General features: G+C 34.7%; 58 protein-coding genes and 5 pseudogenes (1 of these 63 running past the window's edge). 19 read left to right on the forward strand and 44 right to left on the reverse strand.

All coding sequences use genetic code 11. The features are described 5' to 3' along the window. Positions 1 to 179: 179 nt before the first annotated feature. Positions 180 to 1,037 carry a LysR family transcriptional regulator gene (locus AAIE21_RS12095; protein WP_000351671.1) on the reverse strand — a complete coding sequence of 286 codons (858 nt, stop codon included), beginning with the start codon at positions 1,035 to 1,037 and terminating at the stop codon, positions 180 to 182. Between the two features lie 111 nt (positions 1,038 to 1,148). On the opposite strand from AAIE21_RS12095, the gene AAIE21_RS12100 reads away from it, so the two are divergent. Both AAIE21_RS12100 and AAIE21_RS12105 read left to right on the forward strand, forming a co-directional pair. Beyond that, on the forward strand, positions 1,149 to 2,375 hold the full coding sequence (locus AAIE21_RS12100) for an MFS transporter (protein ID WP_343267013.1): 1,227 nt from the start codon (positions 1,149 to 1,151) through the stop codon (positions 2,373 to 2,375). 122 nt (positions 2,376 to 2,497) lie between these two features. After that, a complete protein-coding gene (locus AAIE21_RS12105) occupies positions 2,498 to 3,406 on the forward strand; it encodes a DMT family transporter (protein ID WP_343267014.1) in 909 nt (302 codons plus the stop codon). Positions 3,407 to 3,746: 340 nt separating this feature from the next. On the opposite strand, the gene AAIE21_RS12110 is transcribed toward AAIE21_RS12105, so the two are convergent. Further along, entirely contained in the window at positions 3,747 to 4,184 is a 438-nt protein-coding gene (locus AAIE21_RS12110) for a GNAT family N-acetyltransferase (protein ID WP_343267015.1), read from the reverse strand. Between the two features lie 137 nt (positions 4,185 to 4,321). Here AAIE21_RS12110 and AAIE21_RS12115 point away from each other — a divergent pair, with 137 nt between their 5' ends. After that, a complete protein-coding gene (locus tag AAIE21_RS12115) occupies positions 4,322 to 5,746 on the forward strand; it encodes an IS4 family transposase (protein WP_343267016.1) in 1,425 nt (474 codons plus the stop codon). 281 nt (positions 5,747 to 6,027) lie between these two features. Here the strand turns inward: AAIE21_RS12115 and AAIE21_RS12120 are convergent, their stop codons facing one another. Then, positions 6,028 to 6,906 carry an aminoglycoside phosphotransferase family protein gene (locus AAIE21_RS12120; RefSeq protein WP_336451329.1) on the reverse strand — a complete coding sequence of 293 codons (879 nt, stop codon included), beginning with the start codon at positions 6,904 to 6,906 and terminating at the stop codon, positions 6,028 to 6,030. A gap of 269 nt (positions 6,907 to 7,175) precedes the next feature. Between AAIE21_RS12120 and AAIE21_RS12125 the strand changes: the two are divergent. Next, positions 7,176 to 7,885, forward strand: a pseudogene (locus AAIE21_RS12125) (IS6 family transposase). An 8-nt stretch (positions 7,886 to 7,893) separates the two neighbouring features. Here AAIE21_RS12125 and AAIE21_RS12130 read toward each other — a convergent pair. Further along, complete coding sequence (locus AAIE21_RS12130; RefSeq protein WP_006097177.1) at positions 7,894 to 8,364, reverse strand: DinB family protein; 471 nt, start codon at positions 8,362 to 8,364, stop codon at positions 7,894 to 7,896. A 482-nt stretch (positions 8,365 to 8,846) separates the two neighbouring features. Here AAIE21_RS12130 and AAIE21_RS12135 point away from each other — a divergent pair, with 482 nt between their 5' ends. Both AAIE21_RS12135 and AAIE21_RS12140 read left to right on the forward strand, forming a co-directional pair. Further along, the gene (locus AAIE21_RS12135) at positions 8,847 to 9,248 is read left to right on the forward strand and encodes a hypothetical protein (RefSeq protein WP_343267017.1); all 402 of its coding nucleotides are present in this window, start codon (positions 8,847 to 8,849) and stop codon (positions 9,246 to 9,248) included. A gap of 421 nt (positions 9,249 to 9,669) precedes the next feature. Further along, positions 9,670 to 9,927: pseudogene (locus tag AAIE21_RS12140) on the forward strand (IS6 family transposase); the annotation flags it as partial. A 158-nt stretch (positions 9,928 to 10,085) separates the two neighbouring features. On the opposite strand, the gene AAIE21_RS12145 reads toward AAIE21_RS12140, so the two are convergent. The 8 genes and pseudogenes from AAIE21_RS12145 to AAIE21_RS12180 all read right to left on the reverse strand — a co-directional run bounded on the left by AAIE21_RS12145 (position 10,086) and on the right by AAIE21_RS12180 (position 18,229). Then, complete coding sequence (locus tag AAIE21_RS12145; RefSeq protein ID WP_343267018.1) at positions 10,086 to 11,078, reverse strand: hypothetical protein; 993 nt, start codon at positions 11,076 to 11,078, stop codon at positions 10,086 to 10,088. Continuing rightward, a pseudogene (locus AAIE21_RS12150) lies at positions 11,068 to 11,642 on the reverse strand (sigma-70 family RNA polymerase sigma factor). Before AAIE21_RS12150 ends, AAIE21_RS12145 begins: the two are co-directional and overlap by 11 nt. A gap of 149 nt (positions 11,643 to 11,791) precedes the next feature. Further along, complete coding sequence (locus tag AAIE21_RS12155; protein ID WP_343267019.1) at positions 11,792 to 12,838, reverse strand: DUF2332 domain-containing protein; 1,047 nt, start codon at positions 12,836 to 12,838, stop codon at positions 11,792 to 11,794. Between the two features lie 115 nt (positions 12,839 to 12,953). Then, positions 12,954 to 13,553 carry a VOC family protein gene (locus tag AAIE21_RS12160; protein ID WP_343267020.1) on the reverse strand — a complete coding sequence of 200 codons (600 nt, stop codon included), beginning with the start codon at positions 13,551 to 13,553 and terminating at the stop codon, positions 12,954 to 12,956. Between the two features lie 173 nt (positions 13,554 to 13,726). Continuing rightward, on the reverse strand, positions 13,727 to 14,770 hold the full coding sequence (gene lsrB / locus AAIE21_RS12165; protein WP_343267021.1) for an autoinducer 2 ABC transporter substrate-binding protein LsrB: 1,044 nt from the start codon (positions 14,768 to 14,770) through the stop codon (positions 13,727 to 13,729). Further along, positions 14,767 to 15,765, reverse strand: a complete 999-nt coding sequence (locus tag AAIE21_RS12170; RefSeq protein WP_343267022.1) for an ABC transporter permease — start codon at positions 15,763 to 15,765, stop codon at positions 14,767 to 14,769. The genes lsrB and AAIE21_RS12170 overlap by 4 nt, the downstream gene beginning before the upstream one ends. Continuing rightward, complete coding sequence (locus AAIE21_RS12175) at positions 15,762 to 16,739, reverse strand: ABC transporter permease subunit (RefSeq protein WP_343267023.1); 978 nt, start codon at positions 16,737 to 16,739, stop codon at positions 15,762 to 15,764. The genes AAIE21_RS12170 and AAIE21_RS12175 overlap by 4 nt, the downstream gene beginning before the upstream one ends. Next, a complete protein-coding gene (locus tag AAIE21_RS12180; RefSeq protein ID WP_343267024.1) occupies positions 16,736 to 18,229 on the reverse strand; it encodes a sugar ABC transporter ATP-binding protein in 1,494 nt (497 codons plus the stop codon). Before AAIE21_RS12180 ends, AAIE21_RS12175 begins: the two co-directional genes overlap by 4 nt. Positions 18,230 to 18,408: 179 nt before the next feature. Here AAIE21_RS12180 and AAIE21_RS12185 point away from each other — a divergent pair, with 179 nt between their 5' ends. Genes AAIE21_RS12185 through lsrF form a run of 4 tightly spaced genes read left to right on the forward strand, consistent with a single transcriptional unit; the run spans position 18,409 to position 22,098 of the window. Beyond that, entirely contained in the window at positions 18,409 to 19,359 is a 951-nt protein-coding gene (locus tag AAIE21_RS12185; protein WP_343267025.1) for a sugar-binding transcriptional regulator, read from the forward strand. Continuing rightward, positions 19,359 to 20,921 carry an autoinducer-2 kinase gene (lsrK, locus tag AAIE21_RS12190; RefSeq protein ID WP_343267026.1) on the forward strand — a complete coding sequence of 521 codons (1,563 nt, stop codon included), beginning with the start codon at positions 19,359 to 19,361 and terminating at the stop codon, positions 20,919 to 20,921. Before AAIE21_RS12185 ends, lsrK begins: the two co-directional genes overlap by 1 nt. 25 nt (positions 20,922 to 20,946) lie before the next feature. Next, on the forward strand, positions 20,947 to 21,309 hold the full coding sequence (locus tag AAIE21_RS12195; protein ID WP_343267027.1) for a cupin domain-containing protein: 363 nt from the start codon (positions 20,947 to 20,949) through the stop codon (positions 21,307 to 21,309). 6 nt (positions 21,310 to 21,315) lie between these two features. After that, positions 21,316 to 22,098, forward strand: coding sequence for a 3-hydroxy-5-phosphonooxypentane-2,4-dione thiolase (lsrF, locus tag AAIE21_RS12200; protein WP_343267028.1), 783 nt, complete (start codon positions 21,316 to 21,318; stop codon positions 22,096 to 22,098). Positions 22,099 to 22,621: 523 nt separating this feature from the next. Here lsrF and AAIE21_RS12205 read toward each other — a convergent pair. The 3 genes from AAIE21_RS12205 to bla form a co-directional block, all read right to left on the reverse strand. Further along, on the reverse strand, positions 22,622 to 22,855 hold the full coding sequence (locus AAIE21_RS12205; RefSeq protein ID WP_343267029.1) for a hypothetical protein: 234 nt from the start codon (positions 22,853 to 22,855) through the stop codon (positions 22,622 to 22,624). A gap of 635 nt (positions 22,856 to 23,490) precedes the next feature. Further along, on the reverse strand, positions 23,491 to 25,623 hold the full coding sequence (locus AAIE21_RS12210) for a peptidoglycan D,D-transpeptidase FtsI family protein (RefSeq protein WP_343267030.1): 2,133 nt from the start codon (positions 25,621 to 25,623) through the stop codon (positions 23,491 to 23,493). A 385-nt stretch (positions 25,624 to 26,008) separates the two neighbouring features. Continuing rightward, positions 26,009 to 26,797, reverse strand: a complete 789-nt coding sequence (gene bla, locus AAIE21_RS12215; protein WP_343267031.1) for a subclass B1 metallo-beta-lactamase — start codon at positions 26,795 to 26,797, stop codon at positions 26,009 to 26,011. Positions 26,798 to 26,941: 144 nt separating this feature from the next. Between bla and AAIE21_RS12220 the strand changes: the two genes are divergently transcribed. After that, positions 26,942 to 28,699: a peptidoglycan D,D-transpeptidase FtsI family protein gene (locus tag AAIE21_RS12220; protein WP_343267032.1), complete on the forward strand. Its 1,758-nt coding sequence runs from the start codon at positions 26,942 to 26,944 to the stop codon at positions 28,697 to 28,699. Between the two features lie 33 nt (positions 28,700 to 28,732). Here AAIE21_RS12220 and AAIE21_RS12225 read toward each other — a convergent pair whose 3' ends face one another. From AAIE21_RS12225 to AAIE21_RS12245, 5 genes and pseudogenes are all read right to left on the reverse strand, one after another. Then, positions 28,733 to 29,560, reverse strand: a complete 828-nt coding sequence (locus tag AAIE21_RS12225) for an SH3 domain-containing protein (RefSeq protein ID WP_343267033.1) — start codon at positions 29,558 to 29,560, stop codon at positions 28,733 to 28,735. Then, on the reverse strand, positions 29,557 to 30,078 hold the full coding sequence (locus AAIE21_RS12230) for an RNA polymerase sigma factor (protein WP_343267034.1): 522 nt from the start codon (positions 30,076 to 30,078) through the stop codon (positions 29,557 to 29,559). Before AAIE21_RS12230 ends, AAIE21_RS12225 begins: the two co-directional genes overlap by 4 nt. A gap of 571 nt (positions 30,079 to 30,649) precedes the next feature. Continuing rightward, positions 30,650 to 30,976, reverse strand: coding sequence for an antibiotic biosynthesis monooxygenase family protein (locus AAIE21_RS12235; RefSeq protein ID WP_343267035.1), 327 nt, complete (start codon positions 30,974 to 30,976; stop codon positions 30,650 to 30,652). An 82-nt stretch (positions 30,977 to 31,058) separates the two neighbouring features. Next, positions 31,059 to 32,276 (reverse strand): annotated as a pseudogene (locus AAIE21_RS12240) (MFS transporter). A gap of 96 nt (positions 32,277 to 32,372) precedes the next feature. Continuing rightward, on the reverse strand, positions 32,373 to 33,416 hold the full coding sequence (locus AAIE21_RS12245; protein ID WP_343267036.1) for an ArsR/SmtB family transcription factor: 1,044 nt from the start codon (positions 33,414 to 33,416) through the stop codon (positions 32,373 to 32,375). A 162-nt stretch (positions 33,417 to 33,578) separates the two neighbouring features. Here AAIE21_RS12245 and AAIE21_RS12250 point away from each other — a divergent pair, with 162 nt between their 5' ends. Continuing rightward, a complete protein-coding gene (locus AAIE21_RS12250) occupies positions 33,579 to 34,223 on the forward strand; it encodes an alpha/beta hydrolase (RefSeq protein WP_343267037.1) in 645 nt (214 codons plus the stop codon). A 265-nt stretch (positions 34,224 to 34,488) separates the two neighbouring features. On the opposite strand, the gene AAIE21_RS12255 is transcribed toward AAIE21_RS12250, so the two are convergent. The 4 genes from AAIE21_RS12255 to AAIE21_RS12270 all read right to left on the reverse strand — a co-directional run bounded on the left by AAIE21_RS12255 (position 34,489) and on the right by AAIE21_RS12270 (position 36,718). Next, positions 34,489 to 35,049, reverse strand: a complete 561-nt coding sequence (locus AAIE21_RS12255; protein WP_343267038.1) for a class I SAM-dependent methyltransferase — start codon at positions 35,047 to 35,049, stop codon at positions 34,489 to 34,491. Between the two features lie 144 nt (positions 35,050 to 35,193). Continuing rightward, on the reverse strand, positions 35,194 to 35,778 hold the full coding sequence (locus AAIE21_RS12260) for a kinase (protein WP_343267039.1): 585 nt from the start codon (positions 35,776 to 35,778) through the stop codon (positions 35,194 to 35,196). Next, positions 35,769 to 36,320, reverse strand: coding sequence for a GNAT family N-acetyltransferase (locus AAIE21_RS12265; protein ID WP_343267040.1), 552 nt, complete (start codon positions 36,318 to 36,320; stop codon positions 35,769 to 35,771). Before AAIE21_RS12265 ends, AAIE21_RS12260 begins: the two co-directional genes overlap by 10 nt. Positions 36,321 to 36,334: 14 nt before the next feature. Then, positions 36,335 to 36,718 (reverse strand): VOC family protein, encoded by a 384-nt coding sequence (locus tag AAIE21_RS12270; protein ID WP_343267041.1) that lies wholly within the window; start codon positions 36,716 to 36,718, stop codon positions 36,335 to 36,337. A 307-nt stretch (positions 36,719 to 37,025) separates the two neighbouring features. Between AAIE21_RS12270 and AAIE21_RS12275 the strand changes: the two genes are divergently transcribed. Next, a complete protein-coding gene (locus AAIE21_RS12275; RefSeq protein WP_343267042.1) occupies positions 37,026 to 37,271 on the forward strand; it encodes a DNA alkylation repair protein in 246 nt (81 codons plus the stop codon). A gap of 78 nt (positions 37,272 to 37,349) precedes the next feature. Here the strand turns inward: AAIE21_RS12275 and AAIE21_RS12280 are convergent, their stop codons facing one another. From AAIE21_RS12280 to AAIE21_RS12290, 3 genes are read right to left on the reverse strand one after another with little or no spacing between them, the layout of a single operon-like run. Further along, positions 37,350 to 37,730, reverse strand: coding sequence for a Ger(x)C family spore germination C-terminal domain-containing protein (locus AAIE21_RS12280; protein ID WP_481858679.1), 381 nt, complete (start codon positions 37,728 to 37,730; stop codon positions 37,350 to 37,352). 47 nt (positions 37,731 to 37,777) lie between these two features. Continuing rightward, a complete protein-coding gene (locus tag AAIE21_RS12285; RefSeq protein ID WP_343267044.1) occupies positions 37,778 to 38,311 on the reverse strand; it encodes a DUF2812 domain-containing protein in 534 nt (177 codons plus the stop codon). A gap of 1 nt (position 38,312) precedes the next feature. Continuing rightward, complete coding sequence (locus AAIE21_RS12290; protein ID WP_343267045.1) at positions 38,313 to 38,636, reverse strand: PadR family transcriptional regulator; 324 nt, start codon at positions 38,634 to 38,636, stop codon at positions 38,313 to 38,315. Between the two features lie 217 nt (positions 38,637 to 38,853). On the opposite strand from AAIE21_RS12290, the gene AAIE21_RS12295 reads away from it, so the two are divergent. From AAIE21_RS12295 to AAIE21_RS12305, 3 genes are read left to right on the forward strand one after another with little or no spacing between them, the layout of a single operon-like run. Beyond that, a complete protein-coding gene (locus AAIE21_RS12295; protein ID WP_343267046.1) occupies positions 38,854 to 39,783 on the forward strand; it encodes an AAA family ATPase in 930 nt (309 codons plus the stop codon). Continuing rightward, a complete protein-coding gene (locus AAIE21_RS12300; protein WP_343267047.1) occupies positions 39,780 to 40,943 on the forward strand; it encodes a DUF58 domain-containing protein in 1,164 nt (387 codons plus the stop codon). Before AAIE21_RS12295 ends, AAIE21_RS12300 begins: the two co-directional genes overlap by 4 nt. Beyond that, positions 40,918 to 42,021, forward strand: coding sequence for a DUF4018 domain-containing protein (locus AAIE21_RS12305; protein WP_343267048.1), 1,104 nt, complete (start codon positions 40,918 to 40,920; stop codon positions 42,019 to 42,021). The genes AAIE21_RS12300 and AAIE21_RS12305 overlap by 26 nt, the downstream gene beginning before the upstream one ends. A gap of 47 nt (positions 42,022 to 42,068) precedes the next feature. On the opposite strand, the gene AAIE21_RS12310 is transcribed toward AAIE21_RS12305, so the two are convergent. The 14 genes from AAIE21_RS12310 to AAIE21_RS12375 form a co-directional block, all read right to left on the reverse strand. After that, entirely contained in the window at positions 42,069 to 42,362 is a 294-nt protein-coding gene (locus AAIE21_RS12310; protein ID WP_343267049.1) for a putative quinol monooxygenase, read from the reverse strand. A 25-nt stretch (positions 42,363 to 42,387) separates the two neighbouring features. After that, positions 42,388 to 43,026, reverse strand: coding sequence for a nitroreductase family protein (locus AAIE21_RS12315; protein ID WP_000073327.1), 639 nt, complete (start codon positions 43,024 to 43,026; stop codon positions 42,388 to 42,390). 29 nt (positions 43,027 to 43,055) lie between these two features. Then, the gene (locus tag AAIE21_RS12320) at positions 43,056 to 43,484 is read right to left on the reverse strand and encodes a MarR family winged helix-turn-helix transcriptional regulator (protein ID WP_343267050.1); all 429 of its coding nucleotides are present in this window, start codon (positions 43,482 to 43,484) and stop codon (positions 43,056 to 43,058) included. Between the two features lie 177 nt (positions 43,485 to 43,661). Further along, positions 43,662 to 44,036 (reverse strand): TetR-like C-terminal domain-containing protein, encoded by a 375-nt coding sequence (locus AAIE21_RS12325; RefSeq protein WP_343267051.1) that lies wholly within the window; start codon positions 44,034 to 44,036, stop codon positions 43,662 to 43,664. A gap of 281 nt (positions 44,037 to 44,317) precedes the next feature. Then, on the reverse strand, positions 44,318 to 44,938 hold the full coding sequence (locus AAIE21_RS12330; RefSeq protein ID WP_343267052.1) for an IS200/IS605 family accessory protein TnpB-related protein: 621 nt from the start codon (positions 44,936 to 44,938) through the stop codon (positions 44,318 to 44,320). Beyond that, positions 44,908 to 45,984, reverse strand: coding sequence for an IS200/IS605 family accessory protein TnpB-related protein (locus AAIE21_RS12335; RefSeq protein ID WP_343267053.1), 1,077 nt, complete (start codon positions 45,982 to 45,984; stop codon positions 44,908 to 44,910). Before AAIE21_RS12335 ends, AAIE21_RS12330 begins: the two co-directional genes overlap by 31 nt. Positions 45,985 to 46,278: 294 nt before the next feature. After that, entirely contained in the window at positions 46,279 to 47,265 is a 987-nt protein-coding gene (locus AAIE21_RS12340) for a DUF4003 domain-containing protein (RefSeq protein WP_343267054.1), read from the reverse strand. A gap of 243 nt (positions 47,266 to 47,508) precedes the next feature. After that, positions 47,509 to 47,976 (reverse strand): NUDIX hydrolase, encoded by a 468-nt coding sequence (locus AAIE21_RS12345; protein WP_343267055.1) that lies wholly within the window; start codon positions 47,974 to 47,976, stop codon positions 47,509 to 47,511. Positions 47,977 to 48,007: 31 nt separating this feature from the next. After that, a complete protein-coding gene (locus AAIE21_RS12350; protein WP_343267056.1) occupies positions 48,008 to 49,477 on the reverse strand; it encodes a serine hydrolase domain-containing protein in 1,470 nt (489 codons plus the stop codon). A gap of 8 nt (positions 49,478 to 49,485) precedes the next feature. Next, entirely contained in the window at positions 49,486 to 49,998 is a 513-nt protein-coding gene (locus tag AAIE21_RS12355) for a hypothetical protein (protein WP_343267057.1), read from the reverse strand. Continuing rightward, a complete protein-coding gene (locus tag AAIE21_RS12360; RefSeq protein ID WP_343267058.1) occupies positions 49,995 to 50,336 on the reverse strand; it encodes a PadR family transcriptional regulator in 342 nt (113 codons plus the stop codon). The genes AAIE21_RS12355 and AAIE21_RS12360 overlap by 4 nt, the downstream gene beginning before the upstream one ends. A gap of 231 nt (positions 50,337 to 50,567) precedes the next feature. Further along, a complete protein-coding gene (locus AAIE21_RS12365) occupies positions 50,568 to 51,605 on the reverse strand; it encodes an SDR family oxidoreductase (protein WP_343267059.1) in 1,038 nt (345 codons plus the stop codon). Positions 51,606 to 52,368: 763 nt separating this feature from the next. Further along, complete coding sequence (locus AAIE21_RS12370; RefSeq protein WP_343267060.1) at positions 52,369 to 52,620, reverse strand: hypothetical protein; 252 nt, start codon at positions 52,618 to 52,620, stop codon at positions 52,369 to 52,371. 28 nt (positions 52,621 to 52,648) lie between these two features. After that, entirely contained in the window at positions 52,649 to 52,912 is a 264-nt protein-coding gene (locus tag AAIE21_RS12375; RefSeq protein WP_343267061.1) for a hypothetical protein, read from the reverse strand. A gap of 100 nt (positions 52,913 to 53,012) precedes the next feature. Here AAIE21_RS12375 and AAIE21_RS12380 point away from each other — a divergent pair. After that, positions 53,013 to 53,213: pseudogene (locus AAIE21_RS12380) on the forward strand (IS1595 family transposase); the annotation flags it as partial. Between the two features lie 207 nt (positions 53,214 to 53,420). Here AAIE21_RS12380 and AAIE21_RS12385 read toward each other — a convergent pair. Together AAIE21_RS12385 and AAIE21_RS12390 are read right to left on the reverse strand one after the other, a co-directional pair. Beyond that, positions 53,421 to 53,843 (reverse strand): SpoIIAA family protein, encoded by a 423-nt coding sequence (locus AAIE21_RS12385; protein ID WP_343267062.1) that lies wholly within the window; start codon positions 53,841 to 53,843, stop codon positions 53,421 to 53,423. Between the two features lie 302 nt (positions 53,844 to 54,145). After that, positions 54,146 to 54,616 (reverse strand): GNAT family N-acetyltransferase, encoded by a 471-nt coding sequence (locus AAIE21_RS12390; RefSeq protein WP_343267063.1) that lies wholly within the window; start codon positions 54,614 to 54,616, stop codon positions 54,146 to 54,148. Positions 54,617 to 54,800: 184 nt separating this feature from the next. Between AAIE21_RS12390 and AAIE21_RS12395 the strand changes: the two genes are divergently transcribed. Together AAIE21_RS12395 and AAIE21_RS12400 are read left to right on the forward strand one after the other, a co-directional pair. Beyond that, positions 54,801 to 56,102 carry an MFS transporter gene (locus tag AAIE21_RS12395; RefSeq protein ID WP_343267064.1) on the forward strand — a complete coding sequence of 434 codons (1,302 nt, stop codon included), beginning with the start codon at positions 54,801 to 54,803 and terminating at the stop codon, positions 56,100 to 56,102. A gap of 54 nt (positions 56,103 to 56,156) precedes the next feature. Then, positions 56,157 to 57,140 carry an ornithine cyclodeaminase family protein gene (locus AAIE21_RS12400; protein WP_343267065.1) on the forward strand — a complete coding sequence of 328 codons (984 nt, stop codon included), beginning with the start codon at positions 56,157 to 56,159 and terminating at the stop codon, positions 57,138 to 57,140. A 184-nt stretch (positions 57,141 to 57,324) separates the two neighbouring features. Here AAIE21_RS12400 and AAIE21_RS12405 read toward each other — a convergent pair whose 3' ends face one another. Beyond that, positions 57,325 to 57,671 carry the 3' portion of a DUF3980 domain-containing protein gene (locus tag AAIE21_RS12405; protein WP_343267066.1) on the reverse strand. Its footprint extends 55 nt past the window's final position, so the window shows 347 of its 402 coding nt (coding positions 56–402); the start codon falls outside the window, past its right edge — the gene reads right to left on this strand; the stop codon is at positions 57,325 to 57,327.

Consider the following 57,671-nt stretch of genomic DNA (forward strand, 5'->3'; position numbering starts at 1 on the left):
CACTACCCCATACCCATCAAGCTAGTGAAAAAAACACCCCCAAAACAGTAAAATTGATATTTCTGGGGTAAAAATGTAAAAAAATCTTATTTGGGGGCGTTATAAAATTCTTAAGTTGATGGATGTGGGGTTCTACATTTTATGCCGCACTAAAACAATCCTTAATAATCAAAATTAGGTTACATAGTTTTTTCTTTTATCATCTCAACAAATCTCTGTAAAGCAGCCGAAAAAAGTACATCTTTTCTCATAATAAAATAAGTTGGTACTTTAGAATATTTCTCAGGTAAATCAGTCATGGTTAAAGATTGCTCATGGTCTTTCAAAATTGATTTGACCATGACAGCAATGCCCATTCCAGCCTTCACACAACCAATAATCGCTTCAATTGTACCGAATTCTAATACACGCTTTGGATAAATGCCTGCTTCTTTTAACCACTTATCTACCCTATTTCGATAGTGACAACCGTTCCCAAATGCTAACATATTGACTTTATCAAGTTCTTGTAAAGTATGTAATGGTTGATAACTAATAATCGTTAATTCTTCCTGACAAAACAAAAAAGAAGTTAAATCTGGATGATGAACATCTTCAACAATGAAAGCCCCTTCTAGTTTACGTTCAAGCACAAGTTGAGTTAGCTCAGTACTTTTATGAGTTTCTAGTACTAATTCAACCTCAGGATACTTTTCACAATAGTTTTTTAGAAGAGGAGGTAAACGGACTGCAACTGTAGAGTTAGTAGATCCAATTTTCAGCGTACCAAGAGGTTTAGATTGATTACTTTGTACCAATCTGATTGATTGCTCAGTTAGATCTAGAATTTTCCTAGTATATGTTAACAAAATCTCACCATTAGAATTTAAAGTAACTCCCTTTCCGTTCCGGTAAAATAAGGGAACTCCTAACTCATCTTCTAGCTGTTTAATTTTCATAGTAACATTTGATTGAACATAGCTTAGTGATTTCGCTGCTTTCGATATACTTCCTTCTTCGGCTACCTTTTTAAATACAGTCAAATCTTTAATATCCATATAACTCACCTCTCGTGATATCATTTTTTTTGATAACTTTCTTCTTTATTATTCATTTTACTTGATACATATATATTCATACAATAAGAGAGAAGAGGAGGTAATGATAAAATGCAGAAACAAAAAACAAGAAATGAACCCATTAGTTCTTACAAATGGGTTGTCTTATTGATTGCAACTATTTCACAAACATGTGCCACGTTTGTTACATACGGGATTGGTCCTTTAGCTTCTTTATGGCAGCAAGTACATCACATATCTCAATTTCAAATAGGATTACTTGTATCAGTTGTCAATATCGGACCTATCTTCTCGATGTTATTGTTTGGAAACCTAATGGACCGACATGGCGAGAGATGGATTGTAGGAGGTGGCTCTATCTTACTTGGAGCGAGTATGTTGCTTGCCTATCCAGCCACCAATTATACATATGTAGTTGCTATTTTACTATTTGTAGGGATTTGGTATGGAACGGCACAACCTGGGGGCAGTAAAGCTATTGTAAAATGGTTTCCTCCTCAGCGTAGAGGACTTGCAATGGGGATTCGTCAAACTGGAATTCCCATCGGAGGTGCTTTAGCTTCTAGTACACTCCCTTTCTTTTTTTATGAATATGGCCTTCCATCTGTAATACTTGTGCAAGCAATTGTAGCTATTAGTGGGGGCTTATTGTTCATCCTATTTTATCGTGAGGAGCATTCGAGCATTCAAAAAACTGAAGCGGTTTCCTTCTTTACAAAGTTAAAGAAGATACAAAGAAACTATTCTCTCTATCCTATCTTTTTAATTGGAATATCAATGATGTCGTTACAGATGGTGCTCGTTTCCCATCTAATGAGTTATCTTACAAATGAAGTTCATACAAATCTTCATCATGCTGGAACATTATTAAGTATAGTATTGATAGGTGGAATGTTTGGGAGGATCCTTTTAGCATGGGCTAGTGATAACATATTTAAAGGAAATCGCATCATTCCATTACAAATAACTATCGTTATTACTGTCTTATTGCTCCTTTGTACGAGCTATGTCATGACTTATATGATTTTTGGGCTACTTGTAATCTTGTGCTTCTTTTTTGGTTTCTTTGCTATCGGTTGGTTTAGTTTATTTATCGTTTTCGTATCGGAAAGATCAGATCCGCAATTTATTGGTGTAACTGTCAGTTTCGCTTTAACATTGAATCAATTTGCTATTGTACTTGCACCTACGTTGTTTGGTATATTTGTTGACTATTTTCATAGTTATACTGTACCGTTTAGTATCCTAGCTTTTTTCATTGCTTTGAGTGGAATATGGTTAACCATTATCGAATTTCAGAACAAACCATTACGGTAACTACTAAATTACTTAACAGACTAGATGGTAAAGTTATTATAAACGAATTTTTGGATCGGTTTATTTTAATACGGCACTAGTGATAAAAAGCTATAAATATCAAAAAGTAAAGAGGAGAAAAAATGTCACGTAAATTATACTTTGCACTCATTATGTTAAGCCTTATTTGGGGAGGATCTTTCTATTTTTTTAAGATTTTAGTTACGGATTTCAATCCTTTGGTAGTAGCATTTTTACGGTCAACTTTTGGAACTATAACACTTATTGCACTTATACCATTTTTCCGCAAATCTTTTAGAGGGAACATCTCTTTTATACCTTTGTTTGCTGTCGGAATACTAAATACTTTAATTCCATGGACACTTATTTGTTTTAGTGAACAAAAAATGACTAGTAATTTAGCTTCTGTTTTAAATGCAACCCAACCATTATGGACAATGGTTTTAGGAATCTTATTATTTGGTATACATTCCAATCGCAACCAAATTATAGGTCTATTTATTGGATTCGTAGGTATTTTAATACTCTCAGATATACATTTATCAAATGTTTTTTCAGTTGATTCATTAAATTTCGTCGCAATGTTGATAGCAACTTTTTGCTATGGTTTAGCAACTCATATAACAAAGCGTTATCTTAAAGAGATGTCCATGTTCCAAATTTCTTTAGGTACATTATTAGTCGGTAGTATATGTAGTGGTGGCATAGTTCTATTTTTAGAAGAACCAATTCAAATTTTAACTACAATATCCTGGCATCATATAGGCGCATTAATTGGAATAGGTACATTTGGATCAGGTATAGCTTATTTACTTTACTTTTACTTAATTCAAAAAGGAGGCCCTAACTTCGCTTCCATATCCACATACTTAGTTCCAGTATCAGCTATTTTCTGGGGATATATTCTTTTAAATGAAAATATCAGTTGGAGATTAATCATTGGATTAGTTTTTATACTTATTGGAGTTTATATAACTAGTCGCAAAATCCAGTTAAGTATTCCAGTTAAAGGTATACAAAAAGAATACTAATTATTTAAGGCTTTTTCTTATTTGCGTACCTAACATGAATTTTTAAAAAGGAAGGTCCTCCAAATTAAAGAGCCTTCCTTTTTTGTGCACAGATAATATCCGCAATATTTTCTCTTCTCTAATAATCGATATACTAACAACTAACATAATAGGCCTCACCATACATGCCCATCAACTTAAGAGATTTTAGTACCCCTAAATACAAAAAAACGTTATGCATCGTTGACATAAAATGCTTATTTGAATTTTTCACGATGACTTCTTTTAAACAGTGCTAGTTACTTTAAATATAATTAAGAAAATCATTCCTTTAGCTAAGGATGATTTATATATATCAAACTTAATTAATTGGTATATACTTCTTGAAACCCTTACTTATAGTTCCATTATAACCATTTTTAGCAAAGAATTTATGTGCTTCTATTCTAGTTGCACTACTTAATAAGATAATTCTTGTGGATCCCCTTGCAACCGATATTTGTTCAACATGTCTTAGTAACTTTTCACCTATTCCATTACCTCGAAAATCTTCATTTACAATCACATACTCTAGAACGGTATATGGTCTAAATTGGTATCCAGGATCAAGACAAAAGGTCATAAATATACTTCCTTTAACCTTACAATCTTCCTCATAGACAAATAAGAAATTATTAGAATCATTTCTTATCTGCTCAATTCTTTCTGGTAAAACTTTAATGTTTTTACTATGCGGTGCTAATTTTTTATATAAATTTTCGATTACATTACTATCTTTTGGTTCAGCTTCACGAATCATAAAATTACCTACCTTTATTAGAATATCAATGATTTGGACTGTTTTAATATTGCACTTTTTGACTCTATTGTATCCTAAAACAATACTTTTTTAGTACAATTTAGATAAAAAGAGAATAGTAAGGATGGCATTTTTATATGAATCTCTCGATTCAAGATGAACTACAACCATTTGCGGAAGAATTACAACGACATGTTACACCTATATTTTTAGAAGAACTTGCAAGAGAAATCGGATTTATAAAGCGAAAACGTAAGTTTTCTGGATCAGACTTAGCTACCATTTGTATTTGGATCAGTCAACGGGTGGCAAGTGATCCCTTAGTCCGATTATGTAGTAGGCTTCATGCAGCTACTGGTACTTTACTCAGCCCTGAGGGCTTAAATAAACGTTTAAATGCTAAAGCAGTTTTGTTTTTAAAACATATTTTTTCTTTACTATTACAACAAAAAGTATGTGAACAAACACAAATTTCTAACCATCTCTTCTCTTATTTTGGGCGAATCCGTATCCTAGATGCCACCGTATTTCAAGTGCCAAATGCTTTAGAGAATGTATATCCAGGCTCTGGAGGATGTGCCCAAACAGCCGGAATCAAAATTCAATTAGAATACGATCTGCACAGTGGGGAATTTCTTAACTTTCAAGTTGGACCTGGAAAAAATAATGACAAAACATTTGGTACGGAATGCTTAGATACCTTACGACCAAGAGATTTATGTATTCGTGATTTGGGGTATTTTTCATTGGAAGACTTAGATCAAATGGATCAACGAGGTACATACTATATTTCTCGTTTAAAATTAAATACAAATGTATATGTAAAAAATCCAACCCCAGAATACTTTAAAAATGGTGCAATTAAGAAACAATCGGAATACATACAAATTGATGTGAAACAGCTTTTAAACCAACTACAGCCCGGAGAAACATTTGAATTAAAACATGCTTATATTGGTGATAAACAACAACTTTTTACACGTGTTATTTTTAATCGATTAACAGAAAAGCGACGAACGAAGATCGCGGAAAAAGAAAAATCACAAAATAGAACGTACTCAGAGAAAAGTAAACTGGTAGCGGGATTAAACGTATACGTGACAAATACACCTTGGGAATGGGTTCCGATGGAACAGGTACATGAATTATATACTTTGCGTTGGCAAATAGAGATTGTCTTTAAAACGTGGAAATCACTCTTCAAAATAGACCATTATCGTAATATAAAACGGGAGCGATTAGAGTGCCAATTATATGGAAAGCTAGTCGCTATTTTCCTGTGCTCCTCTACTATGTTTAAAATGCGTCAACTTCTTTTGAAAAAGAAGAAAAGAGAATTAAGCGAATATAAAGCGATTGGAATGGTTCAAGATTATTTACATCTGTTGTATCAAGCTATACAACAAAACACACAAGAAATAACAAAGATTCTAATCCGCCTGTTCCACCTCCTACAGAAGAATGGACGGAAATCTCATCGATATGAGAAGAAAACAGTCTTTGATATTATGGGTGTTGTCTATGAGTATAGTGAACTTGGAAAACAAAAGAAAGCTGCATAATTTTTAAAAATGATACCTAACTAGGTTTATTTGGTATGCCCATGTTTAAAGGTAAATAGTGTTTCAAGAGTTTTTTAGTATGTTTGAACGAAAGTTCATTTTGTTTCCGTTCTTAAGTTGATGGGCATGTATGGTGACCCCATGCCCATCAACTTAAAGGTTTTATAACACCCCAAAACGAAAAATGAGATTTTTATTACAAGTTAGCACAAAATTTCGTTCTGGGGGTAGTTGTATTTTCTTAGCTTGATGGTGATGGAGACTCCCCCCTACTTCACCAATCAAAACAATTCGTCTCTCAGCACTAGATCGAGCCAGGCTTTCGCCTCATTGTAAAGAATCGGATTGTTTTCCGGCGTGTAGTAAGCGAGGATTGCGACTGCTTGTGATACGACCCATCCACGGGCCCTTGCCCACGTAGCGTCATCCATCGGAAAAGCCTCACGGAACGCATCACGCGCCGCTGGCGAATGCAGCTTCCATGCAACCATCACATCGCACGCAGGATCGCCGATGCCCATTTCACCCCAATCAATCACACCGCTAATGCGCTTATTTCGTACGAGCCAGTTACGTACATCTAGATCGCCGTGATGCCAAACAGGAGGGCCGTTCCACGGAGGTGCAGCAAGAGCCGACTCCCACACAGCAGAAACTGCAGGGTCGCCATCAAATCGCGCTAGCCAGTATCGAAAGTCCTTGTCCCGTTGGGCCAAAGGAATGCCACGTCCTAACGGCCCTCCCGATGAATCGACTTGTTGCAGTGCTGCGATGAACACTGCAAGATCACGCGCTGCCTGAATCTCGTCAATCTCCTCTATAGGCACCGTATCGCCCTCAACCCACGTATGTACCTCCCAAAACCATGGATATTCGTTATTGGGACGCCCCTGAGCGATAGGCATAGGGATATCAAGCGAAACTAATGGTGCAAGTTTTGGCAGCCATGTGAACTCGCGACTTTCTGGTGTCGTCGGACCTGCCCTTCGTGCGAGCCGAACGGAATATTCGTCGCCAAGTCGGAAAATGGCGTTTACCGTGCCAATTGGCTCGACCCGCCGTAGGGACAGTTTTGCCCAGTTTGGGAACTGATCCACAAGCAAACTACGCACAAGGCGCTCGTCAATTTCCAATTCGTCAACGTGCATCTTCTCACACATCGCACGCTCCCCCCTCCGTAGCTCTGACGTACAATTCGCAACCGTCGTGTCCTTCATAAACGTTCTGATATTTCCATCCCGTAAAATTCATCACATTGTAACCCCCTCGGATCATTACATGTCACCCAACTTGTTTTTTTGGTTGAGTATTATGGAGCATTGCTCCCCATTAGATTAAAGGTTCTGTTGCAAAAACCTCAAGATAATTGCAAGTAATCCCTAAATCTTGGACATACTAATACTAGTATTCTAAAAAGGACGTGATCAGTATGAAAAATCAAAATCTATTCAAGTGGAAACATTATCAACCGGATATTATTTTATTAACCGTGAGATGGTACCTACGGTACAACTTAAGTTTCCATGATTTGGTGGAAATGATGGAGGAACGAGGCCTATCCATAGTTCACACAATCATTATACGTTGGGTACATCAATATGGTCCTGAGTTGGATAAGCGAATTCGACGTCATCTCAAACAAACAAATGACTCATGGAGAGTGAACGAAACGTCCATCAAAGTAAAAGGACAATGGATGTATCTGTATCGTGCTGTTGATTCGAAAGGAAACACAATCGATTTTTGCCTAAGTAAAACAAGAGATCAGAAGGCTGCAAAGCACTTTTTCAAGAAAGCTTTGCGATCTTTTCATGTTTCGCAGCCTCGTGTCATAACAGTCGATAAGAATCCAACTTATCCTATAGCAATTGAACAGTTAAAAAAAGAGAAAAGCATACCTGACGGTATGCAACTTAGACAACAAAAGTACTTAAATAACATAGTAGAACAAGATCATCGCTTTATAAAAAGCGATGATCTTGTTCTATGCTAGGGTTCAAATCTTTTGACACAGCTACAACCATTCTTTCTGGAGTAGAAACCATGCATATGATTAAAAAAGAACAGATTGATTTACGGGACCATTCTGTCCAAAAACAGAAACAATTTATATATTTACATAATTCTCGTTATTGGTAGTGAAATTATTAATCCCATATATTTGGGCGTTCAATTTTCATTGTTCTCATATAATCTAACATTTGTCCTGTATGAACACCCTCATGATATGCTATACGCATTAACATATCCCCTAAAGAACGGATATACCCTACATTTGAACGATCAATTTTAATTGTATTTAAATCTTCACTAGAAAAAGAACGAACAGTATCTAAAAATTGTTTGTGATATATCTCAGCAAAATTCAGTTCATCTTCGACAGATAAAAAAGGTCTGTTTTCAAATGGAGAATTATACTCTTTTAGACTTCCCCTATTTTCAATAGCCAGATGATAATAATGTTCTGATTCCAGTACATGTCGAATCATCTCTAAACAAGTCATAGCTTTTTCATCTGGTTTCCAATCTAATTTATCACTCGGAATTGCTTTCCATACCTTTATACTCCGTCTTCTCACTTCTTTTAGATTTAATAATAATAAATCAATAGTGTTCAACTGTATTTCTCCCCTCCACTTAGTCTTATAAATTAAGTTTACAAATATTTTCAAGTAAAATGCAAACATTCGTTCTTTTTTTGGATACATTTAATAAACGAATAGTCCTGTAACTGACAAAAAGAAACAATATGTTATGAATATTATATTCACTTAAAGTTAACATAACGTCCTATTATCGGTAGCAAGGTTTTACTAGAATCCTTGTATTTATGAGGTTTTTTCTTCTTTTTTATATAAAATCGATATGCAAGATTTTATACAATATTGATTTGACAAGATTTATTGTGCTTAAGTTTGGCTGTTTTGGTACAGAAACTTGTATAAAATGTTGCATATTTTTTAAGGGAAATTTACGCTAAACAATATTATATATTTCAAATAAAGACACTTCTTTGAGAAAAGGAGTGTCTTTTAAGAATAAATGGATTTTTATGTTAAAATTTTACTATCAATAATTTCGCGGAAGAGGTCTTTTAAAAATGAATATATTAAGAAGAATGATATTTAGTAAGATGGGGATAATCATTTTAGTAGTAATAATATTGATTACAGGATTTTCATATTGGACGAATAAAGATAGAATTTCTAATAACTTTGCTGAACAACTATTTAAATATCCCCTTCCTCCACAAACCAAAGTCATCGAAAAGGAACAAGCTAATGGAAAATCCCTTGTATGGGGAAATGGTGGATATTGGGGTGTTATTGCATCTGTTCACCTATCTACTAAACTAAGTAAAGCAGAAATATTGTCGTATTATAAAAAAACTGGTTTATTTAAATACCCTAAAAGTGATAAAAAAGGTGTTGAACCTGAAATCTACTTTCAAGATGACTTAAAAAAGGTGTTGAACCTGAAATCTACTTTCAAGATGACTTAAAAAAGGTGTTGAACCTGAAATCTACTTTCAAGATGACTTAAAAAAGGTGGAAAAACCAGAAGGTTTTTATTACACGACAAACGATGGTGGAAATAACCTGTTACACAGTTACTTCAACAAAGATGGAAGTATGAAAATAGAACAAAGTACTAATGAACATACAGGACAAATGGAATATGTGGTACAGATAACAAGTGACTTTGATTACTTTCTAAATATTGATTGACACTAACATTAAATTAAAAGAGCTAGGGAATCTAGCTCTTTTTTGTTGTGATTTATACTGTGAATTGGTTTGTTAATTCAATGCGAATTATAGTTCGTTTTTGTTGGTTCTGGTGTAAAAACTTTAATATACGCGTAAGTAATCTCTAAAACTTGGATATACTGATTCTATTACTCTAGAAAAGGTGTGATTGGTATGGAAAAGGAACATGTATTCAAGTGGAAACATTATCAGCCTGATGTTATCTTATTAACGGTGAGATGGTACCTTCGGTACAACCTCAGTTTTCGTGATTTAGTCGAAATGATGGAGGAACGGGGCTTATCCATTGCTCATACAACGATTATGCGTTGGGTTCATCAATATGGTCCTGAGCTAGATAAGAGAGTTCGTCGTCATCTTAAGAAAACGAATGATTCTTGGCGAGTAGACGAGACGTATATTAAGGTCAAAAACATCCACACTAATTAATTATCTATAATTATATTATGTTAACAATTGAATTGATTATTATTGAATCACTACTTAACATGTAGAGCTTAATTTATCCCCCTTTCTATTTATCATAAAAAATGAAAGTAACTCGTTACCTCCATTTTTTTACACACTCTCTATTCAACTACCGACAGTAAAATCTTCTCAAGCTCTTTTTTAGGTAGCGTACTTTCATTTATATAAACCTGGTATGAATCTCTCCCTTCCCTGGCTGGAACCACTAATTTCATTCCTCTTACATTCAACCCTTCATACTCTCCAAATGTAATATCATATCCTTTTAATTTGTATGTTTTTATTTCTTTATAAAAGCGTGGTCCCTTTTCAGTTTCCTGATCAAATGGTTTATCCACATGATCTCTTTGTTCATCAAATACTCCAAATTGATACAGTCTAAACCCTAAATCTGCATCTGATTTTGTTGGTCCTTTTTTCACATTACTATCTTCGTATCTCATTGTAATAAGTGGTCTCGGTTTTCCTGTCGTCACATCTGCCTTTGCTTCTTCCCATATTAAATGATGACCTTTAGGAATATAACTAGGATGTTTTATTGGAAAACCAGCTATTTTTTCTGCTTGTTCAAATGTATATATGAAATGAGCATCTAATTTTTCTTCATACTTTTGTAATTCCACTATGACCTCGCTATCTCTCTTTTTCTCTTCTGGACTTAAGCGATCTGTTGATGTATATTGTTTTTCTCCATTCTCCATAACACTAACTTTTTTATAAAAATGATACGCTTCTTTTAATAAAGCGATATACTTTTCAAACTCTTCTTCTGTAAATAACTTCTTAGCAATTTCTACTCTCTCCATCGTTCCTTTATATCCATCCTTAGTCATTCCCATATCTCTTCTTGCTTCCTGGGGTGTACCAATGATCTTATCAATTAACGTTGTACCTGCAAAAGTCCCTGTCGGTATAAGAACAGCAACGGCTATGAACCCGATTAACAGCCTTTTCTTCATTGATTTTCTATCCTTCTTATTTCCTTGATAGTATGCATCAAAAGAGCTTTTTACCCTTGTTTGCAGATTACTAGATGGTTCCATTGCTTCGGCTTTCCTTTGCAATTCATCCCGTAAATACTTTTCAAAATCCATTTGCTTCCCCCTCCTGTATAGCTGATACATTCTCCATTTCAATTCGTAAACGCTTCAATGCTGTATGTAATCGTGACTTTACTGTACCAACAGGTATATGAAGCAGCGCTGCAATTTCATCTAAGCTATATTCATGGAAATAACGCATAATGACGACTTCACGATGCTTATATGAGAGCTTTTGTACAAAGTCTACTAACTCACTACGTGTTTCTTTATGTAAAATATCCTCGTCTACTATGTAAAACTGATCTTGCACATACATTTTCTTCTTTTCGAAAATACGAAAGCGTTGCCATGACCTACGCCGCCAATCTTGTACTTGTTTCACAATTAATCCATGTAACCAAAAACGGAAAGAACGATTTACATCATAATTAGCTATTGACTTCCACATTTGAATATATACTTCATTCACAATATCCTCTACATCCTGCTTATCTACTACTAAAAAACTACTGTTCTATAAATATCTTTACATGTAAATTCATAAATAATACGTAAGGCTTGTTGATCTCCAGAGACCATTCTCTGCAGCCATTCCTTTAGTTCTATTTCATCCAATTCTCGTTCTCCTCTCATATTCTCTAAAAAGCTTTCACATTATATTCGCCCGTTTCTCGCAAAAGGTTCATTTTACATAAAAATTTATTTATTTCAATAATAAAAAGACAACTAATTTTAGCTGTCTCTTCATTGTTATACAGAAAAACCTAGCATAATGACTTATCTTCCAATCTCCAACTAAACCACCGCGCATGACCATCTGTTTCTCCAACGGTCTCATTATATTCTTTTCCATTTATAAAATAATCGAGATGAAGATCTCTATCCCACATGTTGTTGTAAAGGTGGAAAACATCACGTTTTGCGCCCATTTCTTTCACTGTATCTATTAATTTATGTTTTATACTCTCTGGTATTTGATTCGCCACATGTGTGTGAAAAATACAAATTACTACATCCTCTCGAATTTGTTCCGCAATTTCAGAGAGAAGAGCTACTCCATCCCCTTCTACCAGTTTCACAGCTTGTTCTTTTAAACAAGCTGCTGCGTGATCAAACATCTCAAGTCGCTCTTTATGCTCTGGCCAGATAAGCGCACGTAGCCATAAATAGTCTTCTTCATTCTTCAAATCATTCACGTGTAAATCAAGCCCGATCCTTTCCGCAACAGGTGGACTTTGTTGTAAGAAAAATGGCCGATTCTCTCCTTTTATTTCCGATTTCAAGTGAACGTTAGAGTCTTTATTTCCAAACACCTCTTCTGTTCCATACGAATAACTATATTGATCCCAAAGCAGCTGTAAACCAGCACTTGTCCCGATTTCAATTAACGCTAAAGGTTTAGTAACTTTATGAAACATATAACAAAAACTCGGATATAAATACGCACATCGTCTTACTTCATTTGTTTGTACTAGCTTCGTTTTTAAAATAGTGATAATCTCTTCTCTATGAAGCTTACAAAAACTTTTAAAGTGTTGAAAAGCATGCTCCAAATTTTTTTCTGGAGCCCCAACAAGACTACCATAGTATTGTTTTAATGCATGACTATTCCCTTTCAATAATAAATAATGAACAGCACCAAGTAATAAATTGGGGGTTGGCTGACCAAGTTGTGCATGTGAGGCTAATGCAAGGAGTTCCTCATCATCTGAAATTTTTAATGATACATGTTCGTATAAATCGCTCGATCCTTTACATTCTTTTGTAGAAAAATTTTTAAATAAATTGGAGATTTGTTCTGGTGTTAGCATTCATCCTCCTCCTTTAAACTCAAGTTAAAATATTCAAAATAATCATAACACAATCACTTGAAATGGTATATTTTCACAAACATCCTGTTAATCTACTTAAAATCACAAATGAATATTATGCATATATCTCCACACCATTCGGATCTGTTTGTTTCCTTTGATAGAAAGAATTCAAATATACATGTTTCAATATCGTTTTATTATCACGAATCGTTTCAATACTTTTTATTTCTTTTTGAAATAGAAAAGAAAGGTCTTGTTCTAACCCTGTTTGCTTTGTTGTCATGACAATTTTCTGCAACTCTTCTACGCTCTCACTGTCGTCTATTGCATCAAAATTTGTTTGAAGCTCAATTCGAAATCCATATGGTGTGAAAATAAAAGTTCGTCTTTCTCCCGAATTTACTTTCCATTGTAGCTTTTCCGCTTGCTTACAAATAGTTTTGCATTCCCCTTTTGACACGAGAAAACCGATATGATCAAATGTAATCTTTTTACCATAACCAAATGTGATATTTATCTTACCTTTTCTAGCTTCAATAATCCGAAAAAGGATCTGTTTATCACGAAAATCATCCCAAGTTAATGGCGGATCAAATTGTTGAAATTCTCCATTATACTTTCCGATTCTTGTAGAAATGCGGAAACCACAATTTTGATAAAAGTTCTCCATTTCTTCTAAATGAGGCGTCCAAAAATGATAATGAAACAACATTAAAATCTCCCCCTTGTATTCTATATATTTAATATAATTGTATAAACATAGTGATATAATCACCTCTCCCTAAAGTGGTAATTATATAAAGACCCCTTCATACTTTTGTGGGATAAATTCCATCAAAATAATAAAAAGTTCATTCCCTTATACACAGGAATGAACTTTCCATATTAAAAATTGTACTTATCAATATTATTTTTTGTAAACACAACTCGTTCCGGCAGTACGATAATTCCATTTCCATCTGCTTCGTAGTCATAACCTTGAATAGAATTCGGTTCTACTTTTACTTTACCTATATTCGGAACTTCGAAGCTATCACCAACTTTTAATTTCTTCCCTTTTACCACAATTTCATTTGCAACATAAGTTGCAAGTGCACCTTGCTGTTTTACATCCCATAACCCAAATTGCTGAACAGTTCCTCGTTTTACATAATCACGCATTACATTTGGCGTTGAAAATCCTGTCACAACTACCTTTTTATCCATTTTCAAGTTTTCAGCAGCTTGCGCCATCGCTGGAAGTGCCGTTGCATCTGGGCAAATGATAGCATTAATATCTGGATACGTTTTTAAAATGCTTTCTCCAACCGATAATGATTTTTGTGCGTTATTTTCTCCGTACTGCGTCGTTACAATTTCCCAGTTTGGATATTTTTCTTTTATAATCTCTTTTGCTTTTGTTACCCATTGATTTTGATCTGTTACAGTCGGACTTGAATAGAAAAATGCTACTTTTCCTTTATCTCCAATTTGTGATGAAGTCATTTGAATTAATAGATTTGCGAGTTGCTCCGGCGTTCCTTGACTTATATAAAACGAACGGTCTCTGGGATTCACATCAGAATCCCACGTTAATACTGTCATTCCTTTTTTCTTTGCTCTCTGTAATGATTGTGAAAGTCCATCAACCGATGTAGATGAAACCATTAACGCATCATAGTTTTGATTAATAAAATTATTTATATATTTCACTTGGCCTGATACACTTGCCTCTGATGGTCCATCATACTTCACTTGCACACCTAACTTATCTCCCATTTCTTTTGCCCCTTCACCACCTGATGTAAAGAAGCCAACTCCTGTCAATTTAGGAATGAATGCAAATTTCACATCATCTGCTTTTTTCTTGTCTGCTGTTTTGCTAGAACATGCGATTAAACCGATAATACAAACGCACATAATAATAAAGATCCCCAATTTTCTTTTCATGACATTTCCCCCTTATGCAATTTCCTTCTTTTCCACATAGTGAGTTGCTGTAATTTGAAATGCCTAATAATAACAGAGAGGATAAGTATAATACCAATAACTACATTTGATTGTTCGTTCGTTAAGCCTGTCATTTGTAAACCGTACTGCATCATGCCAATAAATATACTTGCTAGTACTGTTCCGATAATACTTCCTTTCCCCCCAGTAATGAGTGTCCCGCCTAATACCACTGCCGTAATAACCGGCAGAATTGTCTCGTTTCCAATATCAGCTCGAGCTGATCCAAAATATGCTGTTAAAAAAGCTCCTCCTAATCCTCCTCCTAACCCAGAAAGAATATAGGAAATAATTACTATCTTTTTTGTTCGAATACCCGAATATTTAGCTGCCTTTTCATTCGCACCTGTCAATATGACATAACGTCCATACCTTGTTCTATGAAGTAAGAGTGTAAACAAAATAGTCAAAACGAAAAGTAGCCATACTAAATTAGGAATTCCTATAAAACTACTATTTGCAAGTTGCACGTAAGAATCCGGTAAACCACTTATTCCTTCATATCCACTGGCATTTGAACCACCCGAGATAACAAGAGCAATTCCTGAATATAAAAACATCGTTCCAAGTGTAACAACAAGAGGTTCTACATCTGTCATTTTAATAATCATCCCATTCATACAACCGGCTAAACAACTGATAAACAAGGTAATAATTACAGCTAAAATAATCGGAACTCCATTCATCCAGAGTACACCAATAAGGATTGAGGAAAGCCCCATGATTGATCCTACAGATACATCAATTCCACCTGTTATAATTACAAATGTCATTGGAATTGCGGCAATCGTAATAAAAACAAAGTCATTCATACTGAAAAGTAAATTACTAATATTAAAGAAATCGCTGTTTAACAAACCAAAGAGAATGAACTCTATAATAAGTAATACAACAAGAACCCCTTCCCATCTTAAAAATCCACGTGCATACTTCATAGATTCATCCTTCTTTCTTCCAACCGTCTTATTCCCTTCCATTTTTTTAAGGTGCTGTCTAATATAATAATAAGTAACAGTAAAAATCCTGATATGGCACTATTCCAAAAAGCTGGTATTTTTAAAAAGACTAGTGAACTACTTATAACTTCTAAAAAAATTGCCCCTAGCGCTGCTCCGAATATAGAACCTGTTCCACCTTTTAAATGAATACCCCCGAGAACAGCTGCTGCAATTACTTGCAACTCAATTCCTGTACCAGTTTGATTTGGTACAAATCCGATATTCATAACAAATATGCATCCTGCAACCCCTGCGCTTATTCCCGAAATAATAAATGCATATATTTTCACCTTATCTACCGGTATTCCGATGAGACGTGCTCCATCTTCGTTATCTCCAGTAGCATAAAAATATCTTCCAAAAGGTGATTTCGTTAAAAAGATATATAATAATAGTAAAATAGCTAGAACAATCCATACTGTAACAGGAAGACCTAGTATCACGACAGAAGACATTTGTTTATAAGAATTAGGAATATCTTCAATCCATTTGCCACCTGTATAGATCAGCATCGTTCCTCTAATAACTCCTAACATTCCTAATGTCATAATAATTGCCGGTACACCAAACTTTGCAACCCCTATTCCATTTATCATTCCAATGACAGCCCCAAGCAAGATTGCAGCCATGATTGAAATGGGAATACTATTACCATTTGTCAAAAACATCCCACAAATCGCTGCACTTAACCCCATAATAGATCCGACTGAAACATCGATATTTTTCGTAAATAATACGAACGATTGACCAATAGCTAGTATGACTAAAATAAGACTTGATTTCATCATTAAAGAAAGCGAGCTAAATTGAACAAAACTAGGATTTATCATTCCTACGAAGGCTATGTAAATAAGTAATAAAATGATAATAGAAGTTTCATGCATTTTAAATATATTTGGAAAACGTTTCATTCCGTTACACCTTCCCTTCTCCCATATGCGAGACGTGTAACTTCATTTATACAAACTTCTCCTTTCTCTAAGTGAGAAACAAACTTCCCATTTCTCATCACATATACTCTGTTTGCCAATTGAACAATTTCTTCTACATCTGAGGAAATAAGTATAATTGCAAGTCCTGATTGTTTTAAACTTTGAATTACCTCATATACTTCTAACCTTGCTTTGGCATCAATCCCGCGCGTTGGTTCATCAAGAATCATCAATTTAGGTTCACAAGCAAGATATTTAGCTAATACAACTTTTTGTTGGTTTCCACCTGATAAAGATGCCATTTTTTCATCTATATTGGGAACGACTATCCGGAATTTCTTAATATAAGATTCTGTTAAAGCGCTTTCTTTTTTACAATTTAAGAAAAAGCTACTCATTCGATGTAAAGACGGTGACGTTATATTTTCTTTAACAGATGCAATTGAAAAGATACCATTACCAGCCCGATCTTCTGGAACATATACCATCCCTTCATCTAATCGTCTACCCGTCGAATACTTCACTACAGACTTTCCTTCTAATAAAATATCTCCCGACAGTACCGGCCTTATCCCATATAACACTTCTGCTAATTCCGTTCTACCTGCTCCAACAACACCAGCAATCCCTACAATCTCCCCTGCATGTACAGTTAGTGATATATCCTGAAATGCATAGCTCGACAAATTTGTTAACTCTAATATTTGTTGAGAAAGTTTCGTAGTTTCTTGTGGTACCTCTTTCTTCTCTTCATGTTTATAATCTTTTGGCAATAACCCCTCCATTAGCATGTCATATGTATAGTCTGATACATCACCTTGACTTACTATCATTCCATCACGTAAAATAGCTACCTTATTAGCAATTTCAAAAATTTCTGGGAAACGGTGTGTAATATAAATCATACCGATTCCTTTTTCCCTTAAACTTCTCAGCAGCACAAAAAGACTCTTTATTTCATGAGTTGTTAATGTCGATGTTGGCTCATCTAAAATAAGAATCTCAGCTTCTCTTATTAATCCCCTTAATATTTCTACTAATTGTTGCTGCGCAATAGATAATGAACTTCCAATTGCATTCAGCTCTATATTCCACCCTAAACTTTTTATCAAGTCTTTTACTTTTTTACGAAGTTCTTTCTTTTTTGCTTTTATTCCGATACATATATTTTCCTCAATCGTCATATGAGGAAAAATTAACGGTTCTTGTGGAATTAAATACATACCATTTACATGTGCCTCTGCTGGATTAGAAAAACTTTGCACCACTCCTTTTACATATATCTCCCCAGCATCATAAGAGTATAAGCCTGTTAATATTTTCATCAATGTTGATTTTCCAGCACCATTTCCTCCTACTAGAGCGTATACATCTCCGCGTTGTAATTCCAAAGTAACCTCTTTTAATACATGTTGGTCTGAAAATGATTTACTAATTTGTTTCACCTCTAATAAGGGCACGTTCTCCACATCTTGTCACCCTCCTTTATGGGGAACAATTTTTGAGAAAATGATTTTTTGTTCTACTTGTTTTGTAGCATTGTATCTCTCTTTTTTCATATCTAGAACAAATTTTTCTTGAACACAATTACTACTTCTATCGGTATAAACAAAAAAATAAACACATATGTTTAAGCATCGGTCAATTGTTGAAAGGGATGAAGAGAATGTCACAGCTGAATTTTGAAGAAAATTTGTTAACAAAAGTAGCCTGGTATTACTATAAAGATCATTTAACGCAGCAAGAGATCGCTTCATTGCTTCATATTTCACGAAATAAAGTCGTACGGTTATTAGATAAAGCTCGAGGTGAAGGCATTGTTACATTTCATGTAAAAGGTACCGGGTTACATTGTTTGAGTATTGAACGTGAACTCATTCGGACGTTTCATTTAAAAGACGCTTTCATTATCCCTACACCAATGAAGAATCCCACTTCTTCTTTAGGAAGAGCTGCCGCACAGTATTTAGAAACTCATCTACAACAAGGAGATTTACTTGGGATTGGCTGGGGAGAAACAATATCAAAAATGCTAGAAAACATTCATTTTGAACCATCTATGCAACTTTCAATTATTACCCTTACAGGCGGTGTAAATCACTATCTTCCTAGAAAACAAAATTATTTAAATCACATGCAAGGAGAACTGCATATCATTCCTACTCCATTTTTAGCATCTACGGATGAAATGGCGCAAAGTATCCTTTCAGAACCGTCCGTTAAAGATATGCTGCATGTCGCTTCGCTTGCCCATACAGCAGTAGTCGGTATTGGTGGTTTATCTCAAGATGCAACGATTTTAAAAGAAGATAAAATAACGCTTCGCGAAATGACCTATATACGTAGTCAAAATGGTGCCGGAGATATTCTCGGACAATTTTATAATGCATATGGAGAATTACTTGAGCTCCCTCACCATGCTCGACTAATCGGTACACCTCTTTCCATTCTTCAAAAAATGAAACATGTAGTTGGTGTAGCTGGCGGCGAAGAAAAATTAGATGCCATTTATGGAGCTGTAAAAGGAAAATTCATTCATACCTTAATTACCGATGAAGAAACCGCCCTCTCTCTATTAAGAAAGGAAGGTGAATCATAATGTCTTCTCTATTAGCTTACGACGCAGGTACTGGTAGTATTAGGGCTGTCCTTTTCGATTTACAAGGAAATCAGCTTGCGGTGAGTCAAAAAGAGTGGGTTCATAAATCAGACCCTCGCTATCCTAATTCTATGAATTTTGATGTGGTAGAGAATTGGAAACTCGTTCAAGAGTGTACGAGAGATGTACTCAAAAAAAGCAACATATCCCCTTCTTCTATTAAAGGAATTAGTGCCACAAGTATGCGGGAAGGTTTTGTTTTATACGATAAAGAGGGCCGTGAAATATGGGCATGTGCAAATGTTGATGGTCGTGCTTCTCATGAAGTAAGTGAGTTAAAACAAATCCGCCCCCTTCTTGAGGAAGATTTATATGCAAAATCAGGGCAAACCTTTGCGTTAGGGGCTTTGCCTAGATTGCTTTGGATCAAAAAGCATCAACCTGGTATATACGATAAAATCCATTCTTTTACAATGTTAAATGATTGGATTCTTTATAAATTGAGTGGTGTACTGCAAATAGATCCTTCCAATGGATGTACATCTGGTATTTTTGATTTACAAAATAGAACTTGGGAAAATTCAATCGCTGAACAATGCCGGCTCTCTTTATCATTTTCTCCAGCTGTAAATGAAGCCGGTACTGTCATTGGTAGTGTCATAAAACAAAGTTCAGAGTTAACAGGATTACATACAGGGACACCGGTAGTTGCTGGTGGCGGTGATGCCCAGATGGCTTCCCTCGGCTCGGGAGTCGTAAAGCCTGACCAAACCTTTATTTGTGGGGGAAGCTTTTGGCAACAAGAAGTAAATATAACAAATCCAAAAACGGATCCAAATGCTCGTATTCGTGTGAATTGCCACGTGATTCCAAAACTTTGGCAATATGAAACGATCGCGTTCTTCCCTGGCCTCGTTATGCGATGGTTTCGAGATGCTTTTTGCCAAGAAGAAAAAGAACTTGCTACTAAACTAGGTGTAGACGCTTATGAATTATTAGAGGAACAAGCAAAGCATGTACCAGTCGGATCATACGGTATTATGACGATTTTTTCAAATGTTATGAATTATATTTCTTGGCGTCATGCTGCCCCTTCCTTTATCAATTTAAGTTTAGATGCTGATAAATGCGGGAAGAAAGAATTGTTCCGTGCAATTGAAGAAAATGCTGCATTTGTAACACTTGGTAATTTAAAGTTAATAGAATCATTAACCGGAAAATTCCCTTCTGAAGTGATATTTGCAGGCGGCGCTGCAAAAGGCAAACTATGGTCGCAAATCGTTGCGGATGTTCTCGGAATTCCTGTCAAAGTACCAGTTGTCAAAGAAGCAGCTGCTTTAGGAACAGCAATCGCTGCTGGAATTGGCGCTAGAATATATGACTCTATGGAAGCAATCTCTCAGAAATTTGTAAAGTGGGAAAGCACATATGAACCGAATGCTGAGCATCACAAACTATATCAACAATTTTATCAAACATGGAAATCTGTTTATGAAAAACAACTCCCACTAGCAGACGAAGGATTCACATCACATATGTGGATCGCACCAGGTGCACTGTAATCCATTACATAAAGGAGTGAACAATATGCTCAAAGTAAATGAAGAGGATTTCTCCTATCGCTTTGGTAACCATGGTCCTAAATATTTATTGAAAGGCCCTAATATTGACCTTGGTATTGTAGTGATTCAACCTGGTCAGGAATTTCAAAATCATTATCATACAACATGTGAAGAAATTTTTTATGCGTTAGAAGGCGAAATTGATTTCTACATTAATAATGAAAGAGTTCCTGTAAAACAAGGTGACGTCTTACAAGTTCGTCCTCACGAATCCCACTACCTTATTAACCATTCAGATCAAATCTTTAAAGCTGTTTTTATTAAATCACCACATTTACAAGAAAAAGATACTGTACAAACAGAAAATCCAAATTTATCGAAGGAGTGATTCACAATGACTTGGGGATTTCAAAATCGATTAAACACAATATTACCTGATGGAAAGGCTGTTATGTTGGCAATTGATCACGGTTACTTTTTAGGACCGATTCATGGATTAGAGCAACCATTAGAAACAGTGAAAAATTTACTTCCCTATACAGATTCTCTCTTTTTAACAAGGGGCGTACTCAATTCCTGTATTCCTGAAGACTGTAAAACACCGATGGTAATGCGTGTTTCAGGCGGAGCAACTGTAGTCGGTAAAGATTTAGCAAACGAAACAATTGTTACACCAATTAAAGAAGCGTTGCGACAAAACGTGGTCGGAGTTGGTGTATCTGTTTTTGTCGGTTCGGAATATGAAACACAAACTGTTACGAATCTAGCTAATGTTGTTTCTGAAGCACATGACTACGGCTTACCTGTGCTCGGTATTACAGCCGTAGCAAAGGAATTGCAAAAACGAGAAGTTCGCTTTTTAGCACTTGCATCGCGCGTATGTGTGGAGATGGGTGCTGATATTATTAAAACGTATTACTGCGAAGGCTTTGAAAAAATTACGAGCACATGCCCTGCCTCAGTTGTCATTGCAGGTGGACCAAAATTAGACTCAATCGAAGACGCTTTAACAATTACATATCAAGCATTGCAAGAAGGCGCGATTGGAGTTGATATGGGCCGAAATATTTGGCAGTCAGAACATCCAGCGGCAATGATTCAAGCAATACATGGTATTGTTAAAAATGGATTAAATGTAAAAGAAGCGCTAGAATTATATGAAGATGTGAAGAATTAAAACGAAACTAGTAAAAAATACTCCTTTATAAAAAGATGACAGACTAAATAGTAATATTTAAGTCTGTCATCTTTTTGTTAAACAAAGTTTCACCATTTTCAAATGATCAAGACTTAAAATGTAAACAGTCATAAGTAATAAGGGGTAATACAAGTTCAACAACTGCACCCGATACGTAAAGTACAATACTTCCTAAAATTCTTCCAAGGTATATCTCTCAGTTTAAAAAAGAATTAGCAGGTAGACACTATTGTAGTATACATTTGATTTCAGGCTAACTTTCAAATAAATTCAAGGTAAGTTTCAGTAGTTTTAATATCGTTTTTATATACCATCTAGAATTATCAATTTATAGACATGCAAATAGGATATTTTTTTGTTCGTTGAGTTTGTTTGTTTTGTTAGCCCTTAAATCGAATTTTAACTACATTCTTTCTATTTAATAGCCATTATGAATAAAGAATTCAGAAAATCCAGGAACAAAAAAAGAGTGCTTGTCTTCAAAGCGCTCTTTCAAAGAGATTTACCAATTTCGACAATCATCGCAATCACGATCATGTCTACGTCTACAACGACAATCATTACAATCGTGATCATGTTTACGTCTACAACAACAATCATTACAATCGTGATCATGTTTACGTCTACAACAACAATCATCACAATCTCTATGTCTTCGTCTACATCTTCCAAACATTAAATCATCCCAAAATCTATCACAATCGCGAAAATGGTTGAAATGACAATTACATCTCATAAATATGATTACCTCCTTTTATCAACAGGATTCATCATATTCTATGCTTAAAAATAAAAAACAGCTTGTTTACTAGTCTATACTTTTTGCATTCTACAATCATAAATTTTATATATGTTTCAAATGCTTGTTCTGAAGTTTCGCCTTTATCGCATCCTACCAATACAAATGTGAAACAAAAGAAAAGTAGTATCTATAATTTTTTTCAATTCAAACTTCTCCTTTAAATAAATCAAAATAGCTTAAATAATTCTTATAATCCGTTTTACATGAGTAACTTGCTATAAATAGTGTACATCCGCTCGTTTTCTACTGATTAATATGAACCTGAGATTTAATAATGTTTTATATCTAGGTAACAAAGTTATTACTCAAAAAATGTGAAATAACAACTATACTAGCTGCTATTCCACAAAATTGCTTTCATTTTTTTATTCAAAAAGCCTCTTATATAAAATGAAACTTTAATAAGCGCATACCAGCCAGGTGTTTAACGGGCTATTGATCTCCACCTAACTTCTTTACTTTCGCCGAATTTTGAGGTGAGAGTCTTACTACCCGCTAATAACGGGATAAACAAAATAACTTGGATCCTAGTAAACATTACCTTCCCTACAGAGAACTAAATTTCACTATTACTGATTAGAATTCACTATATTAGTAGTTTCACCATTCATACGTTGCTTTTTCAAATCAAAGTATATATCTAATATATCCTTTCCAATTAATGAATTAATGCCACTTTTATCATTATGAACCCAAGGGACTACTACAGAAAATGCTATTTCTGGATTATCATATGGAGCATATCCAACTAATGTTAAATTGTAACACTCAATACGTTCTCCCTTCTCATTCCTTCCAATTTTATTATCTCCTCCATATACTGTCTGAGCTGTTCCTGTTTTCCCAGCTGGTTTATACGGAGCCTTTTGGAAATATTTTACACCAGTTCCATCGCCTTCTTGAAATACCCATCTAAAGCCTTCTTTTACTCGATCAATATACTCCGATTTCACTTCCACTCGATTTAACACAACAGGTTCTATAGATTGTACAACTTTCCCAATTTCTTCTTTTTTACTTGTTTGTTCTCGAATCTCTTGGACAATTTGAGGTTGCATTCGGTATCCATCATTTGCAATGGTTGAAATATATTGTGCCAATTGCAGTGGTGTATACGTATCATACTGTCCAATAGAAAAATCTAATAAAAATCCAGGTTGGCTATCTTTCTGCCTCGTTTGTCCAGTTATTTCATTCGGTAAATTAATTCCTGTTGGGACACCTAAACCAAATTGTTTAAAATAATAACGCATTGTGTCAAATGCTGCTTGTTTAATATCCAATGAGCTATTTGGTACATAATTCACTCCAGCTATTTGTAACGCGGTATGAAACATGTATACATTTGATGATACTTGTAAAGCCCTTAAATCATTAATATTTCCAAATCCAGATACATTCCATGATTTTTTAACTCTCGTACCTTTAAACTTCATAGGTGTGTCATAAAATTGAGTCCCTGGTTGTATAGCTCCGGTTTCGTATCCAGTTAATAAAGTAGCACCTTTTACAGCTGATCCTAACTCATAAGAGGTTACCATGTTGCCTAATGCAAAATCTTCTACTTCTGCTTTCCCATCTTTTTCTACCAATCTCTTACCAGCCATAGATAATAGTTGTCCGGTTTTCGGATCCATCATGACAACAAAAGCACGATCCATTAATGGTTCAGAACTCTTAAAAGCTTTTAAATTTTTTTCTATACTTTCTTCTACTTTTTTTTGTAACTCCATATCAATTGTTAAAGTTAAATTGTTACCACTTTTCCCTTTAGAGACTGTTTCCGTTTGAATAACATTTCCTGCTTTATCAATTTTATTTTTAACTTCTTCTTTTGTTCCATGTAATACATCTTCATATCGTTGTTCAATATAACTTTTCCCCACGCGATCGTTCCGATTATATCCACGGACCAAATAAGAATCTAAATGTTCTTTTGGCAATCCTTCTTCAGCACTTGTTATATTCCCTAATACCGAACGAAATAAATCACCATTTACATAGTTTCGTTCCCAATCAACTGTCGCATCTATTCCTGGAAATTTTGCTAAATTTTCGCTTATCCTGGTATACTCTTGCTCTGTCACGTCTTTTTTAATAATTTGTGGTGTCATTTGATAACCAGAACTCATTTTACTTTTAATAACTAACACTTTTAAGTCTTGTGGCGTGAGCTCTGCTAATTCTTCTTCTGTAATACGCTTTCGTCTTAACTCTTCGATTCTCTTGTCTAACTCTTTCCCTTCTATACCCTTTTCTCTAAATTTTTCCTCTTCTTGCTTCGTGATCTTTGCTTTGGCACGCTTTTTATTTAATTGCATCCAAAAATCTTTTTTATCTACTTCAGTTAATTTATTTATTTCTTCTTCTGATATTTCAAGTATATTTGCAATATCTTCTGCAGTTTTTAAAATGTCTTCAGAGCTTATTCCCTTCAATCTTGTATACGTAATCGTACGAAGTGCTCTATTATCAACAACTGGTTTCCCTTCTCGATCATAGATTTTCCCACGTGGAACTGGTATACTCGTTGTTGCGTTTTCATTTTTTTCCACTTGATTTTTATAAGTCTCTCCGTCAACAATTTGTACTTTTCCTAGCTGAAAAATGATAGCCGAAAATAGTATAAATACGCACAAAAATAGGATGTTTAACCGGATAGATATCGATGTCTTCTGCTTCTTTCCTGTTTGCTTTTTCATATATCCTCCATATTTTGTTTTAATGAATTTCGTTCAGATTACAGTTTTATATGCAAATTTGCTCATACGTTACCCACTCTTTATACAAAAAAACTAAAAGGTAGCGCTTCACTCAATTAATGAAATACAGATGGAATCGTTCCTCTATTTACATAAAGTGAAACTTCCATCAGTGGGGTCTTTCTTCATCTCTCACTAATGGTTAGCCCTCACCTATCTTCCTCATTTTTCTCTGACTCTTAAAGCGGGGGCTTACTACCCGTTAATGCGCGACAAAGAATAAGAGAAACTGCATTCAAACATAAACAGTTCCCCTTATTTTTTATCAATATATCTAAAACAGGAGTTAGAGCGTTCCTCTATATTATGTGACCGTCATATCATATTAACTTTCGTTATTTTTTAATAAATTCAATGTATGAGTAAATAAACGACTATCTCCGGGATCTCCATGCCCTGGTACAACAATGTTTATATTGTTATATTTCTTCTCCACTTTTTTTATAGCTTTTGACCAATTAGATACATATGAACCTGGAGTTTGTACAATCTCTTGTGTATCTAATGATTTTATTAAACATCCTCCAAATAGGATTTTATACTTTGGTAACCACACTGCAATGTTATCTTGTGTATGTCCTTTTCCTGGATAAAATGTTTCCACATTTATATCACCAAATCGCATATTATCTCGTTTCTTCAAATCACCAAGAGGCTTATCAAAACCTTGTTTCTCTGCTAAATCAGCAGTTAAAGCCGTACTGTGTACCTTGACACCTTTTTTAATCAGTGTTTTAATTCCTCCTATACGATCGTCATGAGCATGTGTCACAATTGCCTCTGTAACCTCTTTTGTAGGAAATTGCTTTTTTAGTATTTGAAGCAGTTGATCTGTAAGAGCATCGTTCCAAGGTGTATCAATTAGTACTAGTCCTTTAGACGTCTCAAGAATTAAACCATTTGCAGGAATACGTGTTCCATTTACGACTCCAATGCTTGTATGCATCCATACCTTTGGATGCAACTGTGAAATGGATACATCTTTCTCTTGATCTATATTTTTTATTTGCTCTATTTTTTCTGCAGCCTGTGCTGAAAATATCGAACTAGCAAATTGGCTAAACCCCAATATACTTGCACATAAACCTACTTTTAATATCATTTTCTTTTTCATTATTATTGCTCCTTTCTTAGCAGCTTCTTTCTCTAAAAGTGCTATTACATTTAATAGACAATCCACATGATAAATTTGTTCCCACATTTACAAAAAAAATAATAAATTTTAATATAGAATAGAATCTGGGTAAGGGAGGATTTTATGTTACATAAAAAATCGAAGAGGTGGATAATTTTAGCGATCTTTTTCATTTTAGGAGTTGTTTTAACGTTTTTATTCAAAACGAGTTTTATTTCGTTTACTATCACAACTTCTTCAGTTGAAAGAGGAAAAATTATTGACCAAAATGGAGTCATACTAGCTACAAATAAAAAAATAAAGTCTTTATATTATGTCTATAATAATGGTTGTCCAACCAATCAAGAAGTAGCGAAGGTATCAAGTTTTCTAAATCAGTTTTCATCCAAGTTTAACCATAAAATTTCAGTAGATGACATACATTCACAATTACAAAAATCTTGTAAACATCATGATAAAAATGAAATACGATTACATGCAAACTTAAATGATAAAGAGTTCACGTTTATAAACGAAAGTAATTTCCAAAATGTAATAGTAAAAAACAAGTTGATACGTGTTTATCCACATCATGAAATTGCTTCACAAGTAATTGGATATGTTGACTATGAAAAAAACAACTCGAATTCTAATTATGTTCCTGTTGGAAAAAACGGAATTGAACTTCAATATGAAAACGAGTTAAAAGGGAAACCTGGAAAAACACTCACTTTTAAAATAAAAAGTAAACAGTTCTTATGGAACATACAAAATCCTCAAAGAGGAAAAGATATTCAGCTAGCACTAGACTATAAACTTCAGCAAAAAACAGAAGAAGCACTAAGGTCCCAAATTCAGAAAACCCCTGATGCTACTGCTGGTTATGCTGTCGTGATAGATGTTAAAACAGGAAAAATATTAACTATGGCTAACTCGCCAGTTTTTGATCCAAATATGTTCAATACACCTTTATCATCGTCTGAAAAAGAAAATGTCAAGTTACTTGCTCAAAATAAAACAATCCAAAAATTAAAGCATGGTGATTCCTATGTAAATATGGCATCAACTATAAAACCGCTTACTATATTAATCGGGTTAAACGAAAAGCTTTTTCAGCCTGAAGATACGTATTTAGATAAAGGTCGTTTTCAGTATAATAATCAAAATAACATCACCAATGCTGCTGGAACTCCAACTGGTGAAATTACACCGAGTCAAGCTATCATTAATTCATCAAATACATTTATGACAGCAAAAGTAGCAATTCCATTATTCAATAAAAATAATGGGAATTTAGAAAAAGTAGCAACCTTGTGGACAAACTATTTAAAACAATTCGGCCTTCGCTCCAAAACAGGGATTGATTTACCCTTTGAAGAAGAAGGACAATATAAGTTGCATGCATCTAGTAAGTTTGAGAGTGGAATTTCTGCTTTATTGAATGCTTCTTGGGGCGCAAATGAAGTGCACACTCCTCTCCAACTTGCTCATTATGCAGCTACTCTTGCAAATAAAGGAGACAAATACAAACCTCAAATCGTACATGCTATCATGGAAAACGGCGATAAAAGAACGAAAGAATTTAAACCCATTTTAGAAAGTTCTAATCATTATCCTTCAAGTTCTTGGAATGTCTTACAAAGTGGAATGAGTCAAAATATACAAGAAATTAAAAACTTGCCCTTTGACGTTTCTGGTAAAACAGGGATAACAGGTTCGCCAAACGAACAAGAAAAAGTTATCAATCATTCTCTATTTATTTCATATGCTCCTACTAAAAATCCGCAAATTGCTATTTCTGTCATTATTCCTGGTGGTAATTCTGAAACAAATAGTGCAGCCCTTGTTGCAGCGGAAATTTTAAAGGCTTGGAATACTCTCCAAAAAGAGAATAAAAAGTAAAGAGAAAGGTTCAATAAAGTGAACCTTTCTCTTTTACCATATAGAATCTATACTCTTTATTTTCCACATACCATCATTTTGTTTTTCAAAAATGAAAGAATACTGGATATCTATTGAAACATGATCTTCTTTTACATAGCCAGTATAACCATTCATTGTAGTTATTTTTATATATCCATCATTCTTCACCTTCTCCGGAATCCATGCTTTTACAGTTTCGTTGGATACCCGGTATAAAACGTGTGAATCATGTTTTGGTTGAGTTAAAATTTTTGTTTCTTCACCAACAACAGTAGCATATAAAAAGCGTTCCTGCTTCTTTTGGTTACTTTCTGCCAACCCACTAGGTATTTTATATACTGTTTTCGTATCATTCACAAATTCTCCTCCCATTGCAAGAGCTACTTGTAAATCATGAAAAATACTATCATCAAACTTCCATTCATTTTTACTATACTGTTTTCCCTTAAAAACAAATTCTTCATCCAGTACTCTATATAAATCGTTCTTATTTTTTAAGCTCGTGTTTTGATTTAATTCATCCATAAATTGTTTTAGCGATTGATCTTGATTCGATTCATCTTTCATCTTCACTTCAATTTGAGTGCTACTTTGCACTGGTGGTTCATTTTTGCCCGGCCAGAATTGTTGAAAGTTAAACAGCACAGCCGTAAAAATTAAAACAACTGCAGCAGTGAATACCTTTATACGAAACGGTCGTCTAATTTTCGGACCATCTTCCTCCCTATTTTGGTATATAGATTGTTTTATTTTATAAATAAATTCCTCTTCGTCTTGAGGCTGTTTCATAGGCCCACTTTTTAATTCTTTATACCAATCCGGCTTTCTATCATTGTTCATAATTCATCCTCCGCTAATATTTTTGAAACCCGTGCACGAGCGCGATGTAACCTTGATTTCACAGTTCCAATAGACACGCCTAATGTTTCAGCAATTTCATCATAGGATAATTCATATTTTGCATCTAATATTAATACCTCACGATGTTTTTGTGGCAATTTTAATACACTGTCCCAAACTTCATTCATAGTTTCTTTTTCCAAAAATTGTTTTTCTGCTGACGGATATTCCTTATCATTTCGAAAAAAACTTACTAAAGAAATCCGCTTAAAATAGGAGGACTTCAAATAATTGAAAGCTGTATTTCTTGTAATTTTTAATAACCACGTTTTAACAGAAGACTCATTTCGAAATGAATTCCATTTTTTAAATACTTTTATAAACACCTCTTGCGTTATATCATCTGATAAATGGGTATCTTTTGTAATAATAAATGAATAATTCCATACATCTTGCCAATGTTCTCTTATCACACAATCAATTTCATCATGGTTGCAATTTTCAATAACCTTATCCATCTCAACACCTCAAGCTTATTTGCATAAGCATAAACACCTTTCCTCATGTTTTATAACTGACTCCATTATATAGACAAGATAAAAGTTTCTTTTGTTCCATTTTCTATTAAAAATCATACTTAAGAGTTCTGTCATCAAAATTCCAAGGTACTTGTATGCAATCTTTTAACATTTGACATACGAATTGCTTCTCTTTTTCAAGTGCTCATATATCCAATTACTTGTATAGAATTTACCATTACCGTGCAACAGGTTGTATCATATGGAGATATGTACATTCACCCTATATATGGATAAAATTATCATTTCATGTTTATTTTGCTTAACGTAGCTTTTCAAAAATACCGGCGATACTTATAATCACCAGCAAGTTAAGATTGAATCTCTAAAGGACTTTCATGTTGTTTATCTGTTTCATATTATTTGTGTTTGTTTAAACATTTACACGTACCATAAAATAAAAAAGTACACCACTACATATCGTGTGATGTACTCTTTTCATATATTATAGATAAGACATCGATATTAGAAAACTTTATGACACTTCCATGTCTTTTATTTCCTTTTTTGATTAAGACTGCTGATACGCAAATTTCGATGACTTCACATAATAAACCGCATGCTCTACTTGAATAATATGATCCGGCTTCGGCTTCCCGCGGCTTGCTCTATGTCCTGCTAAGTGCTCTTCACTTGTTTCCCAGTTTTTCCATGCTTCTTCTGATTCCCAGCGAATCATTACAACAACTTCTTCGTCCCCTCTTCTCACCTTTTTAACAAGAACGCTTAAGTCGATAAATCCTTCAAATTTTTCAATGATTCCTTCTCCAGTAAAATGTTGAACAACAAGATCCGAAGTACCTTCTTTTACTGTAAATGTTTTTGTTTCGATAAACATAAATCCCACTCCCTTTGTATGTAAATATTTCTAGTATTCTTTTATTATAATTGATTATGATAATTATTTTCAATTAAAATGTTTAAGCGGATTTTTTTCGAATCGATTCATCGAGAAATCTAAAGTATGGCAGCATGATTCCAGCCAAAGATGTCACACATATAATTGATCCTATACAAATATACAGCGCCCTTACTCCCCATAACTCACTCAATACTCCTCCAACTAAAACACCTAGTGGCATCGCACCTCTTATTAAAAATAATCGTACTGAAAATACTTTTCCCATCATATCATTTGGCACTGTTTGCTGGCATATGGTCGTGTTATGAACATTAAAAAACGCCATACTTATGCCCGCTACAACTTAGATAATGACTGCTAAAGAGATACTGTGATTGAAGCCTAGTGAAATATAAGTGAACCCTCCTATTAACAACGCCCCAAGCATAAGAAGACGCCGACTTTGGTACTGCACTTTCCCAACAAGCATAGAACCAATTACATATCCAAGGGGAAAGCCTGCCATGAAATATCCATAATCAGCATAACTTGCCGATAGTTCATCTATTATATATGGAAGATTTATAACCATCGTTACACCGACTCCAAATTGAACAAATGTAAGAAAAACACCTAACCAAACGATAGTAGGTTGTTTGAAATAATAGGTGAACCCTTCAATAGATTGTTTTAACCAACTTTTACGAACTTCTTGAGTCACTCTATGCTCCTGTATAAATAGCAGTAAAGTACCACTTATAAATAGAAATAAACAGACGAAAAATAAAGTTAGCTTTACTCCTATAAACTCAACAACAATTCCCCCTAATACAGGGGCCAAAAACATCATAAGACGAACCATTCCATCAATATACGCATTCGCTGTTTGCAATTCTTCCTTAGATACAATTGTCGGTGTAATTGCTTGATTGGCTGGTACATAAAGGGGCGTGATAAGCCCAACTATGATTTGTACAACAAAAATATGCCACACTTCTATACTTCCAGCGGTCGCCATTAATAGAGGCAGTAAAAAAGCGAGTCCACGTACCCACTGAGATATAATCATAATCCACTTTCGGCTCCACATATCAATAAAAGGACCGATAACAAGTTGCAAGAGAAGTGATGGAATAAAGTAAAGAAGCCACATACTTCCTAAAGCCATTTTCGAACCTGTTAATTGATAAATAAGAATGGAATTACATAGCGTACCGAATGCACCGCCTAATTCTGAAATTGCACTTCCAATCCACATAAAGAAAAACGATCGATTTCTTAACATACTTTTCTCCATTTCGCACCAACTTTTCTTTTTAGTTCTCCTCCTATTGTGCATATTCTATAAAGATAAAATGTTTTTACCTTTTGATGTACAAATACAATTTCATACTTAACGATTTAAATAGAATTCCAATTCTTTCGATATAGTCTCCACTGCTTTCTTTTTCAAAACATACTTTGCATCTTGAATATCAACTAACTTCGCTGATCTTAAAATTTTCAAATGATGGTGAATAGTTGATTTTCCAAGGTTTAATTGTTCCGTTATCTCCTGCAATGTACGATCTTTTTCAAACAATAATTTTACGATACGTAACCTTGCTTCATCGCCAAGCGCCTTATGTTTATGAACTAAAAAATAACTCGGCTCATATGGATCTTCTGGATGTATGCTTTCATTAGCGATTGGATAATGAAATATTTTTGTATCTTCTATATCCGCTTCAATGTTCCAAGGGCGGTACGTATATTGCGGGATCAGCAAAACATGATGTACACTTGGCTCTGGAAAATATGTAACACCACCTGTTGCCCATTCAACAAACTCTTCTGGCTGCATCTTTTCACTCATTTCACGTTTCATGCCATGGTCTTGTTTTAGTATGCGTGATAGCTTTTCTGCTTCAGGTTCAATAACAGCTTCATACCAGCCTGTCATAACAGCGATAAGGTGTTCTTTAAGTAACTGTATATCCACTTCACAAATAAAATCGATGTAAGTAGGAAAAAATGGATTACTACTTGTAATTTCTTGTAATGCTTGAACTGCCTCCCTCTCGCTATTTGCTGCATGCTTTCTCTTTTCTTCATATTTATAGCCGACAAATGGAATGCATATATACTTTAATGCAGATTCTGACAACGAATTGATATACTGAGTAAACTCATATAAATCTTGAAAATCTGCTTGATATAGTAGTTGCAGCAGCGCTTTCCACGTATTATGTTTCTCTACGAAATGTAAATGCTCTAACATTTCCACTGATAATGATTGTCTAATCTTCTCCCACTCACCTTGAGATCTGTCTAACGTATCAATCAACCTTGTATTCGTAATCGCCGCAATTCCGAGAGCACATTCGAAAAGTATCGAATACTTTACTTGCACGTCATATGTTTCTCTTTTTCTACTTGTTACATGTAAAACTTCCATTGTATCCCTCCTTATTTTGTTAAGTATTGAATTCTATAAATATCGAATTTAACCTTCTATGATTTTAGAATATTTAAAATAAATCGATAAAACAAAATTACATTATCAATTTATAGACATAATTCATGTTATAATATTTTAAAAGTTTCGGAGGGGAACATGATGAAGGGAACTAAAAAGGAGATACAAACAAACGACAAATTGATTCGTTATACACATATAGAAATGGGTTTCAAAACGATTTGCTTTATGTTTTCAGGTTCCGGTTATAATTACGATAAACCTTTATTTTATTATTCAACGATGTTAATGCTCCAAAACAAAATCGATGTTGTCCATATTCATTACTCCTACGATAAACAAATGATGGAAAAACCGATTGATGAAATAACAAAAATAATGATGGGTGATATTCATCCTGTGATTGTAGATGTTTTAAACAATGGGCAATACAACAATTCGATTTTTTTAGGAAAATCACTCGGAACAATTCCAATTGCGAATAACTTAATGAAGAGAGAGGAATTCTTAAAGTCAAAAATGATTTTATTTACCCCTCTCATACATTTCGATTCGATTTTTGACTCAATCTTGAATAGTCATCATGAAGGGCTTTTAATTATCGGGGATAAAGACCATTATTACAATGCAAATCAACTTGACCAATTAATTAAATCAACTGTAACGATTGATGTGATCCAAAATGCAAACCATTCCTTAAATGTTGGTGAATTCGAAACAGCCAATTCAATTTTAGCTTTATCAAGGGTAATGGAAAAACTCCAAGAAACCGTTAGGAATTTCTAAAATACATATAAAAAAGGATAGTAATTGTGTCATAGCCATCCAGTAGAAAAATAAACTATCTGCCCCAATTCAGCATAGGGAACAGGTAGTTTATTTTTTCACTTCGATCTACGAAGCTATAATGAAGCGAACTAAAAGTATTACGTTGATTATTGAGAAGGTTGGCTCGTTCATAAAAATAAAAAAGGTATAAATCATACGACAAAGAAAGCCACATTTGCGACTCATGAACTTATAGAACTAACGCATGCGTTAGTTGAATTACTTACCGTTTAATCGCATCAACAATTAGCGATGGAAAACCAAGTTTATCTCCTTGATTTCTAGAATCATACCTTTTTGAACGGAAAATAACACCATCGTTCGCATCCCATTCGTTGTAATAAAATTGCCCATTTTCATCACAATATTCAAGTAAAACTACTTCAAATCCAGCAGTTTCAAACATTTTAGTTAATGTTTTATAATTATGAACTATTTTATGGCTTGCAGCTGGATGGTCTTTAGGTCCAGGTCCGCCTACTTTAACTATATTTTGGTAGGTTTCATCTGGGAAAAATGCATCAGGGACACCACAACGAATATGACCTGATGGTTTTAAAAATTCATAACAAATTTCAGCTGCTTTTACACCTTCTTCAAAAGTAAGATGTTCCCATACATGCTCAGCTAAAATAGCTGAAATGGAATTATATTCAAATCTTTCTTCCCAGGTAGTTTCAACTAATAAGTTAAGTTCATCTTCTTGAGTTTGAATCCAACCTGGATTATTGTTAAATGCTCCAGCTCCAACTACTACTTTAATTTCGTTTTGTTTTATTACCATCACTTTCACCTCATAAGAACTTTAATTCATTTCCCATAACAATAAACAATTCGATATATACAAATTAAATAGCATTACTAGGATGACAATGTGCTAATTCTCGTTTTGGGGTATTTCTTATCTCTAGGTTGATGGGCATGTACTCTATCCATTTATAATCAGATCAGCCTTCTGTTTCGGTCTTTCCGTTTTTAAATAAAAATCCTCCGCTTTCCAATACCTCTGCTCAAACTTCGGACGATTCTTTCGCGTTTCTTCACTTTCACGCAGAAATCTTTGTTCCCTTGTGCAATCTAAATACACCGTATAATCAAAGTATTCTCGCCATTCTGTACGTTGAAGAAACACTCCTTCAATTACAATCACACAAGGATTCGGTATGATTACCTCTCTCATTTCACATATATCCGTTTGATGATTATAGAACGGTAGATGTAGCTGGTTTTCCATCTTTAATTTTTGAAACAACTGCTTTTGTAACCATTCCACATCCCATTGCAATTGATAGTACTCATACCATTCTTCATATGTAGTATGATAGCGTTTATCGCTCTCTACAATATGATCATCCATATGGAAAGTATGAAGCGAAATACCATTTTGTTTCAATTCGCCCTCTAGCTGCTTCACAAATGTTGTTTTCCCTGAACGACTCAAACCATCTATTCCTAAAACAAGCCGATCACTCGTGTTTTTAGTAATTATTTTTGTTAATTCATTTACACACATTCTTTTTGCCACTCTTCTCTTAGTAATGAATAGATCACTGTATCATGAGCTACACCATTTTGAATCATATATTTTCGAAGTAATCCTTCCTCTTGAAATCCAGCCCTTTTCAATAACCGATGTGAAGCTTCATTTTCTGTATAAACAACTGCTGCGATTCTTATGAGTTGCATCGTTTCAAATCCATATGTAAGAATTGCTTGCAGTGCCTCAGATGCATAACCTTTCCCCCAATATGTATCATCTAATTCATACCCAATTTCGGCTCTCTTATGATTTTGATTCATTAAATGAAATCCACATGTACCGATTAATTGATTTGTTCCTTTTAATTCAATTCCCCAGCGAATGACATTTCCTTCTTCATATCTTTTTCTAAAAGTTTGAATCGTATTTTTCACCTGTTCCATATTTTGAAAAGACTCCATACCAAAATAACGGATAACAGATTCCTTTTCAAAATAATGAAACATTGTTTCAGCGTCTAATAGTGTTAATTCTCGTAATTTTAAACGCTCTGTTTCTAAAATTGGAAACCCCATTCTCTTTTCTCCCTCTACTCTAATGAGCTGCAAATTTCGATGTAATTACCATCTGGATCAGACACATAAGCGATCGTCTGCCCCCATGGTTTCGTGATTGGCTCCACCAATACTTTTACACCTTGTTCTCTTAATTCCGAAATTGTTTCGTTCACATCCTCTACAACAAATCCAATTTCAAAATTAGAGGATTCTAATTCACCCTTTGGAATAGGTAATCCCGTTAACTCCCGTACGTCTTCTCTACTATTCAACGCTAAAATCGTCGCTCCCGTATCGAATTCAATGTATGTGCCATGTTCCCCTTTTATTGGTAAACGTAAAAGATCTTTATAAAATCGAAGACATTCTTCATACCGCTCTACATATAAAATGACATATTTCATTTTTAAGTTCATTGTAATCCCCCTTTCAAATTCTCTTCTAAAAATTCGACAAAGGATATAGAAAACCTTGTTTACAGTATTCATAATTGTAAACAAAAAAAGAAGACCGATTTCTCGGTCTCAAACATATTGGCATAAAACAGGAGATTGGTTTGGACATAACCAGCTCATACATTGATTATATTTTATTTTTTCTGAATTTTAAACATAACATTCGACGATTTATATTGAGAAACTTTTTGGCAGAAATCGTTAAACATAACTGCTTTTGAATAAATTTCTTTCTATAAAGAAATGCTACAAATGGAGGTGTATACATATGGAACCAATGCTTTGCCCAAACTGTAAAACAAACCGCACTCGCTTTAATATTCTTGAGCAACAAGTAAAGCCAGTAAAATTAAATCCACAAACAGGACAAGTTGAAGAAGAATATACAAACGAAACAATGAATGCTTTTCATATGAGCTATCAAGGCCCTACATACCGTGTGCAATGTGCTGTATGTGGTCTTGTTGAGAATCCTGAACAGTTTATTAAACTTGCGCAAAATCGATCATTTTAACTTTAGGAAACTCGATTCATCCTTTATAGTCCAAAAGGTAATATAAAATACTTCATTACCTTTTGGATTATTTATCAATTACTCACTTTTAACTGCTTCACTCATCTCTTCATATCGCTTTCTTACCTTCTCTTGAAATTGACTATATGCAACTTCCACTTGTTTTTCTTGTTTCTCAACTAAATCATTTACCCTTTTCTCTATTTCTTCTGCTAATTCTTGACTGATTTTCTTATTTTTATATAAAGTTGTAACTGTGTGTTTCATAGCAATCTGAACACTACAACTCTTTTTGAAACCAATAAAAAAACGCCACTTGTTTTCCAAGTAACGTTTTTTCATTCTCCATATCTTCTTAAAACTTACTGTAAAAATACTTTCCCCTTCAATACAAATAATCGAATAAGTAAAAGTAAATCTACTATGATATGTAGTAGCATGGATGGATCCAATGGTCACATACAATCAATGAAATGAAACTTTACTTTGTTTTGAAACCGCGTCGTTCACAAAACTTCTTTTTTAAATTTTCGTATCTTCCAAAATAACCTTATCAATACATATACATCTATACACCCACAAAGCCCTAGAATAATTTTCATCCAAATGGGACTATTGACCGAAGGCCCTAAGTAATTCAAATACATACCTGGTATCATAAGAGCAAAGATAAGCGCAAAGAATCTCATTAAATCCATCATTTTTTCAATCTTCGTTTCTTTTTCCGAATAAATATCAGGTAATTCATTATCATCATCTACTTCTTTGCAAAAATAATGCCACTTCGTAAAGCTTGTGACATGCTTCCAGCCAGACATTTCATATATTTCAATGTATTCTTTTTGATTCATTTGTGAATTTCGATTATCTAATTTGAAATCTGCTTTATAAACAACATCCTTCGGCTCCGTTTTCTTAAAGGTATACATAAAATTATATTTCTGGAATGCCCAGCCCTTTTGATGCATTTCTCTTAAATAGGCCTCTTCTTTTTCTAGGTTCCACGCCGCAAAAAATTTTAACGTCTTCTTAACTTCCATGTTACATCCCCTCTTCTAACATATTTCTTCCATTTCGAACAGAACGTTGTAACCTTTTAAATTCAAGTTCTAACACTTCTCTACCAATTGGAGTTAATACATAACACTTCTTTCTATCTGTAGACGCTACTTCAACAATTAGTTTTTCTTTCAATAGCTTTGTCGTGTTCCCATATAACGTACCGGGTCCGAGTTTTACTTCCCCATTCGTCATTTCTTCCACCATTTGCATAATCCCATATCCATGCATTGGCTTTACTAATGACAATAAAATATAATACGTTGCCTCTGTTAATGGAATATATTTCTGTGCTTTCACACTCATTATAACTACCTCCGATGCATCGACATACGATATATCGACTTACGATACATCGTATGTCGATATTATATAGCGTATTCCAAATAAATACAACTAAAAAGAAGTTACTTTTGAAGAATTTGATATTTACCTTATACAAAAATATTATTATACTAATTTTCAGAAAAATTTGTTAAAATATAACAAATACACTTGTCTACGTTTTGAAAGGATGATACATATGATACATAAATTAAAAGAAAATATAAGTTCAGTTTTTGTTGGAAAAGAAAACGTGGTTGATTTACTCCTTGTTTCATTACTTGCAGATGGTCATGTGTTACTTGAGGATGTGCCCGGAACTGGTAAAACATTACTCGCTAAGACAATTGCAAAAAGTATTGGCGGCGGGTTTTCTCGTGTTCAATTCACTCCCGATGTGCTTCCAAGTGACGTGACAGGAATCGAATATTTCAATCCTAAAACGAGTGAATTTGAATTAAGATTTGGACCAGTTATGACAAATATATTGCTAGCAGATGAAATAAACCGAGCTATGCCTAGAACACAATCTAGTTTATTAGAAGCAATGGAAGAGCGCCAAGTGACCCTCGAAAAGCAGTCCACACCTCTTCCTAAACCGTTCTTTGTCATTGCAACGCAAAATCCAATTGAATCACAAGGGACTTTTCCTCTTCCAGATGCACAGCTAGATCGTTTTTTAATGACCATTTCTATTGGCTATCCTTCTCCAGAAGATGAATTAAAAATGATGCGCCGTTTTCGAAATAACAAGCCTTTAGATAACATTCGTTCCGTTATCACTTTAGAAGAAATTTTACAAGTACAACAAAAGGTAAAAGAAATACACGTATCCGAACCGATAGAGCACTATATCATTCAACTTGCCAACGCTTCGCGTGATCATGATTATATCGCCAACGGTGTCAGTCCACGCGCAACACTTGCCTTAGTCAGGGCGGTACAAGCATTAGCCTTTTTACATGGTCGTGAATACTGTACGCCTGAAGATATACAATTCTTACTTCCTTACGTATGGAAACATCGTCTCATTTTATCAATGGAAGGTGCACTGCGAACAACAAAACAAAAGTTAATTGAAAGTATTTTGACTGAAGTAGACGTTCCGGTGGAGATTGAGCAAGCATGAATTATACACGTATTGTAACCGTTCCATTATTTTTCCAGCATCATATTATTAAATTAACAATCCCAGTCGCTTTATTTCTAGCGTTCTATGTAACAAATTCATATTTAGTTGTCCCATTTTTGTTTTATTATTTATTTGCTTATTTTATTTATCGTTATACAGCTTACATAGATAAGCATTTTCAAATTATCGATAAAAAACAAACAACACGCTTATTTCCTGATGAAACAGGAAGTTTATCAGTTCATTTACAGAACAATGCAAAACTTCCTTTAGTGAATGGAGCTTGCTTTTTACATATCAATCCAGCCTTAATACCAAATAAGACAACTGGTGTTGAGCAAATATCTAAAACTTTATTTTCTTTTCGCTTTTCACAGCCTGCAAAGTCAGAACAAAAATGGGAGCTATCGTTTACAGCTACAAAGCGTGGTGTTTTTAAGGTTGAGCAATTTGAATGTATTATAGGTGACCCATTTCATATCATTCAAGTTCATCTGCCTACTGTAGATAAATTGAAGACTGAAATTATCGTTTACCCTACTTTAAAGCGTGTTGCAGGGTTACAAGAGATACATCAATTGGCAATCGGTACTTATAAAACAAACTTTTCTTATTTTCATGATGAATCTTCCATTGTTGGTATAAAGAAATATGAAAGAGAATCTTTTCGAAGTATTCATTGGAAAGCATCTGCTAAAATGCAAACTTTACAAGCAAAACAATATGAAGCGATAAAAAATTATAGTTGGACCATATCTCTTTACTTAGGAGCAAATCGCGGATTTGGCTGGAGAGAAAATATTGAAGATCTTATTTCTTACACATCTTATTTGTGTCAGTTCGCAACTGAAAGACAAATTCCCTTTGAATTGTTTGTTAGTATTTTTACAGAAGACGGCCCCTTATACCTTGTATTAAATGACGGTCACTTACACTATGCAAAAGCATTAGAAGAGCTTGCTCGTATTTCCGAGGACAGTACATTGCTTCCTCGTGAAAGCTTCCTTCACTATTTGGATAGAAAAAAAGAACGCTCTTCCATTCTATTCTTTATAGGAATACGAAAAGAGGACGTACCAAATATGAAGCAACAAATGTATCTGATTACGGATGAAGGGATGGTGGAACAACTTGAAAACATGGCTCCATTACGTTAACGATTTTCTTCTCTTACTCCTTCTTTCACTATTAACGGAGCAAGGAAGAACGATTTCCATCATCCTATTTTTAATCATTAGCTTTCTTTGTACGATTCCCATTCATAAAATGAAGACCAATAAACGAAGAGCTTTCATTTTACTATTTATTCTACAAGTTATACTTTGTTACGTATTTTCTATCTTTTCTATTGTTAGCTCTATCTTACTTCCGTTCTTCTTTTACATCATACATGCAAGGGATGACATAACAGCATACCATAAAATGCTAGGTGCCTTTTTATGGTTCGTTGTTTCTTATTTTCTTCATTTAATGAAGTTACCTTCTCTATGGGTACTAGGCTTATTCACTTTATTTATTCTACTGTCACTTTGGATTACAAGTTATAATAAAGATCAAAAAGTAATTCGTTTTTTATCTATCACAGCCATCGGAACAGTCTGTTTTCTATTCTTCTTATCTATTCCGTATATGCGTATCGTACTTTCGTATCTTTTCTACTGGGTATCACTTGTTTTTGGCTATGGTATTGAAGCTTTATTATCTATTACAAATCCAAATGATGCTACAGACGCAATAGAAAAGCTTGGGGGATCAACTACAGAGATTCCCCCGCCTGAAAGAGAATATGATCCTTTTATCGCTCAATCCGTTACTGCTTCTATCATTGGAATCATCGCTATATTTGTAATTTGGAAGCTGTATAAAAAGAGGAAATCTTTTCATCTCGGGAATATATCCTTTTATAACCCTGGTACAGTTATTCAAGAGGAAGGTATACTGCAAAAAGCAACCAGATTGACGCGCCCACCAACGAACGCCATTCGCAAAGAAATTTTTAAACTAGAAAAGAAATTAAAACCACCTTTAAACAGAAACCGCGGTGAAACGGTTGACGCATGGATGGAGCGAATTCAGACAGAGGAAGATGTCTCTATTGAAGTGGATACGATTATAAAAGCTTACAATACTGTACGATATGCTGATCAGGAGAACACTGAACTTTTCGGTGAATTTAAAGAAGAAGTAAATAAACTTTACGCCTATCAAAAAACATTGAAAAAGAAGAAAAAATAAAATACCCCCTCGAGGGCTCTATGTTAGAGTAATCGAGGGGGTATTTATCATTTTACTAGTTGTCCATCATAAACCTTAATATCTAACGGAGCCGTTAAAAATTGATTCGCTTTTTTAACAAAAGAAGTAAAGTGTTCACTTGTATTGTGACTAGCAACTGCTTCTGCATCTTGCCAAACCTCTACCATTGTATACACACTTTCTTTTTCAGTATCTTTATATAAATTGTATGATACGTTTCCACTTTCTTCTCTTGAAGCACGAATTAACGGCCTAATTTCTTCTATAAATGCTTGTTGTTTTGCTGGGGCTACTTGAAATACTGCGTGAATAATGATCATGGTACTTCCCCTCTCCTATTTAAAATTACTTCCACTGAGCAATTTTATCGATTGGAAGACGAACCGATTGGTATCCACTATCAGCTGCTTTTCCAATTGAAATTAGCATAACTGGTACATAACGATCTTTCTCTAAACCGAAAGCTTCTGCGATTTGATCTTTTTCAAAGCCGCCAATTGGACATGTATCATATCCATGCGCACGAGCCGCTAACATAAGCTGCATAGATGCAAGACCACCATCAATTAAAACTGTATCTCTCATCACTTCTGGTGAAACCATAGAGAAATACGCAGAAAGCTTTTGCATTTGATCTTCTTTCACTTCTGCTGGCATAAGCCCACGTTCAACTGCTGTGCCATAAATCTCTTCCGCATTATCAAAGTTTTGTAAATCACCAAATACAGCGATCATTGCTGAAGATGTTTCTACTTGAAGTTGATTAAATTTCGCAAGCGGCGCAAGTGTTGCTTTTCCTTCCTCACTATCAATCACAAGGAAACGCCAAGGCTGCATGTTTACTGAAGATGGCGCAAGCGTTGCTTCAGTTAAGATTTCTGTCATTTCTTCTTTGCTAATTTTCACAGTTGTATCGTATTTACGAATTGAACGACGTCCTGTTAAAATTTCTGTAAAATCATTAATTTTTGTTACGTTACTCATAGATGTAATCTCCCTTTTTCATTTTATATTTAGACTTCTTGTATGTTTTCTTCAATGCGATTTAACATATTTAAAAGGTTATCGCACTCTTCTTCACTTAAACCTTTTAAAGCAGTCGCTGCAAAGCGCTCTTTCTCTTCTTGAAAGGCATGAACTTTATTTCGTCCATCTTTCGTAAGAGAAACTAAAGTAACCCTGTTATCATCTGGATTTTTACGTCTTGTAATCATTCCATTTTCTTCAAGTTGCTTTAAATGTCTTGTAACCGCAGCATTATCAATATTCACTTCTTGTTGAAGTGCTTTTTGACTAATTTCATCAACCTCATATAGCTGAAGTATAAGCTCCAGCCTAGATTGACTCATACCTGTACAACCTTCAAACTTCGAACTTACTTCTTTATTAAGAAAGTGTATTTTATATAAAATAATCGCTTCCTTTGAACATGAATTAGTCAATGTACTCCTCCTTTGCAAAGGTATTACACAATTAATTGACATATCAATGATTGATACATCAATTAATATACCCAATTAAAATTTAAAATGCAACCCTTTTGTTTATTTATTTTTTGCTGACATAAAAAAATAAAACCTCTTTCCTTTTACAAAGAGGTTTTATTCATTCTGCTCAAATTATAAATTTCTCTCTAACAATATTCCCACCTGCTCCGCAACGACACGAGATGGTTCATTTAATTCATTCGTGAAATACGATTCTACGATTCCTACAATCGCTACTCCTAAGAATTGAATAATAATCTCTTTACTTAACCCTTGATTTTTCCCTTCGTTTACATTTACTTCATCTTTTAACTCTTCGATGACAAATTCAAGGAACCGACTACGAAAATAAGATGCTCCTTTACTTTTTAACATTGTTGAAAAGAATGAATAATTACTTTCAAGGTATTCAAACCATATCACATTCGCATCTATAAAATCCAAATCCGATGACGATGCACAGATTTTTTCTAGCTCGTTAATGTGTTCTTCAGTGAACTTATCCATTGAACTACCCCCACCTACCTCTAAACGAGCTTGAGGTGGGGGATTCTCCTGCTTCTGCTCGGACAAAAACAGTTCCCCTCGTTCAACAAAGAGGATACAACGATATAGAAGTCCGGTAGTGTCCCTAAGACAACCTATCCTATCTCCCGAGGAAAACAAAACAGGTACAGCTACCTTTTTCTTATATCGAGGCGTAGAACACCTTGTCATGCGTCCAGTTCCTAGACTTTTTTTATCTGCTCTGGTAATAAGCGTAAAAATCTGGGACAAAGTGTTCTTTTTTATGATACAAATAATTTTGCTAGCTTTTTCTTTTCACTTTCAAACAAGTGTAACCGTTTGATTTGTAAGGCTTCTTTTGGTTGATTCACATCGTATAGCTGATAGAAATGATGTGTGCGAATATCCAATCGATTGTGTAATTGATGCCAATGATTCCAGTGATGTGCGTCTTTCTTTGGAATATAAGGCTGCAGTACCTGGGGCACTTTTTCTTTATACCTTAGCCCACGGCGTCCAATCGTAAAAGCTGCGGATTGATGAATAGAGATGCCGAATTTCCGCATATATTTCATCTTTCCGGAAATCGAAGTGTAAGCGGGATTCACTTGAAAGACAGCCACGCCCCTTTTATCTGCACGACTGCGGATCGCACTTGTCATCTTCTCATAAGCGAACATGCTCTTCATTCGATTCGCTCGTTTGTTTCCATAACGATCCCCTGTTTTTGATTGGGTTGTATCTAACTTCTCTATTACAATCGGCTTATTATACCGCTCCGCTAAGTCGACTAAGCGAATGGCTTCCCCTTCGATGATTTTTGTGATTTGTCCTGTGGATTTACCCATGATAGAAAAACGAAGAGAACCACTTAATTCCCATCCTTTGTTACATTTGCCCAAGCAAAATGTTCGAGATTACAATCTACACCCATCACGCCATCTGATGTACTGTAATTCGTTTGTGGATTTTCCGGTACCTCGACTAAGCATTTCACAATATAATACGAACCATAGTCTTCCACAGACCACGCAATCGGTTTGCCCTGCTTTTTCTTATTCTTACACTGTAATTGGGTTGTGATGACTTCTTCAATGACTTCTTGTCCATACGGAAATGTAACAGAGGGAAACTGAAGTGTTTTTCCAGAGCTTATCGTCATCCATAATTCCTTTGTCTCAGGCATATACTGAAACACAAAATTCCCATATTTAGCATCTTTCCGGCCAGATAATATCAGTTGTTTATTTCGAGCACGAGAAAATACTGTTTTCCATTTGTCGTGGTTACGTACAAACTCACGGGTGGTAAATTGAGACCGAAACAGTTTTTTGCTTCCAAATACTGCGCTTGGAATATGCGTTTTATAGGATGTAAGTTTCTGGGTTAAACGGTATTGTCTGTGGTTTAAAAGGCCGATTTTCGCCTGAATTCTTTTGATTTGAACATCTAAGTATTGGTGCTCAAATAGATATTCACTCAGCCAAATTAAGGTATCTTTTTTGCGGGATAAGGAGATGAGGTTGTTGCGCTTCGCAAAGCGGGCGTTTTTTGGAAACGTCAGCTTTCCTTTCACACAACTTTGTTTGATTGTACGAAGATTTGTTAGTTTTGTCCGTTCTTGTTTTAACTTTTTCTTGAGTTTCTTAAGCTTCTCTTGTGTTTGTTTCTCATATAGTTTTTGTAACTCCATTAAGCTTGTAAACAACGCCTTTGCTTCTTGCACCGCACTGTTTGCATAGTAATCATTCAATTGATAGTTCCGCTTGAGAACTAGGTGAAGACTATCTGTATGCATCTTACGGTTCCAACGTTTTTCCCGAACAATCGTTTGAAATGCAAATCGTTTCGCTCGATTAAATGTTTCGATTGTCTGTGTGACTACATCTACCATCTCATGGGGTAAATCTGTTTTATAGATTCGTTTCGAAAAATAAGCTCTCTTCACCTGTTTTCACCTCATTTTATTTGATAAGGTCATTATACAACAAAACAAACATACGTTCTACAAAAAAGAGATCTTTTCTTTAAAAAGAAAAAACCGATTCATCCCCCACCTTCACTTCGTTTAGAGGAGGGGTCTTCTCGGTTAAAATGATAAAATAGAGGATCACGTTGAAACAAAAAATCACTTATCAACAGATAAGCGATTTTTTCGTAAAATAAGATGAATGTATGTAGCTCTTTTGGAAAATCTTAAGTATAGCGACAGTACGCTTGCATTCATACAGCAATTTGCACGTTATGAACCACTACTAGCAGAAGAGGCTGCTGCGGAAGAAGCGGTAATTGCTGCTATCATAGCTGCCTGCTGCGCTTGTATGAGGACCTCTATCATTGTTTGTAATCCTGTATTGGCAGCGTGACTTTCCGCACCTTTCTGACTTACGTACAATTGAATCGCAATCAGAATACTTACATCCGTATGCCAGCGGAATAACTTATCACCTTGCAATTTCTCAATAAATGCCTGAACAGAACGGACCTCTTTCTCTCCATCTTCAAGCAAAGCTAGTAGTCCAATTGCCGGATAATGCATCTGTTTCACCTTTACTTTTTCTTGCTTTAACGAATTCCATATGTTTATGTATCGCGCTACTAAAATATCTTCACTAACATCCTTCTTTAGAGAAAGAATATGACTCAAAAATTGAAGATCATTCCCTTTGCGCATGCCAGCTGCCGCCAACTTCTGATAGAGACGTTCCACTCGGTCCATAAGCGTTTCTACTTTCTCTTGTTGCCCTGCTAATAAAACAGCGAGCGGATAATCATTTTGTCCTGTAAGAAAGAAGTGATCCTCTTTCATACGTTTATATACTTGCATGGATCGCTGAATACGTGTATCATACTGCCCATTTTCTTCTGGTAAAAGTGCAGCTGCTGCCAGATAAGTGAATATACTTCTGCTAAAGCCACCAGCAACTAATCGTTCATATAAGTCTAGAAACTTCCGAAACGCTTCTTTGTAATGTGGAAAGTGAATATCTAATGTTGCCGCAACCACAAAGCGATGATAAGACTTTAAGTATGAAAACATTCCTACCTGATCTTTAATATAACTACTAATCTCTAAAAATCGTCCAAGATGAAATGGCTTATCACTGCCTGCATACATAGCGGCAATCATCATCCCTGTCCGAGAATCGCTCGTTTTCCACTTTAGTTCTCCCTTCAACTGTGCATATATGTGTATGTACTGCTCCAGCTTCTGCTCTAATGTAATCATAGTAGTCCCCCCATTTTTCTTGTGCTTCTCTTTTATCATACTATTATTCCATATTTAGGAATACTGTTTTTAATACAGACTTTGGAACCTTATACTTACCTTGGTATATTTCCCATAATTATCTATCGGTGTAATCTCATATGAATTAGAAAAGGGAATAGCTCTCATATTAGAAAAGGGAATAGCTCTCATATTAGAAAGTGTAATATGTCTATTGAACTCCCCCCGCCTTTCTCTCTCTTTTTATTCACTCCTAACAATATGTTCAATATGAATAGGCAAATCATTCACTTTATCCTTCAAAAAATCTGGTTTCAAGTTGTATTCACTTATATGCTCGAAAGGCACCCATTGAAATATATATCTTCTACCATCTTCTTCAAGAATGAAAGAATCCGCTCCTTTTGCAGGTTGCTCCAGTAAGTTTACTTCATAATAAAAACTAATTTCATGAAATTGATGTTCATCATATGTAAAGAAAGTTTCAGCCATCCAAAGCAACCTTTTCACATCCACATCTACTCCAAGTTCTTCCCTAAGTTCTCTCTTCACCGCCGCTTCACTACTTTCTAGCATCTGTACTCGTCCGCCCGGTACATACCAGAAATCTTCTCCTTCATTTTGAATCATTAACATTTTATTATTATGTATACATATTGCGCCGACTCGATAGTTGAAACACGTTTTTTCTGATTTGAATGTAAGATCCATTACGATGTCTCCCCTTTATGCGATTAGATATTTAACTGTTAAAATACTTCACTTGTAAATTTTGTTTAAAAGCGATGATGATAGAAAACAATCCATTAAGAGCAAAAAGAATAACTATTCCAATTGATAAATAAGCTAAATCTGGAGAAAACACATAAATCGCATGCCATGGAGAATCCGCACTATAAATGAGTGCCGGAATGATAGCAATTGATAACACGAAGAAAATAATGCCTGAAATGCACCATATACTTTTTTTATGAATTTTTTTGGATTTCACCTTTACCAACAAATAAACGAGCATTGCAAAAAGTAAGCATATCGTCCCCAGTGTAACCAATTGGACAATAGGAGTATTTGAAGGAATATCAACAGGTTTCTCTCCATTTATTATATTTATAATACCTTGCTTCAAATAGGAAAGCGCCTCTTCTTCTAGAATATGATTTTTATTGGTGAGGATCACACCACCCCAACCCGTTTCCGGTATAAAAAACATTTCTGCATGTGAATCAGGAGTCGAACCTGAATGCCATATCATTTTCTTCTCAGAATCTGGATTTGTAATTCTTACCCCTAATCCGTAGTAACGGGTTTCACCCGTTTGAACATGCGGTGATACATAAAGATTCATCATGTTTTCAGTTAAAAAATCGGCATTCTCTTGTCCACTAAGGAATTTTATATATTGAACCATATCTTCCGCACTTGCTGTTATGTATCCATATGGCGCACCGCCATTATCATATGTTATTGAACTTTTCCGAGGAATTCCAAACCATGACTGATAGCCAGCTAAATATCCTTTTTTATACGCCGAATCATTATCAGCTGCTGCATTCTTCATACCTAATGGTAAAAAAACCTCTTGCTTCATGTAGTCAGAATATGTTTGATTGGTAACTTCTTCAATAAGAGCACCGAGAATTACGAAATTTGCATTACTGTATTGATGTTTTTTTCCAGGTGGAGCAGTAAGCACAACATTTGATAGACTTTCCACATTATCTTTTATAGCATTAACATCTTTAGATTCTTTATCTGATATTGATAAACCAGAATACGTACTGATTCCACTTGAATGAGAAAGTAAATGCTTAATTGTTATTTTCGATGCTGCTTCTTTATCTTTCAGTGTAAACCATGGGATGTACTTTTGAACTGGATCTTCAAGGTGAACTTTACCTTCTTCCATTAATTTCATTATAGCTAAACCTGTTAATGATTTACTTATCGATCCTATAGTAAAGGGAGTTTTAGTAGTGACTTTTTCTTCGGTTTCTCCCGTTCCCCCCCATGCTTTAGAATAAAAAATATCATTTTCATGAACAATCGCAATTGAGGCTCCTGGAATTCGATGTTCTTTTAAAAAAGTTTCAACGTAGCTGTCTATCGTATTCTTAATATCTTTTTCTGCGGAGACTTTCGAAGCTGGTAGAAATAAAATAACTACATTCCATAATAAGCATATAAAAATGATCATGAATTTTAGTATTTTCATATTAAATTTCACCTGCTTATATTTACTTTTCGTATATAAAACACTACTAGCATGGAAATTAGTGCAGAAATAGAAATGCTAGTCATCATTAACAGAGAGTTCCACCAAGAGTTATCTGCTATCTGATACAAAATATTATAGTCAAACGAATTATTAGTATGCAGTGGGTTAAATGATTCTGTTAAAAACATAGATAGTAGAAGTTGTGAAATGAGGTAGGTAACAATTGAAGTAAAGAATCCAATCACAAATAAAATGCCTGTTCTATTTTTTGATTTTCGTATCTGTTTTATTTCAGAATGAAGATCAATTTCATTCATTTCTAAAAAATCTTTGATAAATGTTGTTGTATCCCCTAAATCATTTATACTATTTTGGCCGTGTTCACGACATTCTTGTATATGCTCTAAAAGTTGCTGCTTAATGATTTTTCTGTTCTTTGAACTTATTTTGTATTGTTTTAACTCTTCGAGAATTTCGTTTAAAAATTGTGTTTCCTCCTTGCTCAATTTCATGTTCATTCTAACTGTTCTCCTTTCAAACCACTTTGCAGTAGGGATTTTATATCCTGTTGTAACTCCAACCACTCGTTGATTTTTTTCTGAAGATACATTTCCCCTTTTTCATTAATTTCATAATAAACTCTAACCTTACCACTTTCCGTCATTTCGCGGTAAGTATGAACCCATTCTTGATCTTTAAGCTTAGTCAAAATGGGATAAATGCTTCCTACTCCTTTCAGTTTTAAATTGTGTCTTTCTAACTCCTTCATAATTTCATATCCATAACTTTTTCCCTTTGACAAAATAGATAACACACACATCTCTAAATGACCTTTAATTAAACTTGTTCTGTCCATAGGATAAATTTAACAAAAATATATACTTCATTCAAGTATATGTTTAGAATTTTTTAACTTTTCTTAATAAAAATTACATTCATTTGGTTTTAAATCCCGAAACACGTAAAACCCCGTCTAATTTTAGGACGGGGCAAAAGTGAATCTTTTAAATATAATTTTTATTACACGAACATATCAGATTTTGGGAACTCCTAATTTAGAAGAGACGATTTCCTAAATACACCCTCATCACATTTTCTCCTTCTGAAACCAAAACTCTAACAATTCCTGTTCCCTCTCTCTTGATATCCCTGCCTTTCGCTCTATACCTTTCCTCGTCTGCTCCCATTGATACACATCATAAATAGTATCTTCAATAGGCCTGAAAGAAAGACCAGCATTAACTGCTTTTTCTATACTGATGAAAAAACCACCTTTCCACGGTTCTGTTTCTCCTTCTAACGGGAAAGTTTCAGGAATCCATAACGGCATCTCCGTCCATGGCTGTACTTTATTTTCCAGTAGAAATTGTTCTTCTGCCCATACAAATTCGGCATCGCTGTTTGTTACTGCTTTACAAGTATTTAATAATTCTTCTATCGTCAATTCATCATTCGGCCCTGTTACATTAAACGTGCCTACTTTTCTCTTTTCTGCCATATCGAACGCCCAAGTTGCTACATCTTTTACGTCAATCAATTGAACAGGACGGTCTGAACGCCCTGGCACCATTACCTTTCCCCCTTGCGCTACACGCCCAACCCAGTACGGGAGTCGGTCTGTATAGTCAAATGGTCCAACGAGAAGCCCTGCTCTTATATGCAAAACACGCCCCGGCCAATGCTTTTCTGCTTCTTCCTCACATAAAACTTTCAGCGCTCCATAATACTCATAAGGTGAGATTTCCCCTTCCTCAATTGCTTTCAACTTATCACTAGGCGGCAGAGGCTGTAAATGATAGTCTTCCTTAATATGAAGTGGAATCCAATCTTTATAAGTAGAGATACTTGATACAAAAGTATAATGTTCGATGTTGTCTCCAAGTACAGCAGCAATTTTTTTCATTTGGTGGGGAGCAAATCCACATGTATCCATTACAACATCCCATTTTCGATTTTCTAAAACTGATACATCACTGTCTCTATTGCCGATTAGCTGCTCTACTTCAGGAAATACCTCTTTATTTGTGCCACGATTCAATAATGTAACTTCATGCCCTCTTTTCAACGCTTCTTCTACCAAAGCTCTTCCTAAAAAACGGGTACCTCCTAATATAAGGACCTTCATAATTTTCCCCCATTCATTTTAATAGCCTATCGAATTAGTATTCATCTTATATAACGATTTTCCTACTTAAAAAGTTACGGGGAGGATGAAAAATTAATGCTGTTTTATTCATGAACTGTAAACAGATGATGTTATTTTTGTTCAACTAACAGTGCAGTTTGATTGAACAAGAACTAGAGCTAATTTCATACAATAATGAACATAAAGAATTATATTAGCTTCATTGAAATCAATTTTAAAAAAGTGATATTAATAGTACTTATTCGGTACTGAAAAATGAAGTCGAAAAAGATATGGAGAAGAATTCCCTTGTAGTTGAACGAGGAGGAGAAAATTATAACGTCATGGTGCGAGTACTTAAATTTTCCGAGAAGGACACAGATCGTTTCGATAAACTGATATCAAAACGATCTGTGTATTAGATGATAACTCTACCATGCACAGAAGAATACATTATTGTGACAAATTAACATCATCACTATCTTCCTTTATTATTTAACAGTACTCCAACCGTCCATCCCCTTCATATGCCATGCACGTACTTAAGGAAGGGCGCTTCTGCTCGAAGTACTGTTACATCTGTTAAAGTAATAAAATTTCGAGAACACCTTTATTCTCCTATAATAAAAAAATAATCCTTATTACTTGAACAAATCAAATATCCGTTATTATTTTGTATTTTTATGATATTTCTATACAATGAGTGTATCGTTTTAGCTTCAATATATTTACCAGATACGATATAACCTTCTGTTAAATATGATCAAATGAGAAACCCGTTTTCTCTCTTATCACATTGGTAATCCAAACTAAAAATTGGTGTTTTATTTTCTACTAGAAAATCCTGGTTTATAGAATCATAATGCCCTTCTAACAATGCATGAACATTTAATCCAAGTCCGCATTTCCTCATATCCATATATACTTTACCGTGGTTATATTTATCAACATCCCGATCAAGTACTCTTGCAACTTGATTAAAAGCGGTGTTGATTCCAATTTCTAAATAATTCATATTACTCACCTGCCAACTGTTTCTATTATCAATTTTCTTGGATAATACGGTAATCGCAGCTTTTTGTATTAATAATATAAGTCTCTTTCCCATCGAACTTGTATGATTCATCCACAACTTTATCAATTTCATTCATAGGAATATATATTCCTGTCACTTCTTGTGTATCTGTTACCCAAGAAAGTATGACTCCCAGTTCCCCATAGTCTCGTGCATTAAAATGATTTCCTACTACTTCTTGATGTACTGAAAATTCTTTTGTATCAAAATAAAACATCCCCTTTTGAATCACTACCCTTTTTTTAAAAAGGCTCTTTTCTGAAATATTGTTGCTATTAGAGAGCCTGTGATATAACAGATCAGAACATTCGTTTGCAGGGAGCTGACTCACAATGAACTGGCAATCTGTATACGGCGATTTTAGTGATTTAACAAAGTCTGAGCAACATTCTTTGTTTCAGGCTATTAGAGATACGCTATTTCCAGAGCCAAAAGATGATATTGCTAATATGGTTGGAGAAATTCGGGAAGTTCGTTTTAGCAAAGGTTTAGCTTGCATTCACTGTGGAAGTGTCGGCATCAAACGAAATGGATGGAACGCTTTAATGGCGTGGCTACGAAGTATATAGACAACTATTTGTTTTGGTTTCGTTTTTTAGAATTGCACAAGCAATTGGACAAGAATCTACGAAGAAAAACAATGGTGTTGGAAGCTTGTAAACAAGTGAATTTTATGACAACAGCAATATTACGGGCATAAAAAAACCAGTTGATTGAGAGCAACTGGTTCAATAAAGGTTTTATATTGGATATTCATTCAACCAAATAAATGCTTGTTCATAATTATCAAAAAATTTTACAGATTCTTTTGTATTGGATTGTTGTAAATAATTCATTATCTCCCCTTCTTCAAGGAGAAACGCAATTGCCTTGCTGTGATTCAAAATGGTTTCATTAAAGAACTTATCTTTCCATGCTTTTTGAACAGAAAAATGATCTGGGGTGTATCCTTTTCTATCCACCAACAATTTGTATTTCCGACCCTCGGAAATGAATTGCTGACAAACCTGCTCGAAGCCATAAAACCATTCATTAACATCATCTGTTTTAATCTTGCCAATTAGATGGGTAACAATTAAATCTCCTGAAACTGTTGTGCTGATATTCTGTTTACTCAACTTGGAATCATCTCCCTTAGTTACAATTATGCGTAAAAATCTCATAAAATCAATAAGGATAAAACTCTTACACAATAAAGCAACATTATTTACGAAAAGAGCCTTTAAAAAACTTTCTCTGCTTTAAATGAAATTCAATCGGTACGTGTTTACAACCTTTTTCATCATCAAATATACTTTCTATTAATTCACTAAGCATATACAATTCCCCTTTTTCTACTATTACATCTTCAATTCGCTGAAATAACTTTATTCATTGCTACATAGCGAGAGTATTTCATTATCTTTGTATACAACTTTTTAAAGTTATACAACAATATGTCACATAGGAAATGATATATAGTAATTTACACCCTCTTCACAAACAAAACCCTACTCCCTCCATCGCCATCATAATTTGTATGTACAGATACTCCATCCACTTCCTCATCACCTGTTTCAATTTCAAATCCAATTTCTTGATGGAATTGAATAGACCTTTTATTCACGGGTGATGTTACAGCTTTTACAAGATGACGATTATTCACGCGTACCGCATCAAAAAAATAAGAATAGAGCGCAGAAGCAATTCCCTTTCTTCTATGCTTTGGGTTTACCCCGATGAAATGTACATATGCCTCATCTTTATATGTTTGCGATAAGAATCCACATAAAAAACCTAACATCTCTCCACCCTCTTCAATGACAAAACTCGTTTCTTGAAAATGAATGAAGAATAACTTTGGTAGCATATCCGCCATATTTCTTCCGTCCCACCATTCGTTCAGCACAGAATGAATCAGGACATAATCTTCCCCTTGTATGTTTCTTACTATCATTTTCTTTTCCTCCCGTCCTAGTATTCCCGAGTTGATTCCGTACGTACATACAATCTGAAAGCACACTCTATATTATTTGCTACAAACAATCTCGCTTCCTCTAATCTGAATTTTTTGACAAATAAAAGTATTTTTTGTAAGATATTTAAATAATTAGAATATTAAAAACATAAGAGGTGAACAAATGAAACAACAAAGTTCTGTCCAGAGAAAAGCACTCATTGCTAGTTTAATTGGTAGCTCTATTGAATGGTTTGATTTTTTCTTATATGGAACTGCTGCTGCACTTGTATTTAACAAATTGTTTTTTGTAAACGAAGATCCCCTTGTTGCACTCATGCTTTCTTATCTTTCTTTTGGTATTCCATTTTTTATCCGTCCACTTGGAGGGATTATCTTTAGTCATATCGGTGACAAAATTGGAAGAAAAAAGACACTTGTGTTAACCCTATCTCTGATGGGAGGAGCGACAGTATGTATTGGCTTACTTCCCTCCTATGAAAGTATCGGTATACTAGCTCCAATTCTTTTAATATTACTAAGAATTATCCAAGGATTAGGAATTGGTGGCGAATGGGGTGGTGCTTTACTATTAGCAGTCGAATACGCACCGAAAGATAAAAAGGGATTTTTTGGTAGCATCCCGCAAACAGGTGTTACAATTGGGATGTTACTTGGAACTGCGGCGATCTCTTTCATGACAATGATTTCTGGTGATAGCTTTGTAACGTGGGGATGGCGAGTTCCGTTTATTCTTAGTGCGGTACTCGTATTCATAGGATTATGGATTCGAAATGGATTAGATGAAACACCTGATTTCAAAAAGGCAAAAGAAAGCGGAAATATTTCCAAACTACCTATTGCCGACACATTACGTCATCACTGGAAATCAGTGCTTATTGCTACAGGCGCAAAGGTAGCGGAAACAGGTCCCTTCTATATTTTTTCGACATTCATTGTTTCCTATGGAACATCACAACTGAAATTACCGAATACGACTGTTTTAAATGCCGTTACAATCGCTATGCTCATTACTACTATTATGATTCCGATTATGGGAAAACTTTCAGATTCAATTGGAAGAAAGAAAATGTACATATGGGGTACTGTTGCGATTCTCTTATACGCGTTTCCCTATTTCTTACTACTAAACCAAGGAACAACTTTCTCTATCATTATCGCAACTGTTATCGGTTTAGGTATTTTATGGGCACCTGTCACAGCTGTATTAGGTACATTATTCTCTGAAATTTTTTCCACTCAAGTTCGCTATACTGGCGTTACGTTAGGTTATCAATTAGGCGCTGCATTAGCTGGCGGGACAGCACCGATGATTGCTGCTTATTTAATGAATATTTATAACAATTCGTGGATTCCAGTAGCGTTATACATTGTGCTTACTTGCTGCATTTCCTTAATTGCGATTGCGGCGGTTTCAACGAAGCAAATTGCAGAGAATGTACAAAATCAAGATATACAAGCCTAATTAATCGGGGGATTTCTAGCTCCCCCTTTTCTATTCAAAGGGAGGATAATTGAAATGATTCATATTACAGAAGAAATGGTAAAAGACATTTATAAAATGAAAGATTGCTTGCAAGATGTAGAAAAAGCATTTCAATATTATATGAACAATGAAATTACAACACCTGTAAGACTGAATATACAACACTCTCAAGAAGAGGCAAACTCCCTTTATATGCCCTCTTATGTAGCTCCAATCGAATTTGCATCTACGAAAATCGTTAGTATCTTCCCTCAAAATACGCAAAAAAGAAAAAATGCACTACAGAGCTTAATCGTTTTAACCGAAACAAATACAGGCGATCACGTCGCGACGATTGAAGCATCTTATTTAACAACTCTTCGCACAGGAGCAATGAGCGGTATTGCAACAAATCATTTCGCGCGTCAAGATGCTAGTGTTTGCGCTGTCATTGGCTGCGGCGCTCAAGCACTCGGGCAAATACAAGCTGTAATGGAAGTTCGTTCTTTAACTCGTATTCTCCTTGTGAATCGAACATCGCAAAAAGCATTCGAATTTAAAAATCACTTACGCTCCTTATATCCGAATTGGAGTGGATCAATTGAGATTATAGAATCAGCCGATAATGCCGTTACGATGGCTGATATTGTAATTTGTAGTACAACTTCCACTACTCCTGTCTTTGATGGAAAATACCTCAAACCCGGTACTCATATTAATGGAATTGGTTCTTATCAACCTCATATGCAAGAACTTGATTTCACTACATTGCAGCGAAGTGATAAAATTATTGTAGATACACTAGAAGGTGTACAACACGAAGCTGGGGATTTCTTAATCGCAAATGAAAAAAATGAATGGGATTTTTCAAATATATATAGTGAGCTTGGAGATATTATTTTAGGACATAAACAAGGACGTTCAAACCCTGATGAAATTACCCTGTTCAAATCTGTTGGGGTTGCCTTTTTAGATACAGTGGTGGCTAGTTCAATTTATCAAAAATATACAGAAAAGTTACCGGTCAAATGGGAATGAAATAAAACAAATAAAAACCGCCTACTACAGGCGGTTTTCTCATACACTGTTATACCTCTAACTCCGCTATAATCGATCATGGTTTGTTTGCGTTATTCATGATTTGTATCCTCCTATTAATATAAGACACTCCCAAATAACACCTCTTACACATTCATTGTTTTTCGGGGGGAAATTTACGCCCTCACTTCATTTTCTCATAAATTTTAATAACCGTTTCTACTAAAACAATAAATACCCAAATCGCGCAAAAAATTAATACAGATTGAAATATAGCTCCTAGTACGATAAAGCCGGCTGCCCCAGATCCTTCGACAGATATAGATGTTTGAAATCCATTACTAGGTCCACTTATAAGAGAAACAGTATATACAGAAGCAAAAATTGAAACGACTAAATAAATAACGCTCATCACTTTTAATATTTTTATGGAAAGATATGAGGGTTCTTCTTTTGGCATTTCAAATTCCCCATTTTCTATCCCTTTTTGTAAACAATCTTCGCATAGAAACTCATCTTGAATCGCTTTTC

Source organism: Paenibacillus sp. 102, from assembly GCF_039549175.1.
Taxonomy (GTDB): domain Bacteria; phylum Bacillota; class Bacilli; order Bacillales; family Bacillaceae_G; genus Bacillus_A.

Coding starts and splice junctions, on each gene's coding strand:
- AAIE21_RS12195 (WP_343267027.1), top strand. CDS start 20,947: ATGCTCAAAGTAAATGAAGAGGATTTCTCCTATCGCTTTGGTAACCAT.
- AAIE21_RS12100 (WP_343267013.1), top strand. CDS start 1,149: ATGCAGAAACAAAAAACAAGAAATGAACCCATTAGTTCTTACAAATGG.
- AAIE21_RS12170 (WP_343267022.1), bottom strand. CDS start 15,765: ATGAAGTATGCACGTGGATTTTTAAGATGGGAAGGGGTTCTTGTTGTA.
- bla (WP_343267031.1), bottom strand. CDS start 26,797: ATGAAAAAGAAAATGATATTAAAAGTAGGTTTATGTGCAAGTATATTG.
- AAIE21_RS12210 (WP_343267030.1), bottom strand. CDS start 25,623: ATGAAAAAGCAAACAGGAAAGAAGCAGAAGACATCGATATCTATCCGG.
- AAIE21_RS12395 (WP_343267064.1), top strand. CDS start 54,801: ATGAAACAACAAAGTTCTGTCCAGAGAAAAGCACTCATTGCTAGTTTA.
- AAIE21_RS12285 (WP_343267044.1), bottom strand. CDS start 38,311: ATGGAAGTTAAGAAGACGTTAAAATTTTTTGCGGCGTGGAACCTAGAA.
- AAIE21_RS12160 (WP_343267020.1), bottom strand. CDS start 13,553: ATGTTGTTTCATTATCATTTTTGGACGCCTCATTTAGAAGAAATGGAG.
- AAIE21_RS12225 (WP_343267033.1), bottom strand. CDS start 29,560: ATGAACAATGATAGAAAGCCGGATTGGTATAAAGAATTAAAAAGTGGG.
- AAIE21_RS12310 (WP_343267049.1), bottom strand. CDS start 42,362: ATGATCATTATTCACGCAGTATTTCAAGTAGCCCCAGCAAAACAACAA.
- AAIE21_RS12245 (WP_343267036.1), bottom strand. CDS start 33,416: ATGGAAGTTTTACATGTAACAAGTAGAAAAAGAGAAACATATGACGTG.
- AAIE21_RS12260 (WP_343267039.1), bottom strand. CDS start 35,778: ATGTGTGTAAATGAATTAACAAAAATAATTACTAAAAACACGAGTGAT.
- AAIE21_RS12365 (WP_343267059.1), bottom strand. CDS start 51,605: ATGAAGGTCCTTATATTAGGAGGTACCCGTTTTTTAGGAAGAGCTTTG.
- AAIE21_RS12175 (WP_343267023.1), bottom strand. CDS start 16,739: ATGAAACGTTTTCCAAATATATTTAAAATGCATGAAACTTCTATTATC.
- AAIE21_RS12230 (WP_343267034.1), bottom strand. CDS start 30,078: ATGGATAAGGTTATTGAAAATTGCAACCATGATGAAATTGATTGTGTG.
- AAIE21_RS12390 (WP_343267063.1), bottom strand. CDS start 54,616: ATGATAGTAAGAAACATACAAGGGGAAGATTATGTCCTGATTCATTCT.
- AAIE21_RS12370 (WP_343267060.1), bottom strand. CDS start 52,620: ATGAATTATTTAGAAATTGGAATCAACACCGCTTTTAATCAAGTTGCA.
- AAIE21_RS12325 (WP_343267051.1), bottom strand. CDS start 44,036: ATGGATAAGTTCACTGAAGAACACATTAACGAGCTAGAAAAAATCTGT.
- AAIE21_RS12400 (WP_343267065.1), top strand. CDS start 56,157: ATGATTCATATTACAGAAGAAATGGTAAAAGACATTTATAAAATGAAA.
- AAIE21_RS12290 (WP_343267045.1), bottom strand. CDS start 38,636: ATGAGTGTGAAAGCACAGAAATATATTCCATTAACAGAGGCAACGTAT.
- AAIE21_RS12355 (WP_343267057.1), bottom strand. CDS start 49,998: ATGAACATGAAATTGAGCAAGGAGGAAACACAATTTTTAAACGAAATT.
- AAIE21_RS12120 (WP_336451329.1), bottom strand. CDS start 6,906: ATGTGTGAGAAGATGCACGTTGACGAATTGGAAATTGACGAGCGCCTT.
- lsrF (WP_343267028.1), top strand. CDS start 21,316: ATGACTTGGGGATTTCAAAATCGATTAAACACAATATTACCTGATGGA.
- AAIE21_RS12235 (WP_343267035.1), bottom strand. CDS start 30,976: ATGTTTATCGAAACAAAAACATTTACAGTAAAAGAAGGTACTTCGGAT.
- lsrK (WP_343267026.1), top strand. CDS start 19,359: ATGTCTTCTCTATTAGCTTACGACGCAGGTACTGGTAGTATTAGGGCT.
- AAIE21_RS12115 (WP_343267016.1), top strand. CDS start 4,322: ATGAATCTCTCGATTCAAGATGAACTACAACCATTTGCGGAAGAATTA.
- AAIE21_RS12300 (WP_343267047.1), top strand. CDS start 39,780: ATGAATTATACACGTATTGTAACCGTTCCATTATTTTTCCAGCATCAT.
- AAIE21_RS12265 (WP_343267040.1), bottom strand. CDS start 36,320: ATGGGGTTTCCAATTTTAGAAACAGAGCGTTTAAAATTACGAGAATTA.
- lsrB (WP_343267021.1), bottom strand. CDS start 14,770: ATGAAAAGAAAATTGGGGATCTTTATTATTATGTGCGTTTGTATTATC.
- AAIE21_RS12295 (WP_343267046.1), top strand. CDS start 38,854: ATGATACATAAATTAAAAGAAAATATAAGTTCAGTTTTTGTTGGAAAA.
- AAIE21_RS12270 (WP_343267041.1), bottom strand. CDS start 36,718: ATGAACTTAAAAATGAAATATGTCATTTTATATGTAGAGCGGTATGAA.
- AAIE21_RS12220 (WP_343267032.1), top strand. CDS start 26,942: ATGTTACATAAAAAATCGAAGAGGTGGATAATTTTAGCGATCTTTTTC.
- AAIE21_RS12340 (WP_343267054.1), bottom strand. CDS start 47,265: ATGATTACATTAGAGCAGAAGCTGGAGCAGTACATACACATATATGCA.
- AAIE21_RS12145 (WP_343267018.1), bottom strand. CDS start 11,078: ATGGATTTTGAAAAGTATTTACGGGATGAATTGCAAAGGAAAGCCGAA.
- AAIE21_RS12105 (WP_343267014.1), top strand. CDS start 2,498: ATGTCACGTAAATTATACTTTGCACTCATTATGTTAAGCCTTATTTGG.
- AAIE21_RS12360 (WP_343267058.1), bottom strand. CDS start 50,336: ATGGACAGAACAAGTTTAATTAAAGGTCATTTAGAGATGTGTGTGTTA.
- AAIE21_RS12315 (WP_000073327.1), bottom strand. CDS start 43,026: ATGAGTAACGTAACAAAAATTAATGATTTTACAGAAATTTTAACAGGA.
- AAIE21_RS12255 (WP_343267038.1), bottom strand. CDS start 35,049: ATGGTAATAAAACAAAACGAAATTAAAGTAGTAGTTGGAGCTGGAGCA.
- AAIE21_RS12250 (WP_343267037.1), top strand. CDS start 33,579: ATGAAGGGAACTAAAAAGGAGATACAAACAAACGACAAATTGATTCGT.
- AAIE21_RS12275 (WP_343267042.1), top strand. CDS start 37,026: ATGGAACCAATGCTTTGCCCAAACTGTAAAACAAACCGCACTCGCTTT.
- AAIE21_RS12135 (WP_343267017.1), top strand. CDS start 8,847: ATGAATATATTAAGAAGAATGATATTTAGTAAGATGGGGATAATCATT.
- AAIE21_RS12350 (WP_343267056.1), bottom strand. CDS start 49,477: ATGAAAATACTAAAATTCATGATCATTTTTATATGCTTATTATGGAAT.
- AAIE21_RS12095 (WP_000351671.1), bottom strand. CDS start 1,037: ATGGATATTAAAGATTTGACTGTATTTAAAAAGGTAGCCGAAGAAGGA.
- AAIE21_RS12385 (WP_343267062.1), bottom strand. CDS start 53,843: ATGAGATTTTTACGCATAATTGTAACTAAGGGAGATGATTCCAAGTTG.
- AAIE21_RS12205 (WP_343267029.1), bottom strand. CDS start 22,855: ATGAGATGTAATTGTCATTTCAACCATTTTCGCGATTGTGATAGATTT.
- AAIE21_RS12155 (WP_343267019.1), bottom strand. CDS start 12,838: ATGCTAACACCAGAACAAATCTCCAATTTATTTAAAAATTTTTCTACA.
- AAIE21_RS12345 (WP_343267055.1), bottom strand. CDS start 47,976: ATGGATCTTACATTCAAATCAGAAAAAACGTGTTTCAACTATCGAGTC.
- AAIE21_RS12110 (WP_343267015.1), bottom strand. CDS start 4,184: ATGATTCGTGAAGCTGAACCAAAAGATAGTAATGTAATCGAAAATTTA.